Origin of the sequence: Methylobacterium aquaticum, from assembly GCF_001043915.1 — a bacterium.
Taxonomy (GTDB): domain Bacteria; phylum Pseudomonadota; class Alphaproteobacteria; order Rhizobiales; family Beijerinckiaceae; genus Methylobacterium; species Methylobacterium aquaticum.
The window spans coordinates 1-53,394 of sequence record NZ_LABX01000217.1 but is presented as its reverse complement, the minus strand read 5'-3'; the positions used below and the strand labels follow the sequence as shown (position 1 = coordinate 53,394).

45 protein-coding genes, 2 tRNA genes and 1 pseudogene are annotated in these 53,394 nt (G+C 70.7%); 29 read left to right on the top strand and 19 right to left on the bottom strand.

Annotated features, from left to right (window positions below; translation table 11 throughout):
* The 5 genes from VP06_RS38270 to soxZ form a co-directional block, all read left to right on the top strand.
* Window positions 1-106, top strand: a 106-nt coding sequence (locus VP06_RS38270) for a c-type cytochrome (RefSeq protein ID WP_425350951.1), incomplete at its 5' end; no start/stop codon positions are given.
* On the top strand, window positions 82-1,359 hold the full coding sequence (locus VP06_RS25700) for an NAD(P)/FAD-dependent oxidoreductase (protein ID WP_048466641.1): 1,278 nt from the start codon (window positions 82-84) through the stop codon (window positions 1,357-1,359). The genes VP06_RS38270 and VP06_RS25700, both read left to right, overlap by 25 nt.
* A gap of 14 nt (window positions 1,360-1,373) precedes the next feature.
* Complete coding sequence (gene soxX / locus VP06_RS25695) at window positions 1,374-1,787, top strand: sulfur oxidation c-type cytochrome SoxX (protein ID WP_048466640.1); 414 nt, start codon at window positions 1,374-1,376, stop codon at window positions 1,785-1,787.
* A complete protein-coding gene (locus VP06_RS25690) occupies window positions 1,784-2,254 on the top strand; it encodes a SoxY-related AACIE arm protein (protein WP_048466639.1) in 471 nt (156 codons plus the stop codon). Before soxX ends, VP06_RS25690 begins: the two co-directional genes overlap by 4 nt.
* A gap of 2 nt (window positions 2,255-2,256) precedes the next feature.
* A complete protein-coding gene (soxZ, locus tag VP06_RS25685; RefSeq protein ID WP_048466638.1) occupies window positions 2,257-2,577 on the top strand; it encodes a thiosulfate oxidation carrier complex protein SoxZ in 321 nt (106 codons plus the stop codon).
* A gap of 112 nt (window positions 2,578-2,689) precedes the next feature.
* Here the strand turns inward: soxZ and VP06_RS25680 are convergent, their stop codons facing one another.
* The 3 genes from VP06_RS25680 to VP06_RS25670 form a co-directional block, all read right to left on the bottom strand.
* Window positions 2,690-4,387 carry an AMP-binding protein gene (locus tag VP06_RS25680; RefSeq protein ID WP_048466637.1) on the bottom strand — a complete coding sequence of 566 codons (1,698 nt, stop codon included), beginning with the start codon at window positions 4,385-4,387 and terminating at the stop codon, window positions 2,690-2,692.
* Window positions 4,388-4,463: 76 nt separating this feature from the next.
* A complete protein-coding gene (locus VP06_RS25675; protein WP_245291310.1) occupies window positions 4,464-5,195 on the bottom strand; it encodes a hypothetical protein in 732 nt (243 codons plus the stop codon).
* A complete protein-coding gene (locus tag VP06_RS25670) occupies window positions 5,192-6,703 on the bottom strand; it encodes a leucyl aminopeptidase (RefSeq protein WP_048466636.1) in 1,512 nt (503 codons plus the stop codon). The genes VP06_RS25675 and VP06_RS25670 overlap by 4 nt, the downstream gene beginning before the upstream one ends.
* 448 nt (window positions 6,704-7,151) lie before the next feature.
* Between VP06_RS25670 and lptF the strand changes: the two genes are divergently transcribed.
* From lptF to rsmA, 5 genes are all read left to right on the top strand, one after another.
* On the top strand, window positions 7,152-8,318 hold the full coding sequence (gene lptF, locus VP06_RS25665) for an LPS export ABC transporter permease LptF (RefSeq protein WP_048466635.1): 1,167 nt from the start codon (window positions 7,152-7,154) through the stop codon (window positions 8,316-8,318).
* 6 nt (window positions 8,319-8,324) lie between these two features.
* Entirely contained in the window at window positions 8,325-9,413 is a 1,089-nt protein-coding gene (gene lptG / locus VP06_RS25660; protein WP_048466634.1) for an LPS export ABC transporter permease LptG, read from the top strand.
* Complete coding sequence (locus VP06_RS25655; RefSeq protein WP_048466633.1) at window positions 9,413-12,079, top strand: LPS-assembly protein LptD; 2,667 nt, start codon at window positions 9,413-9,415, stop codon at window positions 12,077-12,079. Before lptG ends, VP06_RS25655 begins: the two co-directional genes overlap by 1 nt.
* Window positions 12,080-12,162: 83 nt before the next feature.
* Entirely contained in the window at window positions 12,163-13,197 is a 1,035-nt protein-coding gene (pdxA, locus tag VP06_RS25650; RefSeq protein ID WP_048466651.1) for a 4-hydroxythreonine-4-phosphate dehydrogenase PdxA, read from the top strand.
* The gene (gene rsmA / locus VP06_RS25645; RefSeq protein WP_048466632.1) at window positions 13,194-14,030 is read left to right on the top strand and encodes a 16S rRNA (adenine(1518)-N(6)/adenine(1519)-N(6))-dimethyltransferase RsmA; all 837 of its coding nucleotides are present in this window, start codon (window positions 13,194-13,196) and stop codon (window positions 14,028-14,030) included. Before pdxA ends, rsmA begins: the two co-directional genes overlap by 4 nt.
* 99 nt (window positions 14,031-14,129) lie before the next feature.
* Here rsmA and VP06_RS25640 read toward each other — a convergent pair whose 3' ends face one another.
* The 3 genes from VP06_RS25640 to lipB form a co-directional block, all read right to left on the bottom strand.
* Window positions 14,130-15,101: a TIM44-like domain-containing protein gene (locus tag VP06_RS25640; RefSeq protein WP_048466631.1), complete on the bottom strand. Its 972-nt coding sequence runs from the start codon at window positions 15,099-15,101 to the stop codon at window positions 14,130-14,132.
* Window positions 15,102-15,289: 188 nt separating this feature from the next.
* Window positions 15,290-16,381 carry an ATP-binding protein gene (locus tag VP06_RS25635; protein WP_048466630.1) on the bottom strand — a complete coding sequence of 364 codons (1,092 nt, stop codon included), beginning with the start codon at window positions 16,379-16,381 and terminating at the stop codon, window positions 15,290-15,292.
* Between the two features lie 116 nt (window positions 16,382-16,497).
* A complete protein-coding gene (lipB, locus tag VP06_RS25630; protein WP_082167617.1) occupies window positions 16,498-17,274 on the bottom strand; it encodes a lipoyl(octanoyl) transferase LipB in 777 nt (258 codons plus the stop codon).
* A 60-nt stretch (window positions 17,275-17,334) separates the two neighbouring features.
* Here lipB and VP06_RS25625 point away from each other — a divergent pair, with 60 nt between their 5' ends.
* From VP06_RS25625 to VP06_RS25615, 3 genes are all read left to right on the top strand, one after another.
* Entirely contained in the window at window positions 17,335-17,640 is a 306-nt protein-coding gene (locus VP06_RS25625) for a FliM/FliN family flagellar motor switch protein (RefSeq protein ID WP_048466649.1), read from the top strand.
* A 124-nt stretch (window positions 17,641-17,764) separates the two neighbouring features.
* A tRNA-Leu gene (locus tag VP06_RS25620) sits at window positions 17,765-17,849 on the top strand.
* 187 nt (window positions 17,850-18,036) lie between these two features.
* Window positions 18,037-18,121, top strand: a tRNA-Leu gene (locus VP06_RS25615).
* Window positions 18,122-18,637: 516 nt separating this feature from the next.
* Here the strand turns inward: VP06_RS25615 and VP06_RS25610 are convergent.
* Together VP06_RS25610 and VP06_RS25605 are read right to left on the bottom strand one after the other, a co-directional pair.
* A complete protein-coding gene (locus tag VP06_RS25610; RefSeq protein ID WP_048466629.1) occupies window positions 18,638-19,417 on the bottom strand; it encodes an ABC transporter permease in 780 nt (259 codons plus the stop codon).
* Between the two features lie 94 nt (window positions 19,418-19,511).
* Window positions 19,512-20,087 (bottom strand): peroxidase-related enzyme, encoded by a 576-nt coding sequence (locus VP06_RS25605; RefSeq protein ID WP_048466648.1) that lies wholly within the window; start codon window positions 20,085-20,087, stop codon window positions 19,512-19,514.
* Window positions 20,088-20,311: 224 nt separating this feature from the next.
* Here VP06_RS25605 and VP06_RS25600 point away from each other — a divergent pair, with 224 nt between their 5' ends.
* The 4 genes from VP06_RS25600 (at window position 20,312) to VP06_RS37345 (ending at window position 27,005) form a co-directional block, all read left to right on the top strand.
* Window positions 20,312-25,156, top strand: a complete 4,845-nt coding sequence (locus VP06_RS25600; protein ID WP_048466628.1) for an NAD-glutamate dehydrogenase — start codon at window positions 20,312-20,314, stop codon at window positions 25,154-25,156.
* Window positions 25,153-25,800 carry a 5,6-dimethylbenzimidazole synthase gene (gene bluB / locus VP06_RS25595; protein ID WP_048466627.1) on the top strand — a complete coding sequence of 216 codons (648 nt, stop codon included), beginning with the start codon at window positions 25,153-25,155 and terminating at the stop codon, window positions 25,798-25,800. Before VP06_RS25600 ends, bluB begins: the two co-directional genes overlap by 4 nt.
* 99 nt (window positions 25,801-25,899) lie before the next feature.
* Window positions 25,900-26,307 (top strand): tautomerase family protein, encoded by a 408-nt coding sequence (locus VP06_RS25590; RefSeq protein WP_048466626.1) that lies wholly within the window; start codon window positions 25,900-25,902, stop codon window positions 26,305-26,307.
* Window positions 26,308-26,420: 113 nt separating this feature from the next.
* Window positions 26,421-27,005 (top strand): TetR/AcrR family transcriptional regulator, encoded by a 585-nt coding sequence (locus VP06_RS37345; protein ID WP_048466625.1) that lies wholly within the window; start codon window positions 26,421-26,423, stop codon window positions 27,003-27,005.
* Here VP06_RS37345 and VP06_RS25580 read toward each other — a convergent pair.
* From VP06_RS25580 to VP06_RS25570, 3 genes are all read right to left on the bottom strand, one after another.
* Window positions 26,996-27,280: a hypothetical protein gene (locus tag VP06_RS25580; protein ID WP_048466624.1), complete on the bottom strand. Its 285-nt coding sequence runs from the start codon at window positions 27,278-27,280 to the stop codon at window positions 26,996-26,998. The genes VP06_RS37345 and VP06_RS25580 overlap by 10 nt on opposite strands.
* A gap of 51 nt (window positions 27,281-27,331) precedes the next feature.
* Window positions 27,332-28,597, bottom strand: coding sequence for an ATP-binding response regulator (locus VP06_RS25575; protein ID WP_082167620.1), 1,266 nt, complete (start codon window positions 28,595-28,597; stop codon window positions 27,332-27,334).
* A gap of 98 nt (window positions 28,598-28,695) precedes the next feature.
* Window positions 28,696-29,817 carry an FIST N-terminal domain-containing protein gene (locus VP06_RS25570; RefSeq protein ID WP_048466647.1) on the bottom strand — a complete coding sequence of 374 codons (1,122 nt, stop codon included), beginning with the start codon at window positions 29,815-29,817 and terminating at the stop codon, window positions 28,696-28,698.
* A 679-nt stretch (window positions 29,818-30,496) separates the two neighbouring features.
* On the opposite strand from VP06_RS25570, the gene VP06_RS25565 reads away from it, so the two are divergent.
* From VP06_RS25565 to VP06_RS25535, 7 genes are all read left to right on the top strand, one after another.
* Window positions 30,497-31,162, top strand: a complete 666-nt coding sequence (locus VP06_RS25565; protein ID WP_156295768.1) for a response regulator — start codon at window positions 30,497-30,499, stop codon at window positions 31,160-31,162.
* Between the two features lie 308 nt (window positions 31,163-31,470).
* Complete coding sequence (locus tag VP06_RS25560; RefSeq protein WP_048466621.1) at window positions 31,471-33,534, top strand: carbon starvation CstA family protein; 2,064 nt, start codon at window positions 31,471-31,473, stop codon at window positions 33,532-33,534.
* Between the two features lie 4 nt (window positions 33,535-33,538).
* The gene (locus VP06_RS25555; protein ID WP_048466620.1) at window positions 33,539-33,760 is read left to right on the top strand and encodes a YbdD/YjiX family protein; all 222 of its coding nucleotides are present in this window, start codon (window positions 33,539-33,541) and stop codon (window positions 33,758-33,760) included.
* Window positions 33,761-34,067: 307 nt separating this feature from the next.
* A complete protein-coding gene (locus VP06_RS25550) occupies window positions 34,068-35,033 on the top strand; it encodes a DMT family transporter (protein ID WP_197093288.1) in 966 nt (321 codons plus the stop codon).
* A gap of 190 nt (window positions 35,034-35,223) precedes the next feature.
* The gene (locus VP06_RS25545) at window positions 35,224-35,655 is read left to right on the top strand and encodes a hypothetical protein (protein WP_048466618.1); all 432 of its coding nucleotides are present in this window, start codon (window positions 35,224-35,226) and stop codon (window positions 35,653-35,655) included.
* An 89-nt stretch (window positions 35,656-35,744) separates the two neighbouring features.
* Window positions 35,745-38,069, top strand: coding sequence for a Tex family protein (locus VP06_RS25540; protein ID WP_048466617.1), 2,325 nt, complete (start codon window positions 35,745-35,747; stop codon window positions 38,067-38,069).
* Window positions 38,070-38,413: 344 nt separating this feature from the next.
* Complete coding sequence (locus VP06_RS25535; protein ID WP_342586852.1) at window positions 38,414-40,579, top strand: CHASE domain-containing protein; 2,166 nt, start codon at window positions 38,414-38,416, stop codon at window positions 40,577-40,579.
* Window positions 40,580-40,703: 124 nt separating this feature from the next.
* On the opposite strand, the gene VP06_RS25530 is transcribed toward VP06_RS25535, so the two are convergent.
* From VP06_RS25530 to VP06_RS25520, 3 genes are all read right to left on the bottom strand, one after another.
* Complete coding sequence (locus tag VP06_RS25530; protein WP_048466616.1) at window positions 40,704-41,156, bottom strand: DNA polymerase III subunit chi; 453 nt, start codon at window positions 41,154-41,156, stop codon at window positions 40,704-40,706.
* Between the two features lie 77 nt (window positions 41,157-41,233).
* The gene (locus tag VP06_RS25525; RefSeq protein ID WP_048466615.1) at window positions 41,234-43,051 is read right to left on the bottom strand and encodes a methylmalonyl-CoA mutase family protein; all 1,818 of its coding nucleotides are present in this window, start codon (window positions 43,049-43,051) and stop codon (window positions 41,234-41,236) included.
* Between the two features lie 99 nt (window positions 43,052-43,150).
* Window positions 43,151-43,954 (bottom strand): undecaprenyl-diphosphate phosphatase, encoded by an 804-nt coding sequence (locus VP06_RS25520; protein ID WP_048466614.1) that lies wholly within the window; start codon window positions 43,952-43,954, stop codon window positions 43,151-43,153.
* A 406-nt stretch (window positions 43,955-44,360) separates the two neighbouring features.
* Between VP06_RS25520 and VP06_RS25515 the strand changes: the two genes are divergently transcribed.
* The 3 genes from VP06_RS25515 to VP06_RS25505 all read left to right on the top strand — a co-directional run bounded on the left by VP06_RS25515 (window position 44,361) and on the right by VP06_RS25505 (window position 47,175).
* Window positions 44,361-45,053: a glutathione S-transferase family protein gene (locus tag VP06_RS25515; protein ID WP_048466613.1), complete on the top strand. Its 693-nt coding sequence runs from the start codon at window positions 44,361-44,363 to the stop codon at window positions 45,051-45,053.
* A 77-nt stretch (window positions 45,054-45,130) separates the two neighbouring features.
* Window positions 45,131-46,306 carry a tRNA epoxyqueuosine(34) reductase QueG gene (gene queG / locus VP06_RS25510; RefSeq protein WP_082167618.1) on the top strand — a complete coding sequence of 392 codons (1,176 nt, stop codon included), beginning with the start codon at window positions 45,131-45,133 and terminating at the stop codon, window positions 46,304-46,306.
* 32 nt (window positions 46,307-46,338) lie between these two features.
* Entirely contained in the window at window positions 46,339-47,175 is an 837-nt protein-coding gene (locus VP06_RS25505; RefSeq protein ID WP_048466612.1) for an SDR family oxidoreductase, read from the top strand.
* Window positions 47,176-47,314: 139 nt separating this feature from the next.
* Here the strand turns inward: VP06_RS25505 and VP06_RS25500 are convergent, their stop codons facing one another.
* From VP06_RS25500 to ccoN, 5 genes are all read right to left on the bottom strand, one after another.
* Window positions 47,315-47,761 (bottom strand): hypothetical protein, encoded by a 447-nt coding sequence (locus VP06_RS25500; protein WP_156295766.1) that lies wholly within the window; start codon window positions 47,759-47,761, stop codon window positions 47,315-47,317.
* Window positions 47,762-48,421: 660 nt separating this feature from the next.
* Window positions 48,422-49,300, bottom strand: coding sequence for a cytochrome-c oxidase, cbb3-type subunit III (gene ccoP / locus VP06_RS25495; RefSeq protein WP_048466644.1), 879 nt, complete (start codon window positions 49,298-49,300; stop codon window positions 48,422-48,424).
* A gap of 5 nt (window positions 49,301-49,305) precedes the next feature.
* A complete protein-coding gene (locus VP06_RS25490; RefSeq protein WP_425350950.1) occupies window positions 49,306-49,461 on the bottom strand; it encodes a cbb3-type cytochrome c oxidase subunit 3 in 156 nt (51 codons plus the stop codon).
* The gene (gene ccoO / locus VP06_RS25485; protein WP_048466610.1) at window positions 49,461-50,201 is read right to left on the bottom strand and encodes a cytochrome-c oxidase, cbb3-type subunit II; all 741 of its coding nucleotides are present in this window, start codon (window positions 50,199-50,201) and stop codon (window positions 49,461-49,463) included. The genes VP06_RS25490 and ccoO overlap by 1 nt, the downstream gene beginning before the upstream one ends.
* A 107-nt stretch (window positions 50,202-50,308) precedes the next feature.
* Window positions 50,309-51,967 (bottom strand): cytochrome-c oxidase, cbb3-type subunit I, encoded by a 1,659-nt coding sequence (ccoN, locus tag VP06_RS25480; protein ID WP_048466609.1) that lies wholly within the window; start codon window positions 51,965-51,967, stop codon window positions 50,309-50,311.
* A 233-nt stretch (window positions 51,968-52,200) separates the two neighbouring features.
* On the opposite strand from ccoN, the gene VP06_RS25475 reads away from it, so the two are divergent.
* Both VP06_RS25475 and VP06_RS25470 read left to right on the top strand, forming a co-directional pair.
* Entirely contained in the window at window positions 52,201-52,818 is a 618-nt protein-coding gene (locus VP06_RS25475; protein ID WP_048466608.1) for a glutathione S-transferase family protein, read from the top strand.
* A gap of 59 nt (window positions 52,819-52,877) precedes the next feature.
* A pseudogene (locus VP06_RS25470) lies at window positions 52,878-53,394 on the top strand (pyridoxamine 5'-phosphate oxidase family protein); the annotation flags it as partial.

The following is a 53,394-nucleotide window of genomic DNA, read 5'->3' as shown; positions in this document are numbered from 1 at the left end:
CCGGTCGGGTGCCCGCCCGGCCACGGTGATGACCCGAATCGCCAAGGGGTTCTCGGACGAGGAGAGCCGGGCGATCGCCGCATGGATCGCGGGAGGAGGCCGGTGACGACGATCGGCCGCCGGGCCGTGCTGGCGGGACTCGCGGCCGCCGCCCTCCCCCGCCCCGCCCTGGCGCAAGGCGCGCGCGGGCGCGTCGTCGTGGTTGGCGGCGGCTTCGGCGGGGCCAGTGCCGCGCGGGTCCTGCACCGGGCGGGCCTCGCCGTCACCCTGATCGAGCCGGCGGAGACCTATTACGCCTGCCCGTTCAGCAACGAGGTGATCGCGGGCCTGCGCCCGCTCTCGGCGCAAGCGTTCGGCTACGAGGGCTTGCGGGCGAGCGGCGTCACCGTGGCGAAGACCAGCGCCGAGGCGATCGACGGGGCCGCCCGGCAGGTGCGCCTCGCCGATGGCGCGCGCCTCGACTACGACCGGCTGATCCTGTCGCCCGGGATCGCGCTCCGGTTCGATGCCCTGCAAGGCTACGACGCCGCGGCGGCCGACAGGATGCCCCATGCCTGGAAGGCCGGGGCGCAGACCGCGCTTCTGGCCCGCCAGCTGGCGGCGATGCCCGAGGGCGGCACGGTGGTGCTGTCGGTGCCGGGCAATCCCTATCGCTGCCCACCCGGGCCCTACGAGCGGGCGAGCCTGATCGCGTATCATCTCAAGACCCGTAAGCCCCGCGCCAAGCTGATCGTGCTCGACGCCAAGGATACGTTCTCGAAGCAGAAGCTGTTCGAATCCGCCTGGAAAGCCCTCTATCCCGGCACCCTGGACTACGTGCCGCTCGCCGCAGGCGGCCAGGTCGCCTCGGTCGACGCGCGTGCGATGACCGTCGCCACCGACTTCGAGACCTACAAGGCCGATGTCGCCTGCATCATCCCGCCCCAGCGGGCGGCGCCGATCGCCGTGCAGGCCGGCGTCGCCGATCGCTCGGGCTGGTGCCCGATCGACCCGGTCACCTTCGAATCGCGGCTGGTGCCGGGCATCCACGTCGTCGGCGACGCCGCCATCGCCGGTGCGATGCCGAAATCCGCCTTCGCGGCCAATGCCCAGGCGAAGGTCTGCGCCGAGGCGGTGACCGACCTTCTGGCCGGGCGGGCGCCGGGCACGCCGAAGCTCGTCAATACCTGCTACAGCCTGGTCGCGCCGGGCTACGGCATCTCGGTTGCCGGGGTCTACCACCCGGACAAGGGCGTGCTCGCCGATGTCGAGGGGGCCGGCGGCACCAGCCCGCTCGACGCGCCCGACTCCGTGCGCCGGCAGGAAGCGACTTACGCCGAGGACTGGTATCGCACCGTCACCGCCGCGGTGTTCGGGTGAGGCGGGGCGCCGCCATGCTCCTTGCCCTGACCCAGACCGCGCTCGCGCCGACGACAATCGTCGGCGACGCGATCCCGCTGCCGCTCGACGGCCAGACCGGCGATGCGGCCCGCGGCCGGGCCATCGCCACCGACACCCGCAAGGGCCTGTGCCCGCTCTGCCATACCGGCCTCGGCGGCACCGCTCCGGCGGGCGATCTCGGCCCCGACCTCTCGGATGTCGGGGCGCGGCTCTCCGCGGGGCAGTTGCGGCTGCGCCTCGTCGATGGGCGCGCCTTGAATCCCGCGACCCTGATGCCCTCCTATTACCGGGTCGATGGCATCCGGGTCGCGAGCGCCTGGCGCGGCCGGCCGGTGCTGGAGGCGGGCGAGATCGAGGACGTGATCGCCTATCTGGTCACCCTCACGGGAGGGCGTACACATCCATGACGGCTCCACTGCATCGCCGCACCCTCCTCGCCGGGAGCGCCGGCCTTCTGGCCGTGGCGCTGGTGCGCCCGGGCGCCGCCGCGATCATCCGGCCGACCCGCGAGGCGACCGTCGAGGCGATCCGCCGCTTCACCGGAGGCGCCCCGATTCAGGCCGGCCGGATCCACCTCGACATGCCGCCACTGGTCGAGAACGGCAACACCGTGCCCCTCGCCATCACCGTCGAGAGCCCGATGAGCGAGACGGATGTCGTCCGCCGCATCGCGGTGTTCAACGACAAGAACCCGCAGCCCCACGTGGTGACGCTGCATCTCGGGCCGCGGGCCGGCCGCGCCGCGGTGAATACCCGGATTCGCCTGGCCGATTCCCAGACCATCACGGCCATCGCGGAGATGCGGGACGGCACCTTCTGGTCCGCGACCGCCGATGCGATCGTGACGCTCGCGGCCTGCGTGGAAGGATCGTGACGATGGCCCGCGCCCTCATCAACCTGCCGAAGACCGCCAAGGCCGGCGCGGTGATCGAGATCAAGACCCTGATCTCGCACCCGATGGAAACCGGCTACCGTCCCGGGCCCGACGGCCGCCTGATCCCGCGCAACATCATCACGGACTTCGTCTGCACCTACGAGGGCGAGGAGGTCTTTCGCGCCGAGCTGTCATCGGCGAGCGCGGCCAATCCGTACCTCACCTTCACCACCGTCGCGACGAAGACCGGGACCCTGCGCTTCACCTGGACCGGGGATCACGGGTTCTCGCAGACCGAGGAGGTGGCGATCACGGTAGGGTGAGCCACACCTCCGACCCTCCCCATCCCGGGTCGGGCAAGGCCGAGTTGGATCAGAGAGGTGCGGAACTCGGACAGGCCCGGGCTCCGTCGCAGGAGGGTTCGGGAGCGGCGCGCTACCCCACCGCCTCCACCTCGTCGCGCAAGGCCCGCCGCAGGACCTTGCCGACATTGGTCTTCGGCAGGCTGTCGCGGAACACGAAGCGGCGGGGCACCTTGTAGGCGGTGAGGCTTTCCCGGGCATAGGCCCGCAGGGCCTCCGCCGACAGGTCGGGATCGCGCCGGACCACGTGGGCGACGACGCTCTCGCCGGTCTCCGCCGCGGGCTCGCCCACCACTGCCACTTCGAGCACGCCCGGATGGGCGGCGAGCACGTCCTCGACCTCGTTGGGATAGACGTTGAAGCCGGAAACCAGGATCATGTCCTTCATCCGGTCGACGATGCGGACCTGCCCGTCGGGCTCGACCACGGCGATGTCGCCGGTGCGGAAGAAGCCGTCCGGGGTCATCGCCCGGGCGGTCTCGTCGGGCCGGCCCCAGTAGCCGGCCATCACCTGGGGCCCGCGGACGCACAGCTCGCCGGGCTGTCCCATCGGCAGGGTTGTGCCGGCGGCATCGCGGATGCAAGCCTCCGTCGAGGAGACCGGGTAGCCGATGGTGCCCGACCAGTCGTGCAGGTCCGGCGGGTTGATCGAGACCACGGGCGAGGTCTCCGACAGGCCGTAGCCCTCGATCACCGTCTTGCCGGTGACCGCCTTCCAGCGCTTGGCCACCGGCCCCTGCATCGCCATGCCGCCGGCAATGGCATATTCGAGCCGCGACCAGTCGACCTTGCCGATCTCGGGATGGTTGAGCAGGGCGTTGAACAGGGTGTTGACGCCCGACAGGTTGGTAAAGCGGCTCTTGCGCAGCAGCGTCACGAAGCCGCCGATGTCGCGCGGGTTCGGCACCAGCAGGCAGCAGGCACCGAGCCGCAACATGAAGAAGAAGCAGCAGGTCAGCGCGAAGATGTGGTAGAGCGGCAGGGCCGTGACCATCACCCGGCCCGGCCCCTCGTCGTCGCGCATGCGGAACCAGACCCGGCTCTGCTCGACATTGGCGGCGACGTTGCGGTGCGTGAGCATCGCCCCCTTCGACACGCCGGTGGTGCCGCCGGTATATTGCAGGAAGGCGAGGTCGTCCGGGCCGACCGCGACGGGCCGGAACGGCGCCTTTCGCCCGGCCGCGAGCGCCGCCTTGAAGCCGATGCGGCGCGCGGCCGGCAGGCTGAAGGCCGGCACCGCCTTCTTGAGGTGGCGTGCCGCGAGCGTGATCAGCGCCCCCTTCAGCCCCAGCCCGTCGCCGGCACCCGCCACCACCACCCGTTCGAGGCCCGGCAGCTCCGGCAACGCCTCGGCGACCGTGTGGCCGAAATTCTCCAGGACGAAGAGCACCCGGGCGCCGGCATCACGGAGCTGATGGGTGAGTTCGCGCGGGGTGTAGAGCGGGTTGACGTTGACCACCGTGGCGCCGGCGAGCAGCGCGCCGATGAGGGCGATGGGGAAGGCCGGTACGTTCGGCATCATGATGGCGACGCGGTCGCCCTTGCCGATGCCGTGTGCCTGGAGCCAGGCCGCCACCGCCCCGCCGTCGCGCCGCAGGGCCGCGTAGGTCAGGGAGGCGCCGAAGCAGGTGACGGCCGGACGGTCGGCGAAACGCTGCGTGGCGGTCTCGATCAGTTCGACCAGGGTACCGAGGCTCGCCGTCTCGATTTCCGCCGGGACGCCGGCCGGATAGGCGGCGAGCCAGGGCCGCGGTGGGGTGCTCGGTTCCATCGCGCTCGGCCCTTTACCCATGAACGGCAAGCCTCCCGGTGCCGGATGCCTCGACGGGCTCCGGCTTGCCTCCCGGTTACCGCCTCCCCGGGGCCGTTTCAACTGAGCTGTGCGGATCGACGAGGCTGAGGATCGTGTGCGGCAGGAACGCCGCGAGCACGAGTCCCAGAGCCAGCACCGCCTGCGCACCGGAGAGCGGCAGGCGTGGGAAACCCGACAGGCCGAGATCCCGCGCCGCGGCGACGAGGCCGAGGGCCCAGGCGAGCGCGACGAACCGCAGGAGCGCCCGGACGAGGGCCCTGCGCCACTCGCCCCGACGCGGCAGGCCACGGCCGACCAGGGCGGCGAGACCGAGGGCCCCGCCGAGCACCGACGCCGCCGCGACCGCGCCGAGCCCCTGCGCCAGGGCCATCGGCTGGCCGGACAGGAAGGCGATGCCGCCGACCGAGAATCCGGCCCGCAGCACCAGCCCGCCATAGGTCGGATGCAGCGTCAGGGCGATGACGAGGACGAGCCCGAGCACCGCCCCGAGCCCGCCGCGCCAGGTCGGTGCGGGAAGCAGCAGCAGGGCCGCCCGGGCGACGCCGTAGGCGATGGCTGCGACGAACAGCGGGTAACGGTCGGCGAAGAAGCCGTAGACCCACGGATCGAGTCCGGCCGAGGCCAGGCTGGCCTGGGTCGCGCCGGATGCGGCGGCGAGCGCCACCGCCGCAAGGGCCGCCCCGAGGGGGATCAGGGCGGCGAGGCGCCCCGTCCGGGAGGCGGTCACGGGAACGGCGCCCGGCAGGGCGCCAGCCGCGGCGCTCACGCCTCGTAATGGTCGCGCACGAGGCGGTCGAGCAGGCGCACGCCCCAGCCCGAGCCCCAGGAGCGGTTGGTCTCAGTGGCCGGCGAGCCCATCCCGACCCCGGCGATGTCAAGGTGGATCCACGGCACGTCATTGACGTAGCGCTTGAGGAACTGCGCCGCCGTGGCCGAGCCGCCGTGCCGGCCGCCGGTGTTCTTCATGTCGGCGAATTTCGAATCGATCAGCTTGTCGAAGCCGGGGGCCAGCGGCATGCGCCAGACCTTCTCGCCGGTGGCCTCGCCGGCGGCGGACAGCCGCTGCGCCAGCTCGTCGTTGTTCGAGAACATGCCGGCGAATTCCTGGCCGAGCGCCACCAGGATCGCGCCGGTCAGGGTCGCGAGGTCGATCATGAAGCGCGGCTTGTAGGTCTGCTGAACGTGCCAGAGCACGTCGGCGAGCACCAAGCGGCCTTCGGCGTCGGTGTTGATGATCTCGATCGTCTGGCCCGACAGCGAGGTGACGATGTCGCCCGGGCGCTGGGCCTTGCCGTCGGGCATGTTCTCGACGAGGCCGATGGCGCCGAGGGCGTTCACCTTGGCGTTGCGGCTGGCGAGCGCATGCATCAGGCCGACCACGCAGGCCGCGCCCGCCATGTCGCCCTTCATGTCCTCCATGCCGCCGCTCCCCTTGATGGAGATGCCGCCGGAATCGAAGGTCACGCCCTTGCCGACGAAGGCCACCGGCGCCTCGGAGGAATCCTCGGCGCCGTTCCAGCGCATGATGACGACCCGGGCCTCCTTGGCCGAGCCCTGCGCGACGGCGAGCAGCGCCCGCATGCCGAGCTTCTTCATGTCCTTCTCGTCGAGAATCTCGATCTCGACGCCGAGCTTCTCCAGCGCGGAGGCACGGCGGGCGAATTCCTCCGGGTCGAGGACGTTCGGCGGCTCGTTGACCAGCTCGCGGGCGAGGATCACGCCCTCGGCCAGACCCTCGGCGCCGCGCAGGGCCTTCTTCAGGCCGGCATTCTCGGGCACCAGCAGGGTCAGGCGCCCTCCCCCGCCCGCCTCCTCGCCCTCGGGCGACTTCTTGCTCTTGTAGCGGTCGAACTTGTAGGCGCGCAGCCGCGCGCCGAGCGAGAACGCCGCGACCTCGTCGGTGCCGGGCGCGGTGCCGGGCCATTCGAGCACCACGGTCGCGGAGCGGCTGCCGAGCTTGCCGGCGGTGTAGCCGCCCAAGGTCGCCCAGTCGCGGGCGGAGGCATTGTCCGACCCGGTGCCGATCACCAGCAGCCGCTCGACCGTCAGACCCGCCGGGGCGGTGAGCACCATCGCGCTCGACGCCTTGCCCTTGAACCGCTCGACGCCCGCCGCGCGTGCCACCAGATCGGCCACGCCGGGACCCGCGATCTCGGCGGCCCGCGGCGACAGGGCGAGGTCCTCGCCGACGAACAGCACGAGGTCGCCGCCGGGCTTGAGGACCGCCCCGGACGCGGCGAGGGTTTCGATCTCGATGCTGATGCCGTCCGCCATGGCGTTGCTTTCGTCCCGTTCCTTGGATCGCGCGCCTCTGAGGGGCGCCGCGTCGGTCCTGTGTAGCGGTGGGACGCCTTCGAGCGCAACGCGACCGGGTGTGCGACAACCCGCTTCGTGCGGAGCGGCACCTGCGACCCAATCAGCGCGCCAACGGCGGGCGCGCATCTGTGGCCGCTTCAGCGCGCCACCAGCGGGCGCGCACCTGTGGCCACTTCAGCGCGCCACCAGCGGGCGCGCATCTGTGGCCACTTCAGCGCGCCACCAGCGGGCGCGCATCTGTGGCCGCTTCAGCGCGCCACCAGCGGGCGCGCATCTGTGGCCACTTCAGCGCGCCCGCCCGGAAAAGGCCGCACTTGCCGTGCTTCACGGCACCCGGTGCTTGTGCGGCCGGCGGGGGACGCCTAACCAGCATCGACGCGGAAGGGGGCCCGACCGCAGCCGGCCGATGAGACAGATCGAGCGATACATCTTCCGCATCGCCCTCGGGGCCTTCCTGTCGTGCCTGATCGGCCTCACCGGCGTGATCTGGGTGACGCAGGCCCTGCGCGAACTCGACCTGATCACCGCCAAGGGCCAGACCCTGGTGATCTTCTTCCTGATCACCGGCCTGTCGCTGCCGACCCTGATCACCGTGATCGCCCCGGTCGCCCTGTTCATCGCGGTGGTCTATGCGCTGAACAAGCTCAACGGCGATTCCGAGCTGATCGTGATGAGCGCGGCGGGCATGTCGCCGCGCCACCTGATGCGGCCCTTCCTGACGCTCGCCCTCATCGTCAGCGCGGCGATCGGCTTCCTGACCATCCAGGTCATGCCGTCGAGCTTCCAGGAATTGCGCGACGTGCTGACCCGGGTGCGCGGCGACTTCATCGCCAACGTGGTCAAGGAAGGGCAGTTCACCAGCCTGGACAGCGGCATCACCTTCCATTTCCGTGAGCGGGCGCCGAACGGGGCCTTGCTCGGCATCTTCATGCAGGACCGGCGCGAGGCCGGGCGCAACGTGGTCTACCTCGCCGAGCGCGGCCAGGCGGTCGATCTCGACGGCCAGACCTACCTGGTGCTCGAGAAGGGCAGCATCCACCGCCAGCAGCCGAACAGCCGCGATTCGTCGATCATCACCTTCCAGCGCTACGCCGTCGACCTCGCGGCGTTCACGCCGCCCGATTCCGACACGATCTACAAGCCGCGGGAGCGCTCGACCGCGCAGCTGCTGTTCCCGAACCCGGACGAGACCTACTACAAGCTGACCAAGGGCCGCTTCCGGGCCGAGCTGCACGACCGGCTGTCGTCCTGGCTCTACCCCCTGGCGCTCGGGCTGATCGCCTTCGCGGCGCTCGGCGATCCCCGCACCACCCGCCAGGGCCGCGGGCTCGCCGTCGCGGGCGCCATCGCGGCGGTTGTGGGGTTGCGGATCGCCGGCTTCGCCGCCTCGAGCGCGGCGGTGCGCAGCCAGGGCGCCGTGATCGCGGTCTATGCCGTGCCGCTCGTCGCCATCGCCCTCTCGCTCCTCGTCGCCTATCAGGGCAGCCGGGTGCGGGCCTTCAATGCGGGCGTCGCCGCGCGCCTGCGACGGTTCTCGGAGGCGGTCCCGGTCCTGCGGGCCCGGGCGGGCTGAGCCGCGATGCTGATCGGATTCACCCTCGGCCGCTACCTGGCGGCCCGGTTCCTGCGCATGATCCTGGGGGTCTTCCTCACGGTCTTCGCCCTCGTCTACACCCTCGACTTCGTCGAGCTGATGCGGCGTGCCGGCGACGCCGAGGGCGCCTCGGCCGCCGTGATGGCGCGGCTCGCCCTGTTCCGCACCCCGGCGGTGGCCGAGCAGGTGCTGCCCTTCGCGATCCTGTTCGGCGCCATGGCGGCCCTCCTCCAGCTCAGCCGCAAGCTCGAACTGGTGGTGGCCCGCGCCGCCGGCATCTCGGCCTGGCAGTTCCTCCAGCCGGGCGCGTTCGTGGCCCTCGGCATCGGCGCCTTCACGGTCGGGGTCTACAACCCGGTCTCGGCCGACCTGAAGCAGCGCTCGACCGAGATCGAGGCCAAGATCTTCGCCCGCTCGTCGAAGGCGGCCTCCGGCAAGGACCTGTGGATCCGCCAGCGCAGCCTCGACGGCCAGGCGATCATCCGGGCCGAGACCGCGATCGAGGGCACCACGACGCTCGCCGGCGTCGCGGTCTTCACCTTCGACGAGGCGGGCGCCTTCACCCAGCAGATGCAGGCGGCCCGGGCCACCCTGCATGACGGCTATTGGGAGTTGCAGGACGTGCGCGTGCAGGGTCTCGACCAGGAGCCGCAGAGCTACGACACCTATCTGATCGCCTCGACCCTCGATCCGTCGCAGGTGCGCCAGCGCTTCACCCCGCCGGAATCCGTGCCTTTCTGGCAACTGAGGCAGACGATCGCCCGGACCGAGCGGGCGGGACTCGACGCCACGCGCTACCGGTTGCAGTACGATGTGCTGATGGCGCGCCCGGTGCTGTTCCTGGCGATGGTGCTGGTGGCCGCGTCGGTTTCGTTAAGGTTCTTCCGCTTTGGTGGCATCGGCAAGATGGTGCTCGGCGGCGTCGCGGCGGGCTTCGTGCTCTACGTGGCACGCCAGGTGATGGAGGGCCTCGGCGCCTCTGGATTGGTCGCGGCTCCTGTGGCGGCGTGGTTCCCGGCCGTGGTAGGGAGTCTTCTCGGAACGCTCGCGCTTCTGCACCTGGAGGATGGCTGATGCCGAACCTTCGGCGACGTGGCGCGGGGCTAGCGGGTGCGGGGATGGGTCGAGTCGTGCGTAGGACCGCGGGCGCCGCGGTCACGGGATCCCTGACGGTGCTGCTCGCCGCCGCCGTGACGGTGGGCACGGGCGAGGCTGCGCGCGCGCAAGGCACGCTCAACGACCGCCTCGCGGCCGGCTCGTCCAAGACCGCCGCCAAGGGGGGCGGCAGCGAGCGCCTGCTGGTCGAGGCGAAGGAACTCGTCTACGACAACGACCGCAACACGGTCTCGGCGGTCGGCAATGCCGAGCTGCATTACGGCCCGCGCACCCTGCTGGCCGACCGGGTGCGCTACGATCGCAACAGCGGCCGGGTGTTCGCCGAGGGGAATGTCCGCCTCACCGACGAGACCGGTGCGGTCGTGACCGGCGACCGGATGGAGCTGACCGACGACTTCAAGTCTGGCTTCATCGATTCGCTGCGCATCCAGCAGACCATCGAGCAGCGCGGGCGTCCAGCCCGGGTGCGCTTCTCCGCCCCGCGGGCGGAGCGCGTCGAGGGCCAGACCACGACCTTCGAATACGGCACCTACACCGCCTGCGAGCCGTGCAAGGATCATCCCGAGCGGCCGCCCCTGTGGCAGGTGAAGTCGGCCCGGATCATCCACAACAACGAGGAGCGCCGGATCTACTACGAGGATTCGACCCTCGAAGTGGCCGGCATCCCGATCGTCTACCTGCCTTATTTCTACTCGCCCGATCCGACGGTCCGGCGCGATACCGGCTTCCTGGCGCCGCACTTCGTGTCCTCGAACGTGCTCGGCTACGGCATCGGCACGCCGTTCTTCTGGAACATCGCGCCCGATTACGACCTGACCATTGAGCCGACCTTCCTGTCGAAGCAGGGGGTGCTCGGCCAGGCCGAATGGCGCCAGCGCCTCGCCAACGGGTTCTACAACCTGCGGGTCAGCGGCATCTTCCAGTCGACCCCGAGCGCGTTCCTGCCCGGACCACTCGGCTCGGGCGACCGGGACTTCCGCGGCTCGATCGAATCGGCCGGCCAGTTCTACCTCAGCCAGAACTGGCGCGCCGGCTGGGACATCGTCGGCGTCACCGACAAGTGGTTCCTCGACAATTACCGCATCCGCAACCAGACGATCAGCACGGACTATTTCCGTGAAGCGGTGTCCACCGCCTACCTGATCGGCCAGGGCGACCGGTCGTGGTTCGAGGCCCGGGGCTACTACTTCAAGGGCCTGTCGACCTTCGACTGGCAGAAGCAGCAGCCGGTGGTCGCCCCGGTGATCGACTACGACAAGCGCCGGGACGGTCCCGACCCGATCGGCGGCGAGGTGCGGTTCCAGGCGAACGTCACCCACCTGACCCGGGACGCGACCCAGTTCACCCAGATCCCGCGCACCGGCACCTACCTGCTGAGCCCGAGCGTCAACGGCATCACCTTCCCGCTCTACAGCACCTGCTCGGTGTTCGAGCGCGGGCAATGCCTGGTGAGCGGGCTCGCCGGCGACACCACCCGGGCCACCGCCCAGGTGTCGTGGCGGCGCACCTTCACGGACGAGTTCGGCCAGCGCTGGCAGCCCTTCGCCTATCTGCGCGGCGACGCCTTCTTCGTGAACCCGAACACGACCGGCTACCAGAACAACGAAGTCACCAACCTGTTCTCGCCCGAGTCGAACTTCTCCGGCCGGGTGATGCCGGCGGTCGGCCTGGAATACCGCTATCCGTTCGTCGCCGATCTGGGACCGCTCGGGGTCCACACGGTCTCGCCGATCGCCCAGGTGATCGTGCGGCCGAGCGAGACCCATATCGGCCGCCTGCCGAACGAGGACGCCCAGAGCCTCGTCTTCGACGACACCTCGCTGTTCGAGTGGGACAAGTTCTCCGGCTATGACCGGGTCGAGGGCGGCGTGCGCGCCAATCTCGGCGCCGAGTACTCCATCACCGGCCGCAACGGCTTCTACATGAACGCCATGGCGGGCGAGTCGATCGCGCTCGCCGGCGTCAACTCGTTCCGCCGTGGCGACATCGCCAATGTCGGCCGCGATTCCGGCCTCGAGACCACCGGGTCGGACTTCGTCACCCGCTTCCAGGTCTCGCCGAACCAGAATATCAGCTTCATCACCCGGGCCCGGTTCGACAACAGCAACTTCGCGCTCCGGCGGCTGGAGAGCGGCATCACCGCGAAGTTCGCGCCGTTCCTGCCGCTCGAAACCTCGCTGATCTATGCCCGCTACGAGGCTCAGCCCGAACTCGGCTATGATCGCCGCCGCGAGGGCCTGCAAGCCTCGGCACTCTACAACATCACGCCGAACTGGTTCGTCACCGGCTCGGTGCTGTTCGACCTCTCGCATTACCTCCAGGTGCGCGAGTTCTACGCCGCGGCGGCCCAGGCGTATTTCCTCAACCCGGTCGGCACGGCGCCGACCTACGATCGGGCCGACAAGTTCTACGTCTCGTCGTCGGGCCTGGGCTTCGGCTACCGCGACGAATGCACCACGGTGTCGTTCAGCTACCTCTCGTCGCCGATCGAGACAGCCTCGGGCCTGCGCGAGCGCAACCGGACCTTCCTGCTGCGGATCGAGCTGCGCACCCTCGGCGAGGCGAATTTCCGCCAGAACCTCAGCACGACGACGACGGCGGACGGCATCGCCACGGCCCGGTGACGGGCAGTCCCGGACCGCTTGCCCGGCACGAATCGGGATGCCATGGCGCGGGGATGCGCCACCACGAGACGGGGATCCCCGCGATGACCACTGCCCTCGCGCTGACACAGGGCGATCCGGCCGGGATCGGCCCGGAGATCACCCTGCGGGCCTGGCTCGCCCGGGAGGAGCACGGCCTGGCGCCGTTCTTCGTCCTCGGCGACCCGGATTTCCTGGGCCGGATCGCCGGCCGGCTCGGCCTCGCGGTGCCGCTCGCGGCGGTCACGCCGGAGGAGGCCGCCGGGGCGTTCGGGCGCGCCCTGCCGGTGGTGCGGCTGCCGGGCGGGATGGCCGTCGCGGCGGAGCCGGGCATCCCCGATCCGGCGAGCGCCGCCGGCACGCTCGCCTCGATCGACGAGTCGGTGCGGCTGGTGCGAGCCGGACGGGCCCCCGCCCTGGTCACCAACCCGATCGCCAAGCACGTGCTCTACGAAGCGGGCTTCCGGCATCCCGGCCATACCGAATACCTGGCGGCGCTGGCCGCCGAGCCGGGGGCGGCGCCGCCGATGCCCGTGATGCTGCTGTGGTCCGACGATCTCGCCGTGGTGCCGGTGACGATCCATGTGGCGCTCCGCCGGGTGCCGGAGCTGCTGACCACCGATCTCGTGGTCGAGACCGCCCGCATCGTCGATCGCGACATGCGCGCCCGATTCGGCCTGTCCGCCCCGCGCCTGGTGCTCGCCGGGCTCAACCCGCATGCGGGCGAATCCGGCACGATGGGGACCGAGGACCGCGACGTGCTCGCCCCCGCCATCGCGCGCCTGCGGGAAGAGGGCATCGCCATCACCGGCCCGCACCCGGCCGACACGCTGTTCCACGCCCGGGCCCGGGCCACCTACGACGTCGCGCTCGCCCCGACCCACGACCAGGCCCTGATCCCGATCAAGACCCTGGCCTTCGACGAGGGCGTCAACGTCACCCTGGGACTGCCGTTCCTGCGCACCTCGCCCGACCACGGCACCGCCTTCGACATCGCCGGCAAGGGGATGGCCAAGCCCGACAGCCTGATCGCGGCCCTCAAGCTCGCCGGCCGGCTGACCCGGCCCCGGGAGGGGACGGCGGCAGGAGCCGTCGTATGAGCGCGCCCGACGGCCTGCCGCCGCTGCGGGAGGTGGTGCAGGCGCACGACCTGATGCCCCGCCGGTCGCTCGGCCAGAATTTTTTGTTCGACCTGAACCTCACCGGCCGGATCGCCCGGTCGTCGGGACCGTTGGAGGGCATGACGGTGGTCGAGGTCGGCCCCGGCCCCGGCGGCCTGACCCGGGCGCTGCTGATGCACGGCGCGGCCCGGGTGATCGCGGTCGAGCGCGACCCCCGCGCCCTGCCGGCGCTCGCCGAGATCGCCGCGCATTACCCCGGCCGCCTGGAGGTGGTGGAGGCCGACGCACTCGACTTCGACCCGCGGCCGCTGGTCGGCGAGGGCCCCGCCCGGATCGTCGCCAATCTCCCCTACAATGTCGGCACGCCGCTCCTCACCGGCTGGCTCACCACGGAGGCATGGCCGCCCTGGTGGGACTCCCTGACCCTGATGTTCCAGCGCGAGGTGGCCGAACGCATCGTCGCCGACGAGGGCGACCGGGCGAATTACGGACGGCTCGGCGTGCTGTGCGGCTGGCGCACGCAGGCCACCATCCTGTTCGACGTGCCGCCCACCGCCTTCGTGCCGCCGCCAAAGGTAACGTCGAGCGTGGTGCGGCTGGTGCCTCGACCTGAGCCCCTGGCCTGCCGGGTCCGGGCCCTCGAAGCCGTGACCGGCGCCGCCTTCGGCCAGCGCCGCAAGATGCTGCGCCAGAGCCTGAAGGCCGCGACCCCCGATCCCGCCCGCCTGCTCGCCGCCGCCGGCATCCCGGACACGGCCCGGGCCGAGGAGGTGCCGGTGCAGGGATTCGTGGCCATGGCGCAGGTGCTCTGACGCCCGCCCCCCTGATGTGACGAAGCCCCCGATCCGGGCCGGATCGGGGGCTTCGCGCATGAGAGGCGGGGAGCCGAAACGCCCCGCCCGATACGATCGTTACCGGGTCTGCTGGATGGCCGACACCACCCACTGGCCGCCGCGCTCGCGCAGGAAGGTCCAGATCTCCGTCGCCTCGGGCGGGTTGGTCTCGACCACCCGGCCGCTGGCGCGCTCGATCACCGCATCGCGCAGGGTGTAGCGCATCGCCACGGTGGCATAATCGACCGGCCCCTCGCGCCAAGCCTCGGCGAGGTCGCCCTGCTGGAGCTTCACGTCGGCGATTTTGTTGACCACGCCGCGGGCGGCGTTGGCCCGCAGCTCCTCGCTGAAATAGCCGAGCATCTCCGGCGTGGTGAGGCGACGCAGGGTAGCGGCATCCTCGGCCCCGTAGGCAAGCTGGACCTGGCCCAGCGTGCGCTCGAAGGCATCGAAATCCTGCGGGCCGATGCCGACCTCGTCACGCTGGGGCGGGCGGGCCTGCCGGGCGGCACCGCCGCCGAGCCCCGCACCCAGGCCGCCGAGACCACCACCAAGCCCGCCACCCAGCGGACCGCCGGGACCGGCGGCCGGGCCGCTGCGGTGATAGGCGCCCGCCATGGCCGGCTCCTCCCGGCGACGACGCAGGAAGCGCACCACGAGCAGGACCACGCCGACCAGCAGGCCGACCTGGAGCAGCAGGCCGAGGAACGAGGCGATGCCGCCGAGGCCGCCGAAGAAGCCTCCGCCGATCAGCGCGCCGAGCAGGCCCGCGCCGAGCAGACCGGCAAAAAAGCCGCCGCCGAACCGACGCTGGGGCGCGGCAGGCGCGCCCATCTGCGGGCCGGGCTGCGTCATCGAGCGCTGCATCGGCGCGACGGCGCCGGGGGCGGTCGCAGTCGGAGGCGGCGCCGAATGGGTGTTGCTGCCGCGCGAGCCCATTGAGCCGCCGCTGCCGGGACGCGCCTCACCGGCGGTCGACGCCACGGCCATCAGGGCCGCCAGGCCGAAGGCCAAAGCCGTCCGGCGGCCGCGGGAGAAGGTGGTCATCATCGGTTCGTATCGCCTCGTGCCATCGCCAGTTGGGAGCGTCCCGCTCCGTGGCCCATATATGGGGATGCGGATCGCGCAGTAGAAGGGAGGCATCGTGCTGAATGCCATCCCGATCCTCACTACACCTGATGAAGAGTCACCGATCCGCGCCAGATCTGCCAAGCGATAAATTTTTGGAATGACCGGGATTATCGCGTGGCGGCACTTCGTTGCGGCCGCGGCCGGGGTGCCTCAGCGGCCGGGAAGGTGAGGCGCACGACCGTCCCCGCGCCAGGATGGCTGCGCAGGGCGACGGCGCCGTTCTGGCGCTTGACCAGGGCGTTGAGGATGGCGAGCCCGGTGCCGCGGCCGGGCTCGCGGGTGGTGAAGAACGGCTCCAGCGCCCGGGCCAGCACCTCCGGCGGCATGCCGGCGCCGGTATCGGTGACCGTCAGCGCGACGTGACGCCCCGCCGCCCCGTCCGCGGCCACGCCCTCGCCGCCGTGGTTGCGGGTCTGAACCGTCACGCACCCGCCCGCCGGCATCGCCTCGGCGGCGTTGCGCAGGAGGATCTGGAGGATCAGTTCGGTCTGGACCGGATCGATGCAGGCGATCCACAGATCGTCGGCGAGGTCGAGATCGAAGGCGATCCCCTGCCCCAGCAGGCCCAGGGCCCGGTCCCGGTAATCGCGCAGGAGGCCGTTGAGATCGACCGGCCGCGGCTCCGGCCGGTGCCGGCGCGAGAAGGCCAGGAGGTGGCGGGTGAGCGACGAGGCGCGCTCGGCCGCATCGGTCGAGCGGGTGAGCGCCCGCTGAACGAAGGCGTCCGGATGCTCGCCGAGGCGCCGGCGCAGGCCATCGACGTAGCCGACCAGGATCTGCAACAGGTTGTTGAACTCGTGCGCGACGCCGTTGGTGAGCTGGCCGAGCGCCTCGCGCCTCTGCGCCAGGGCGAGCGCCGCTTCGAGGTCGCGGCGGCGGGAGGTCTCGACGATCTGGACCAGGCCGCACGGTTCGGCTCCCAGCACCGGCGAGAGGTGGAGCAAAGCCCAGAGCGTCGCGCCGTCGTGCCGGCGCAGCAGCACCTCGGCGCTGGCCGGCCCGCCGGAAGCGAGGAGCGCGCGCAGGGACGCCTCGGCCTCCGGCTCGGAACCGAGGCGCGCGAGACCGATCGGCGCCTCCCCGAACAGGGCGAGGGCGGCCGGGTTGGCGAAGCGCACGTCTCCCGCGGGGCCGGGCGCGACCAGCAGGGACGGCAGGGGCGCGGCCGCGAGAATCTCCGACAGGGTGTCCGGGAGCATGGCGCGCAGGGTCCCGGCCTCCCCTGGCCTCTCAGCGGCCGGCACTGGCGCAGGGACATCCGGCACGGGCGGACCTCCGTGATGCGCGGGCGGGCGCCGCGGTCTTGCGTCTCACTCTAGAGCAAGTCCGGGCCGTGTGGAAACCACGCCGCCCGGTTCCGTGCGGACTCGCTCCGCCCATCGTCCTCAACCAGCACGGTCGGCCCGAAGATCGCCTCGAAGCGCCCCCGCAGCACCGCATCGACCTCCGGCATCGTCACCGGCCGCCCGAGATCGACCAGGCTGGTGACGCCGTGCTCGCGCACGCCGCAGGGGACGATGCCGGAGAAATGCGACAGGTCCGGCTCGACGTTCAGGCTGATGCCGTGGAAGGTCGCCCAGCGCCGCACGCGGATGCCGATCGCCGCGATCTTGTCCTCGACGCCGGGTCCCTTCTCGGGCCGGCGCACCCAGACGCCGACCCGGTCCTCCCGACGCTCGCCCCGCACCGTGAAGGCGTCGAGGGTCGCGATCAGCCAGGCTTCCAGGGCGGCCACGTAGGCGCGCAGGTCCGGCCGCCGCCGGTTGAGGTCGAGCATCACGTAGGCCACGCGCTGGCCGGGTCCGTGATAGGTATATTGCCCTCCGCGTCCCGTGCGGTGGACCGGGAAGCGCTCCGGCGCCACCAGGTCGGCCTCCTTGGCGGAGGTGCCGGCGGTGTAGAGCGGCGGGTGCTCGACCAGCCAGACGCGCTCCAGCGCCCGGCCGCCGGCGATCGCGGCCGCCCGCTCCTCCATCGCGCCTTCCGCCTCGCGGTAGTCGAGGAGCGCGTCGCGCACCACCCACTCGACGGGGGGGCTGCCGGGTGCGGGCAGGAGGCTGCCCGGAGCGGTTGCGAGCCGGTCGTTTACCAAGGCTTCACCATAAGATCGGAATGTTGCCGCATCATCTCGTCGTCAGGGTGGGTGCGTCCGTTGGCGGTACTCGACATTCTCAAGGTGGACCTCGCGGTCGTTCTCGGGCGGACCCGAATGCCGATCCACATGCTGCTGCGCATGGGACGCGGCGCGGTGATCGAACTCGACTCCTCCGATTCCGATATGGTCGAGATCCTGGCCAACAACCACCCGATCGCCCGTGGGCAGATCGTGGTCACCGGCAACCGCATCTCCGTGGAGGTCACGGAGCTGATCCGCAAGGCCGAGGTGGTGCGCGAGCCCGGCATCCGCATCGGCGACGGCAGCGCCGGTCTGCTCGGCGCCCTGGCGGACGTCCTCTAGGCGAGAATGTTCGCCGGATCCGCATCGGGGCGCTTGCGTCCCCCGGAGGGGACTGGTATTCGCAGCCTCGCTTCGGGCGGGTCTCACCCCCGCCCCGCCGGTTCCGGCGACGATCAAGCACTCCGCGGCCGTGGCGGAATTGGTAGACGCGCTAGCTTGAGGTGCTAGTTGGGCAACCAGTGGAGGTTCGAGTCCTCTCGGCCGCACCATCCCTTCACCAGGGTCTCCGACCATGGAAGATCGGGATGGGTCCCCTGTTCCGTGTCAGCATCTCGTTCCTCATCGAGATCGCGAACCGAACAGGGTCGTCGGCACATCGGGCTATGAGTCAGTCTTGATGGTGGTAATGTAGATCGTTTCATATGAGCCGGACTGTTTTGATGTCTGGCGACGTCCGCGGCCGTGGCGGAATTGGTAGACGCGCTAGCTTGAGGTGCTAGTTGGGCAACCAGTGGAGGTTCGAGTCCTCTCGGCCGCACCATCCTGCCTCGTTGCGGGAGGTCGCGATCCTTCAATCAGATTCATAGCGTGTCGGAACAGCGATTCCTGGTGGAGAGGAATAGCGTCTGAACCCGTCCCGATCTGCTCGCGGTTCTTCGCAATCGCCGTGGATTGCGGCCCGGCGGGCGGTGTGCCTCCCCGCGTCAAGGATGCCGGCCTGGCCTCGCGACGCGAGAATCGGCGTTTTCCACGATCGATCGTCTCGTCGAAGACTTGCCCTAAGCAGATTTCGCCAGAGTGGTCACCGGTTCGGCGGCAAAAATCTGCGATCCAAATAAGGAGCTAAGCGGACGAAGCGTTGGCCTGTCAGCGCTTCGTCCGCTTAGCTTTTTGTGTATGGCGCACTCGTCCCGGAGAACGGGCGCCCGCGCCCTGTGCATCCTCGCCCGACCAGCGCGACAGGCCGCCCCGGCTTCGGCGGGGGAGCGCGTCCGACGGCGCGCGTGCCGTCGGCCCGTCCCTCCGGCGCCGAGGCACGACCATGCCGCGTCCGCCCTCAGTTGAGGAAGCGCGGCACCACGAACCGGATGCCCAACAGACCGATCAACGCCATTGCGCCGCTGACGATCAGCACGAACATGACGTCCGCATCCATCCCGTAACCCGGATAGAACGCCGACCGGCACACCTTGACGATGTGCATCAGTGGGTTCCATTGCACATAGTCATAGACGACCGCCGGCATCGCCTCGACCACGATAACCGTACCACTGGTAAAATAGAGAATAAGGATAGGGGCGATGACAATCATCAGCCATTGCGGCAGAACTTGCGAGATGAAGACGTTGAGAAATCCCGCTCCCATCGCGAAACATAGCGCGAGAAGCATGCCTTCGCAGAACGGATAGGCATCATGGGGCACAATATTAGCACCGCAGCACGCCGCGATAAAGAAAACCAGAAATATGCTGAGGCTGCTAGTGCAAACCTCAACGATAGCCCGCGACATGACGACATCGAAAAACTTAACTTGAGGAAAGTAGATCAACTGCTTGTTCTGCAGCGGACCTTCCATCATCTTTCGAGACATGTAATTGAAAATAATGTAGGGAGACAGGCCAGAGACGGCAAACAGCACGATGCTGTCACCGATCGGCGTCGGCTTGCGCATGATGGCGTAGATGGCGGTGATGACGAGGACGTGCGCGCAGGGCCACAAGACCGCGATGCTGTAGCCCCACATCGTGCCGCCGAAGCGGGTCCGGATGTCACGCAGAATGAGGGCGCCGAGCACGTCCAACTGGACTTCGAGCGCCGATTTCGCCTGATACGCCATCCATCGCTCCCGCCGGCCCGCGACGGCGCCCCGGCCCGCTTCCTGTCTTTGCGCGAGCGCCCTTAAGCCGACAATGCGGCAACCGGGTGACCGGTCAGGCGCCCTCAGGATCGGTCAGGCCCCGCGCCTCGCCATGGTAGGAGCGGTTCGGCCGCATATCGACGGCCGAGGCCATGCGGTTCGACATGTTGAAGAAGCTCGCCACCGCCGCGATGTCCCACAGGTCGCGCTCGGAGAAGCCGACATCGCGCAGGGCCTCCCGGTCCTCCTCCTCGATCGTCCAGGGCGCCTCGGTCAGCGCCACCGCGAAGTCGAGCATGGAGCGGTGGCGAGGGGAGAGTTCGGCGGCGCGGTAGTTCATCGCCATCATCTCGCCGAGCACCGGATCGCCCGAGAGGCTGCGCACGGCGGCGCCGTGCGCGGTGAGACAATAGTAGCAGCGGTTTACGCTCGACACCGCCACGGCGATCATCTCGCGCTCCAGCTTCGACAGGCCGGAGGGGGCCAGCATCAGGTCGTTGTAGAAGGCCGCGAAGGCTTGGAGCTTGGCGTCGTCGTGGGCGTAGGCCAAGAGGACGTTCGGCACGAAGCCGATCTTCTCCCGGCACTTGTCGAAATAGGCTTGCATCTCCGGCGACAGGTCGGGCGAGGGCGCCAAGTCGAGGGCCATCACCCGGCCCTCGGTCTCCTGTGGCGCCGGCCGCTCGCCGGTCTCGGGCTTCGTCCCCGCCGTCTTCCTGCCGCCGCTCATGCCTGTGACCTCCCCGTCATCGTGCCTCTGCTATAGGCAGTTTGCTGCCCGCAAGCGAGGCCGGGCTTGCCGGGGCCGATTCACTGTGCCACCGCTCCGGTCGTCTCCCTCGGCAGAGGCTGAGCAGAAGAGGAAGGCCAGACGTGGAACCCTCGACCGCGACCGCGACCCCCGAAGCGAAAGCCAGCCGCACCGACCTGATCGCCGCCGCGGCGGCTTTGGCCGAGGACCGGGGGGGACCCGGCGGCTTCGTCCGCGACCTCTTCGGCCGCGTGGCGCCGGAGGACCTGACCGCCTATCCGCCCGAAGCCCTGGCCGAGCTGGCACTGGCCGCGAGGGCGCATCTCGCCGCGGCGCGGCCCGGCCGCACGACCAGCGCGGTGCGCCTCTCCGACATCGAGGTGGAGCAGGGCGGGCGCCGGCGCGATCTCACGGTGCTGGAGGCGGTGAACGCCAACCGGCCGTTCCTGCTCGATTCGACCCTGGCCGACCTCGTCGCCCGCGGCTACCAGCCCCGCCTCGTCGCCCACCCGATCCTCGGCGTCGAGCGCGACGCGGACGGCGCCCTGGTGCGGGTCGTCGGCGAGACGACGGCGCAGGAAGCCGGCGGCGACGCCGGAGGGCTGGCCCGCGAGAGCGTCATCCACGTCCATCTCGACCGCATCGACGACGAAGCGGCCCGGGCCACGCTGGTCGCCAGCCTGGCCCGGGTCTATGCCGACGTCGCCGTGACGGCGGCCGATCACGGGGCGATGGTCGAGCGGCTGGCCGCGGCGGCGGCGGCCTATACCGCTGCCCCCGCCCCCCTGGCGCCGGAGGAACGGGCGGAGGCCCGCGCCTTCCTCGACTGGCTGTGCGACGGGCATTTCGTGCTGCTGGGCCTGCGCGAATACGGCGACCGGGACGGGGCCGACCATGCCGGCATCCCCGGCACCGGCCTCGGCCTCCTGCGCGATCCCGCCGTCGAGGTGTTGCGCCGCGGCGACGCCATGGTGGCGGTGACGCCCGAGATCCGCGCCTTCCTGGAGGGGCCGGAAGCGCTCCTTATCACCAAGGCGAGCCTGCGTGCGCGGGTGCGCCGGCAGGCGCATCTCGACATGGTGGCGATCAAGCTGTTCGCCGAGGACGGGCGCCCGTCCGGGGAGCTGCGCCTCGTCGGCCTGTTCACCGGCAGCGCCTATGCGAGCCGGGCCGAGGAGGTGCCGTATCTCCGCCGCAAGATCGCCAGGGTGCTCGCCAAGGCCGGCCTCGACCCGACGAGCCATGCCGGGCGCTCCCTCGTCCACGTGCTCGAGACCTATCCGCGCGACGACCTGTTCCAGATCGAGCCCGGCCTGCTCCTGCGCTTTGCCCTCGCCATCGTCTCGCTCGCCGACCGGCCGCGGGTGCGGGTGCTGGCCCGGCCCGACAAGTTCGGCCGCTTCGTCTCGCTGATCGCCTACCTGCCGAAGGACCGCACCGATGCGCGGCTCCAGGCCCGGATCGGCGCCTACCTGGCCGAGGCTTTGGGCGGCCGCCTCTCGACCATCGCGCCGGATTATCCCGAGGGGCCGCTCGCCCGCCTCCACGTCATCGTGGCGACGCCGGGCGCGCCCGAGGAGATCGATGCGGCGGCGCTCGAAGCCGGCATCGCCGGTCTCGCCCGCACCTGGGCGGATTCCTTGCGCGAGGCGCTGGCGGAGGCCCGGGGCGGCGATGCCCGCGGCCTCGCGGCGGTCTATGCCGACGCCTTCCCGGCCGGCTACCGCGAGATGTACACGGGCGCCCAAGCCCTGCCCGACATCGCCATCCTGGAGCGGATCTCGGAAGGCCAGCCCCGGGCGGTCGACCTCTTCCGCCGTCCCGGCGACCCCGACACGCGGATCGGCCTGAAGGTCTTCTCCCGCGGCACCGCCCTGCCGCTCTCCGAGCGGGTGCCGGTGCTGGAGAATCTCGGCTTCCGGGTCATCGACGAGCGCACCTACCGCCTCAAGCCCGAGGGCGCCGGCGCCCGGGTCTGGCTGCACGACATGGTGCTGGAGCGCGCCGGCGGCGGCCCGGTCGACGTGGCGGCGGTGGAAGGCCCGGTCGAGGCGGCGCTCCTGGCGCTCGCCCGCGACCTCGCCGAATCCGACGCCTATCACCGCCTGGTGCTGGAAGCCGGGCTCGGCTGGCGCGACGTCGCCCTGGTGCGGGCGCTCGGCCGCTACCTGCGCCAATTGCGCATCCGCTACGGCCAGGATTACCTCGCGGCGACGCTCGCGCGCCATCCCGCCCTCGCCCGGCGCCTCGTCGCCCTGTTCTATGCCCGCTTCGACCCCCGCCTCGACGGCGACCGGACCGCGCGCCAGGAGACTGTGCGGTCCGAGATCGAGGCGGATCTGGCCGGGGTCACCAGCCTCGACGAGGACCGGATCCTGCGCCGCTTCGTCAACCTGGTGGAGGCGGCGCAGCGCACCAACTTCTTCCAGGTCGGCCGCAACGGCCTGCCGCCGGAGACCATCGCGTTCAAGTTCCGCTGCGCGAAGGTCGACGGGATGCCGCTGCCGCGCCCGCTCTTCGAGATCTTCGTCTATTCACCCCGCGTCGAGGGCGTGCATCTGCGCTTCGGCTACATCGCCCGGGGCGGCCTGCGCTGGTCGGACCGGCCGGAGGACTTCCGGACCGAGGTGCTCGGCCTCGTCAAGGCACAGCAGGTCAAGAACGCCGTGATCGTACCGGTGGGCGCCAAGGGCGGGTTCTTCCCCAAGCGCCTGCCGCCGCCGTCCGACCGGCAGGCGTGGATGCAGGAGGGCACCGAGAGCTACCGGATCTTCATCCGCACGCTCCTCTCCCTCACCGACAACATCGTCGACGGCACGATCGTGCCGCCGCCCGCGACCGTCCGGCACGACGACGACGACGCCTATCTGGTGGTCGCCGCCGACAAGGGCACCGCCACCTTCTCGGACGTCGCCAACGCCCTGTCGCTTGAGGCGCGTCACTGGCTCGGCGACGCCTTCGCGTCGGGCGGCAGCCAGGGCTACGACCACAAGCAGATGGGCATCACCGCCCGCGGCGCCTGGGAGGCGGTGAAGCGCCATTTCCGCGAGGTCGACATCGACATCCAGGCCGAGCCGATCACGGTGGCGGGCGTCGGCGACATGTCGGGCGACGTGTTCGGCAACGGCATGCTGCTCTCGCGCTGCCTGAAGCTCGTCGCCGCCTTCGACCACCGCGACATTTTCCTCGATCCCGATCCCGATCCGGCCGCGTCTCACGCCGAGCGCAAGCGCCTGTTCGATCTGCCCCGCTCGTCCTGGGCCGATTACGACCGGCAAAAAATCTCGCCCGGCGGCGGGGTGTTCTCGCGGCAGGCCAAGACCGTGCCGCTCTCAGCCCAGATCCGCGCCCGCCTCGGCCTCGACCGCGACGAGGCGACGCCCGCGGAGGTGATGCAGGCGATCCTGCGGGCGCCGGTCGACCTTCTGTGGTTCGGCGGCATCGGCACCTATGTGCGGGCCACGACCGAGAGCGACGACGAGGCCGGCGATCGGGCGAACGATGCGATCCGCATCACCGGGCCTGAGCTGCGTGCCCGGGTCGTCGGCGAGGGCGCCAATCTGGGTCTCACCCAGCGCGGCCGGATCGAGGCGGCGCGCCGCGGCGTGCGCCTCAACACCGACGCCATCGATAACTCGGCCGGCGTCAACACCTCGGACGTCGAGGTCAACATCAAGATCGCGCTGGCGACCCCTGAGCGCGACGGGCGCCTGAGCCCGGAGAGCCGCAACGCGCTCCTTTCCGGCATGACCGAGGCGGTGGCCGATCTGGTGCTCCGCAACAACCAGCTCCAGACCCTGGCCCTGTCGCTGGCCCAGCGCTCGGCCGCGACCGAGACCGGCTTCGCCTCCCGGCTGATGCAGGGCCTGGAGGCCGACGGACGCCTCGACCGCAGCGTCGAGTTCTTGCCCTCGGATTCGGCTCTGGCCGAACGGGCGCAGGGCGGCGAGGGCCTCACCCGGCCGGAACTGGCGGTGTTGCTCGCCTACGCCAAGCTCTCGCTCAAGGACGCGCTCCTCGCTTCCGCGGTGCCGGACGACCCCTACCTCGCCCGGGAGCTGGAGCGCTCCTTCCCGCCCGTGCTGGTGGCGCGCTACCCCGATGCGGTGCAGGGCCACCGCCTGCGCCGGGAGATCATCGCCACGAGTCTCGCCAACGCGATCGTCAACCGTGGCGGGCCGACCCTGGTCAGCCGGCTGTCCGACGAGACCGGGGCCGAGGCTCCCGCCATCGCCGCCGCCTATGCGGTGACCCGCGACGCCTTCGGGTTGATCGACCTCAACAAGGCGGTGGACGGGCTCGACGGCGCGATTGCCGGCGACCAGCAGCTCGCCCTCTACGCCGAGTTGCAGGACCTCCTGCGCCAGCGCATGGTCTGGTTCATCCGCAACGGCGAGGCCGCCCCCGGCGGGATCGAGGCGGCGGTGCAGCGCTACCGCGACGGTATCGCGGCGGTCTCCGCCGCCCTGCCGGGCGCCCTCCCCCCGGCCGCCGCCGAGGCGTTGACCCGGCGCATCCGGGCTCTCGTCGATCACGGCGTGCCGGAGGCCCTGGCCTTCCGCCTCGCCGCGCTGAGCGAACTCGGGGCCGCGCCGGACATCGTCCAGGTGGCCGAGGCGACCGGGCGCCCGCCGGCGGCGATCGCCGCGACCCACTTCGCGCTCGCCGACCTCTTCCGCCTCAACGCCCTCGCGGCGGCCGCCCGGGCGGTGCCGGTGGCCGACACCTTCGACCGGATCGCGCTGGAGCGCGCGGTTTCCGGCATCGCCAGCGCCCACCGGGCTCTCACCGCCGAGGCCGCCGCCTTCGATGCCGAAGGAGCCGCCGCGGTCGAGGCGTGGAGCCAGGCCCGCGGCGCCTCGCTCGCCCGCATCCGCACCGCGGTCGCGGCGATCGCCGCCTCGGGCCTCACGGTCTCGAAGGTCTCGGTGGCGGCGAGCCTGCTCGGGGATCTGGCGCGGCCATGATCCTGCCGGCGACCGGGACCCCGGCTTTCGACGCGGCGTTCCGGGCCCGTTTCGCGGAGCTGATCGCCTGGCGCCGCGACGTGCGGCGCTTCCGGACCGATCCGGTCCCGGAGGAGGCGCTCCGGGACTGCCTGTCGCTCGCGGGCCTCAGCCCGTCGGTCGGCAACAGCCAGCCCTGGCGCTTCGTGCGGGTCTCGTCCCCCGAGCGGCGCGCCGCTGTCGCGGCAAGCTTCGCCCGCTGCAACGACGCGGCGGCGGCGGCCTACGACGATGCGCGGGCGAGCGCCTACCGGAGCCTCAAGCTCGCGGGCCTGCACGAGGCGCCGGTGCATCTCGCGGTGTTCTGCGATGAGGCGACGGGGGCGGGCCACGGCCTCGGCCGCGTCACCATGCCGGAGATGCTGCGCTACTCCGTCGTCACCGCCATCCACACCGTCTGGCTCGCGGCGCGCAGCCATGGCTTCGGGGTCGGCTGGGTCTCGATCCTGTGTCCCGAGGAGGTTACGGCAAGCCTCGACGTGCCACCAGCCTGGCGCCTGATCGCCTATCTCTGCATCGGCTATCCGGCGGAGGAACACGCCGATCCGGAACTGGTGCGCCACCACTGGCAGGAGCGGCAAGAGACGGTCTTGGTGGAACGGTGAGCGTGGCGCGGGGCAGGTCTGCATGCGCCGCACTATCATACATACTAGTAGGTACAGTAAAACGATCGCGGCTGCTCGGGCAGCCGCGGAGATCCTCCCATGCCCCTCGTCACCATCACCCTGAAGCGCGAACGCTCCGCCGCCGAGCGGCGCGCCATTGCCGACGCCATCCATGCCGCCCTTGTCGGCAGCATCGGCGTGCCGGCCGACGACCGGTTCCAGATCGTCTCACACGGTTTCGACGACGTCATCTACGATCCCGGCTATCTCGGTGTCGTCCGCAGCGACGATCTGGTGATCGTGCAGATCCACCTCTCGACCGGGCGCAGCGTCGCGCAGAAGAAGGCGTTGTTCGCGGCCATGGCCGCGAATCTCACCGGCGCCGGATTGCGGCCGGAGGACGTGTTCGTGACCCTGGTCGAGACCGCGCGCGAGAACTGGTCCTTCGGCAACGGCATCGCCCACTACGCCGATGCCGCCCCGCCCCATCTGGCGGCCACGGCCTGAGGCTCTGGCCGGAGGGATGGCTTCGCGGCATACCGCCTCCGGCACAAGGCTGTCCGACGACGAGACTGTCGCGGATCTCCAGGCAGCCTTGGAGAGAGGCGAGAGGCACGGCGTTGGCGCGGCAGGGATCATCGAAGCGGGAAGCGATCGTCGCGGCGGCGAAGGCGCTGCTCTGGGAGCGCGGCTACGAGGCGACGAGCCCGCGGGACGTGCTGGCGCGCAGCGGCGCCGGCCAGGGCAGCCTCTACCATCACTTCCCCGGCAAGCGGGAGGTGGCGGCCGCGGCGCTCGCCGAGATGGCCGAGGAGGAGATCGCGGTGATCGACGCGCTGTTCGCGCCCGGGACCCCGCCCCTCGACCGCGTCCGCGCCTATCTCACCCGCGAGCGGCAGGCCCTGCGCGGCTGCCGTCTCGCGCGGCTGGCCAACGAAGCCGCCATGGAGGAGCCATCCCTGCGCGAGCCGGTCGCGGCCTATGTCGGCCGGATCCAGGATTGCCTGCGGGCGAGCCTGGAGGAGGCGGAGGCCGCCGGGCGCCTACTCCCGGGTGTCGCGCCCGCCGGCCTGGCGGCGGTGCTGATCGCGGTGGTCGAGGGCGGCTACGTGCTCGCCCGCGTGCACTGGGACGAGGCCGCGATGCGCGAGGCGATCGACGGCGCCGTGCAGGTGCTCGGCGCGGTGACCCGCCCTCAGGCGTGAGCCTGGGCCGCCGCCAGGATGCCGACGCCGTACCCCCATCGCCTGGACGATGCCGACCGGCAGCACCGTCCATGCTCGACGATCATCAGCCACAAGGCCCGTGCATCGCCGCGGACGGCGAGGCGGGAGCCACCCTCCGGATCGGCTGCCCCAACGGCCATCAAAAGGTCCGGCCAGCGCGTGACGTCGTCGAACCGCGGATCGGCATCCCGGTCGGCGCAGGTGAAGTCTCCCGGCACGACCGTGCCCGTCCGGGCGAGGCGAACGATCGACATTCGGCGGCGGCCGACCCCGGACAGGCTTGGGAGAGAGGTGGGCGCTGCGGATCAGCCCCGGCTGAGCAGATGGGCGAGCAGCGCCCGCAATTGGGCGGGCTTCAGCGGCTTGTGGACCAGCTCGCAGCGCGTCGCCCGCACCCGCGCCTCGACCTCGGACGAGTGGTCGGCGGTGGTGATGACCGCCGGGATGTCGTGGCCGTGGACGGAGCGCAGCCATTCCACGGTGTCGAGGCCGCAGGCGCCGCCGTCGAGGTGGAAATCGGCGACGACGACGTCGGGGCACCAGGTCGTGCCGAGCAGCCGCACCAGGCTCAGATGGTCGCGCGCCGCGAAGGCGTTGGCGTCCCAGCCATGGAAGAGCCGCGCCAGCGCCTCCAACGCCGCCTTGTCGTTCTCGATCAGCGCGATGCGCGCCCCCGTCAGGCTGGTCGGCGGCACCAGCGAGGGCGCCGGGCGGGGCGGCACGGGGGCGCATGGTTCGAGATGCAGGCTGAAGCGCGAGCCGTGGCCGACCCGGGATTCGAGGCTCAGGGCGTGGCCGAGGGCCTGGGCCGAGCGGCGCACGATCGACAGGCCGAGGCCGAGCGCGATCTCGCCGTCGACGCTCTCGCGCCCGCCGCGGTGGAATTCCTCGAAGATCAGCTCCTGCTCGTCCGGCGGGATGCCGGAACCGGAATCGACCACGTCGATCCGGATCCCGCCCCCCCGCTTCCTGGCCGCCACCAGCACGCCGCCGGCGGCGGTGTAGCGGATCGCGTTCGAGACCAGGTTCTGGAGGATGCGCTGGAGCAGCACCAGGTCGCTCGCCACCCAGACCCGGCCGCCACGCACCGAGAGGCGCAGGCCCTTGCGGGCGGCAAGCGGCCCGAAGCTCGCCTCGATGCTCTCCAGCACGTCGGCCACCCGCACCGGGCGCACCACCGGATGGATCAGCCCGGCATCGAGCTTCGAGATGTCGAGCAGGGTCTTGATCAGGTCCTCGATGGTCTGCAACCCGCGCTCGACCTGGCCGACGATGACCCGCTGCTCCGGCCCCATCCGCATGTCGGCGAGAGCCGAGATCGACAGCCGCGCGGCGTTGAGGGGCTGGAGCAGGTCGTGGCTCGCGGCGGCGAGGAAGCGGGTCTTCGACCGGTTGGCGCGCTCGGCCTCCTCCTTGGCCGCGGTGAGGTCCTGGTTCGAGCGCTCCAGGCTGCGCATCAGCGCCGTCAGCTCCTCGGTGCGGGAGCGGACCTGGCCCTCGAGGGTGATGGCGGTCTGGAACAGGGAATAGGCGCTGCCGCGCTGGTCCATCGTGCGCTCGACCTGGGACATCAGGGCGGCGTTGATGCGCTCCAGTTTGGCGATGCGGCGATGGAGCGACGCGACGTCCTCGGTCGCGGCGTCCCGCTCCGTCCCCGGTCCGGCCCCGCTCACGACGCCGCGGGCCGGCCGATGGCGATGCCCGTGAAGGTCTGGTTCAGGTGCATCGAGCGGTATTGCTCGCCATAGGTCTCGAAGCCGACGACGTTGTAGTGCCGGTAGATCTCGGCGATGCTGTGGCGGGCCTGGTGGATCTCGGCGTCGAGGCGGCGCAGCACGCATTCGAAGCCGATCACCAGATCGACGCCGCCGAGCCGCGCATCGAGCCGGGCCAGCTCCTCCCGGGTCGCCTCGACCAGGTCCTTCTGGCGCGCCAGCGTCAGCACCACGCCGCTCTCGATGGCGCAGTGGAAGCTGAGCGACTGGTCCGGGTTGAGGTGGCGGATCGAGCGGCAGAAATAATCGCCCCCGACCCGCACGACCAGCGGATGCGCGGCGAAGCTCGTGGGCGTCAGCGCGTCGGGATCGAGCCCGAGCGCGTTGGCATACTCGACCGCCGCCGGCTCGGCATTGAGTTCGCGCACGGTGCGCTGCTCGTGGTCGGTCTCGGTGACCACGAACTTGATGCCGGTCGGCTCGAAATTGTCGTTCTTGAAGATCTCGACCGGGAAGTCGGACTCGATCAGGAGCAGGATGGCGGCCCGTCGATGCACCTGCCCGTCATGGATCAGGGCGGTTTCCGAGAAGGTCAGCTCGTCCCCGGCCGAGCCGCCGACGAGGGGCACCCCGTCGAGCCCGTAGCCGATCGCGGCGATCACGGTCTCCTCGGCATTGGCCAGGCCGTCGATGAGCGAGATCGCGAAACGCTGCCCGCCGCGGGAGATCCGCTCGTGGGCGCTGCGCAAGTTGCGGATCGACGCCGCGGCCCGCTCGGCGTCGAGATGGTCGACCGCCTCCAGCACCGTCGAGGCGATGCGGAACCCCTCGTGCGGGAAGGCGATCGCCACCAGGCCGCGATCGAGTCCGGCCATCGGGCTGATCTCGCCCGACGAGGTGCAGCCGGCGACCCGCACGCCCGGAAACGCGCGCCCGAGCGCGGCGTTCAGCGCCTCGACCCCGTAGACCGGCGAGAAGAAGATCACGAGATGGGCGATGCGGGCGACGTCCAGGGAGGCGGCGAGCGCCGCCACGGCGGCCTCGGCCCCAACCGCCTCGGTCCAGGCGGTCTGGATCCCGCAGCGATGCGAGCGGGTCCGTGTACCATGCGCAGATGTACCATGCGCAGACGCGCCATGCGCCGAAACTCGCGCCAAGATGTCCCTCCCGTCGTGTCGCTTCCGTGGCGGCATCTGCCGCATTATGCGGCGCGGGAGGGCGCCTGGCAACGGCACGATGCTCAAGCCCGCGACCGGGCGCCTCGTGACGCGGCAGGGGGCACGGTGCGGGCACGGTGCGCAGGCGCGGCCGGTGCGGCGGCCGCGCCTGCGCTGGGGAGCGGACGGGCGATCGCCCCCGCGATCAGCGGCCGCGCCGCCCCACGCGACGCCGCCGCCAGATGCCACGCTCCGCCCCCACCCACTCCGCGGTGAGGAGGTCCTTTCCGCCGAGGTCGCATGACGATAGGGCCCGCTCGCCGCCCCCCACCATTGGACCAATGTGCAGGGCGCGGGCAGGTCGCGGCGGCTCCATACCAAAGCACGGTGGCTGCTGCGGGGGCTGCGTGATAACTCTTTACTTCGACTTAACGGGTGCGGCGGCGTTGCTGTGCTCGACCTGCGAGTGTGCGCGCCACACGGCCCTGCGCCTGCGAGAGGATGATCCGCTGCAATGGTGGGATTGACCAGTCCGGCCCCTGGGGTGTCTCTTCCACGGCCGGACGGAGCACCGACGCCCGTCGCGGAGGGGTCGGACATGCACCTGATCATCGTCGACGATCATCCGCTGTTCCGCGATGCCTTGAGCAGCGCGGTCCGCCTCGCCTTCCCGGCCGCCGAGGTCGAGGAGGCGGACGGCATCGAGAGCGCCTGCGCGGCCCTCTCCCGCGGCCGCTCGATCGACCTGACTCTGCTCGATCTCACCATGCAGGGCGTCAACGGGTTCGACGGGCTGATCGCCATCCGCACCCGCTTCCCGCGCATCCCGGTCCTGGTGGTGTCCGGGCTCGACGATCCGCGCATCGTGCGCGAGGCGCTGGCCCACGGCGCCGCCGGCTTCGTGCCGAAGGCCGCCGGCAAGCCGGTGCTGATCCGCGCCATCACCGACGTGCTCAACGGCGCGGTCTTCGTGCCCGAGGGCCTCTCGGGCCCCGCCGAGGCCCCCGGCCGCAAGCCCGGCAAGGCACCGATCGCCGAACGCATCGCCGAACTGACCCCGCAGCAGGTCAGGGTGCTGCTGATGATCCGCCAGGGCAAGCTCAACAAGCAAATCGCCCACGAACTTGGCGTCGGCGACTCCACCGTGAAGGCGCATGTCTCGGAGATCCTGCGCAAGCTCGGGGTGATCAGCCGGACCCAGATCGTGATCGAGACCGCGAATCTCGACTACGACAACATCATGTCGGGGCTGCCGTCGAACTGACCGACATCCGCACTGACCATCAGCGAGCGTCACCGGGGCGAACGACGTGGACGGCGATCCGATGCCGTCCGGCGATCCTCAATCGAGGAATCCGGCGCCCTGCGCCGGACCGTCAATGAGCGGGAGCAGGGCCCGCGCGTCCGGCCCATGATGGGCAAGATCGTCGCTCATGCGACGAAAGTCGCAATCTTGGCCGGAAGCCCCGGCCCGCCGCCGCATTGGCAGCCCTTAACGTTTCCTTTGCCCGAAAGTCGAAGAAGCCGCCGAAGCCTGTCCCCGCCCGGTGGCGCAGCCGGGAGGAAACCCTGATGATTGCCGTCCGGAAGCACGGACCCTGGGCCCTCGTGGGCGCCCTCGGGGCCGCCGCGCTCGCGGTCGTCGCGACGCTGCGCGGCGAGAGCATCAACGCTCTGTGGATCGTGGTCGCGGCGGTGTCGGTCTACCTGATCGCCTACCGCTACTACTCGCTCTACATCGCCGACCGGATCATGCGGCTCGACCCGAGCCGCCAGACCCCGGCCGTGCGCCACAATGACGGGCTCGATTACGTCCCGACCGACAAATACGTGCTGTTCGGCCACCATTTCGCGGCGATCGCCGGCGCCGGCCCGCTGGTCGGCCCGGTGCTGGCCGCCCAGATGGGCTATCTGCCGGGCCTGCTCTGGATCCTCGCCGGCGTGGTGCTGGCCGGCGCCGTGCAGGACTTCATAGTGCTGTTCGTCTCGATGCGCCGCGACGGCCGCTCCCTCGGCGAGCTGATCCGCGCCGAGCTGGGCACGATTCCCGGCATCGTCGCCCTGTTCGGCGCCTTCCTGATCATGGTCATCATCCTGGCGGTGCTGGCGCTGATCGTCGTCAAGGCGCTGGCCGAGAGCCCCTGGGGCACCTTCACGGTGATGGCGACGATCCCGATCGCGCTGCTGATGGGCGTCTATTCGCGCTGGATCCGCCCGGGCCGCATCGGCGAGGTCTCGATCCTCGGCTTCGTGCTCTTGATGGCCGCGATCCTCTACGGCCAGACCGTCGCCGAGGATCCGGCGCTCGCCGCGATGTTCACCTTCACCGGCACGCAGCTGTGCTGGATGCTGATCGGTTACGGCTTCGTCGCCTCGATCCTGCCGGTCTGGCTGCTGCTCGCCCCGCGCGACTACCTCTCGACCTTCCTCAAGATCGGCACCATCGTCGGCCTCGCGCTCGGCATCCTGGTGCTGGCGCCGCATCTCCAGATGCCCGCGGTGACGAAATTCGTCGACGGCACCGGGCCGGTCTGGTCGGGCTCGCTGTTCCCGTTCCTGTTCATCACCATCGCCTGCGGCGCGGTCTCGGGCTTCCACAGCCTGATCTCGTCGGGCACGACCCCGAAGCTGATCGACAACGAGGTCAATGCCCGCTTCATCGGCTATGGCGGCATGCTGATGGAGTCCTTCGTCGCCGTGATGGCGCTCGTCGCCGCCAGCGTCATCGATCCGGGCGTGTACTTCACCATGAACGCGCCGGCGGCAATCGTCGGCACCACCCCGGAGAGCGCATCCGCGGCGGTCACCGCGATGGGCTTCCCGATCTCCGCCGACACCATCAAGCAGACGGCGGCGGATGTCGGCGAGCACACGGTGATCTCGCGGGCCGGCGGCGCGCCGACGCTCGCGGTCGGCATGGCCCACATCATCTCGAACGTCATCGGCGGCAAGGCGATGATGGCGTTCTGGTACCACTTCGCCATCCTGTTCGAGGCCCTGTTCATCCTCACGGCGGTCGACGCAGGCACCAGGGCCGGGCGCTTCATGCTCCAGGACCTGATCGGCGTCGCGGTGCCGGCCTTCAAGGACACCTCGTCCTGGGGCCCGAGCATCGTGGCGACGGGCCTCTGCGTCGCGGCCTGGGGCTTCTTCCTCTACCAGGGTGTGACCGACCCGCTCGGCGGCGTGAACACCCTGTGGCCGCTCTTCGGCATCTCGAACCAGATGCTGGCGGCGATCGCGCTGACGCTCTGCACCGTGGTCATCTTCAAGATGAAGCGGGAGCGCTACGCCCTCGTCACCATCGTGCCGACGCTCTGGCTCGTCGCCTGCACCATGACCGCCGGCCTCCAGAAGGTTTTTTCCGCCGATCCGCGGGTGGGCTTCCTGGCCCATGCCGACCGCTACGCGACCGCGCTCGCCGAGGGCAAGGTGCTGGCCCCGGCCAAGAGCCTCGACCAGATGCGCCAGATCATCCTCAACGACCGCATCGACGCGGTGCTGGCCCTGGTCTTCGTCGGCGTCGTGGTGGCGATCATCGCCTTCGGCGTCCAGGCTTGCCTCAAAGCCTACCGGGCCGATCGCTGGACCGCCGTCGAGGCGGATCCGCGGGCGGTGCCGGTGGCGGCGGAGTGAGCCGATGGGTTCGGCGGATTCCTTGCGGGAGCGCTGGGCGACCCTGACGCGCTGCGTCTGCGACGGCGCGCGGCTGATGGTCGGCCAGGGCAATTACGACACCTACGTCGCCCATATCCGCAAGACCCATCCCGAGCAGCAGCCGATGACCCCGACGGAGTTCTTCCGCGAGCGGCAGAACGCCCGGTTCGGCGTCGGCGGGCGCGGCGGCTTCCGCTGCTGCTGACCCCCCCCTCGCCCGCGCAGGAGCCCTGAACCCTGCGCGGGCGAGACAACACGCAAGGGCAGACCGGGTTCCGGGAAAGACGAAATCCGTTCAGGAGACCTTCAGGAAACCCCCTTAGGTCTTGCGGCAGGATGATGGCGGCGATGTCGCAAGTCGCCGCCGCCCCGACACGATCCGGTAAAGCGCGCCTTAACTAGGGCTGAGCCGGCAGCATGGCGGTGACGCGCAATCGGCACGGCTTGGCCGGACGGGGCAGTGCTACAGGAGAGGCCCCTCCCCAGTACCCGCCGTGACAGCCGTGGCCTCCCTGACGCTTCCCCTCGCCGCCGCCCCGTCCGCCCGCCCGGCCCTGCCGGCCCTGCTCGGCGACCAGCCGCTGCGCGGCATCGTGCTGGTGGTGGTCTCCACCGTGTTCCTGTCCAGCTCCGACGCCACCGCCAAATACCTCACCGGGCAGCTGTCCGGGATCGAGGTGGCGTGGCTGCGCTATGTCGGGTTCCTGGCGGTGATGCTGGTCGCCGCTCTGGTGCGGGCGCATCTCAAGCGCGGCGCCTCGCCGTTCCGCAGCGCCCGGCCGGGCCTCCAGGTGGTGCGGGGCATCGCCCTCGTCGCCTCGTCGCTGCTGTTCCTCGCCGGCCTGCGGATCCTGCCGGTGGCCGAGACCACGGCGATCGCCTTCGTGTCGCCGATCTTCGTCACCGCCCTGTCGATCCCGGTGCTCGGCGAGAAGGTCGGCGCGCGGCGCTGGGCCGCCGCCCTCGTCGGCCTCCTCGGCGTCCTCATCATCGTGCGGCCCGGCACCGGCGCGTTCCAGACCGCCGCCCTGCTCCCCATCGCCTCGGCGTTGTTCTGGGCCGGCGCCCTGGTGGTGACCCGCAAGATCAACGGCTACGACGCGCCCCAGACCACCATGACCTGGTCGGCCGTCGTCGGCTTCCTGGTGCTGTCGGCCATCGTCCCCTTCGTCTGGGAGACCCCGAACCTCAACCAGGTGGCGATCGGCGCCGCCATCGGCTTCATCTCGACCGCCGGGCACTGGATCGTCACCATCGCCTACCGCCACGCCCCGGCCTCGACCCTGGTGCCGTTCTCCTACAGCCAGATCATCTGGGCCGGCCTCCTCGGCTTCCTGTTCTTCGGCACGGTCCCGGATGCCTATATGGGTCTCGGCGTGCTGGTGATCTGCGGCAGCGGCCTCTACACCGCCCACCGCGAGCGGATGCGCCGCGTCCCGGCCCCCACCGGGGTGCTACCGGCGGGGGGAGTGCGCTGATGGCGGACTTGTCCGGCGGTTCGCACGGAGCCGCCGCCTGTCAGACGAAGTCTCCGTGCCTTGCGCAGGCACCGGGACGTCGCCGTCCGCAGGGCAGCGAAGACGATCCGCAACAACCGCCGGTGTCCTTGACCGGGACCGATCGCGATGGGACAGTGACGGCATTGCCCGTCCGGCCTCGGAGCGCGACGTGTCCCGGTTTCTCGTCGTCATGGTCTCGGGCCTCGGCAGCATCATCCTGTCGTCGGTCCTGAACGCGGTGCTTTCCGGCTCGCTCCCGCCCGGCGCGGTGCCTCTCGCGGCCGGGCTGACCGCCTGGTCGGTGGTGGTGGCCGCGGTGACGCTCCCGATCGTCGAGCGCAGCGTCTCCGTCGAGCGGCGCTTCGGCTGCGTCGTCGGCGCCCAGATCGGCCTCGTCTTCGCGCTCATGCAGGCCACCCGGCTGTGGCGCCTGCCGGGCGGCATGAACGAGGCGGCCCTCGGCCTGATCCTGGTCTTCCCCGTCGCGGCCCTCGGGGCGGTGACCTTCGGCGCGCTCTTCACCCGCGAGGAGCGGCAGAGCTGGTTCGGGCGCCGGCCCATGCCGGCGGCGTCGGACGCCGTGCCGCCGCGCGTGTCCTGATCGCCGCCCGCACCGGGCCGGCCCTTCCAACCCGCCCCCAACCCTTCTAAGGACACGCCTCCCCGTCGCCCCGGAATCGCGGAGTCGTCATGTCCAGCATCACCCAGCGCATCGCCACCGAACTCGGCGCGCAGGAATGGCAGGTCAAGGCGGCGGTGGACCTGCTCGACGGCGGCTCGACGGTGCCGTTCATCGCCCGCTACCGCAAGGAAGTGACCGGCACCCTCGACGACGCGCAATTGCGCACCCTGGAGGAGCGCCTGCGCTACCTGCGCGAATTGGAGGCACGCCGCGGCGCGATTCTGGAGAGCGTGGGGGCCCAGGGCAAGCTCGACGACGCCCTGAAGGGCCAGATCCTCGCCGCCGACACCAAGGCCCGGCTCGAAGACCTCTACCTGCCGTTCAAGCCCAAGCGCCGCACCAAGGCGCAGATCGCCCGCGAAGCCGGCCTCGGGCCGCTCGCCGAGGCTCTGCTCACCCGTCCGGACCAGGTGCCGCTCCAGGCCGCCGCCCCCTTCGTCGACGAGGCCAAGGGCGTGGCGATTCCGGAGGCGGCCCTGGAGGGCGCCCGTGCCATCCTGGTCGAGCGCCTGTCCGAGAATGCCGAGCTGGTCGGGCAGTTGCGCGAGGCGTTCTGGACCCGCGGCAAGCTCGTCGCGCGGGTGCGCCAGGGCAAGGAGCAGGCCGGCGCCAAGTTCGCCGACTATTTCGACTTCTCCGAGCCCCTGACCCGCCTCCCCTCCCACCGGGTGCTGGCGCTGTTCCGCGGTGAGAAGGAGGAGGTGCTGGACCTGCGCCTCGACGAGGCGCCCGAGGGGGTGGATGCGCAGAGCCTCTATGACGGCCGCATCGCGCTCTCGGCCGGCATCCAGGATCGCGGCCGGCCCGGCGACCGCTGGCTGATGGAGGCGGTGCGCTGGGCCTGGCGCACCAAGCTCAGGCTCTCGATCGACCTCGACCTGCGCGCCCGGCTGTGGGACGCCGCCGAGGCGGAAGCCGTGCGGGTCTTTGCCGGCAACCTGCGCGACCTGCTCCTCGCGGCGCCGGCCGGCGCCCGTCCGACGCTGGGCCTCGATCCGGGCTACCGCACCGGCGTGAAGGTCGCGGTGGTGGATGCCACCGGCAAGGTGGTGGCGACCGACACGATCTACCCGCACGAGCCCCGGCGCGACTGGACCGGGTCGCAGATGACGCTTGCCAAGCTGTGCCGGGCGCACAAGGTCGAGCTGGTCGCCATCGGCAACGGCACCGCCTCGCGGGAGACCGACAAGCTCGCCGCCGAGCTGATCGCCAAGCAGCCGGACCTCACGCTCACCAAGGTCATGGTGTCGGAGGCCGGCGCCTCGGTCTACTCGGCCTCGGCCTATGCCAGCCAGGAACTCCCGGGGCTCGACGTGTCGCTGCGCGGCGCGGTCTCGATCGCCCGGCGCCTTCAGGATCCGCTGGCCGAGCTGGTGAAGATCGAGCCGAAGGCGATCGGCGTCGGCCAGTACCAGCACGATCTGGCGGACGGCAAGCTGTCGCGCTCCCTCGACGCGGTGGTGGAGGATTGCGTGAACGGCGTCGGGGTCGACGTCAACACCGCCTCCGGCCCGCTGCTCGCGCGGGTGTCGGGCCTGAGCGAGCGGGTGGCGCAGAACATCGTCACCCACCGCGACACCAACGGGCCGTTCCGCAGCCGCTCGGGGCTGAAGAAGGTCGCAGGGCTCGGGCCGAAGGCGTTCGAATTGTCGGCGGGCTTTTTGCGGATCCAGAATGGCGACGACCCGCTCGACGCCTCGGGCGTCCACCCGGAAGCCTATCCGGTGGTGCGCCGCATCCTCCAGGCGACGAAGAGCGACATCAAGGCGGTGATCGGCAACGGCACGGTGCTCAAGGGCCTGAATCCGAAATCCTTCACCGACGAGACCTTCGGTCTGCCGACCGTCACCGACATCATCGCCGAGCTGGAAAAGCCCGGCCGCGACCCGCGCCCGACCTTCAAGACCGCCACCTTCCAGGAGGGCGTCGAGAGCATCGGCGACCTCAAGCCCGGCATGGTGCTGGAGGGCGTGGTGACCAACGTCGCGGCGTTCGGGGCCTTCGTCGATATCGGCGTGCACCAGGACGGGCTCGTCCACATCTCGGCCCTGTCCAAGACCTTCGTGAAGGACCCGCGGGCGGTGGTGAAGCCCGGCGACGTGGTGCGGGCGAAGGTGCTGGAGGTGGACGTGCCGCGCAAGCGCATCTCGCTCACCTTACGCCTCGACGACGAGATCGGCGCCCGGCCGCCGCGCGAGCCAGGGGGGTCGCACCGCGACGCCCCCCGCCGCGACGCCCCGCGCCCGCAAGCCCGCCGCGAGGAGCCGGCCGGGGGCGGCGCGCTGGCGGATGCGTTGCGCAAGGCGGGGCTGGATCGCGGGACGCGGCGGTGACGGCCGCACCCGGCAATTCTCCGGTCGGATCATGGGCGGCGGCGTCCGACGCGCCTCCGGGCTCGGCGGCCGGCTGGCCAGTCACGATCTTGCAACCGCTCGCTAAACGGCTCCGGTGACGGCATCATGGTCTGGTCCGCCACCCGCCCGTCCCTCGCGACGGGCCACACCATCCGACCGGCTTCCCCTTGCACCCAGCTTTCCCACCGCAGGGCCAGGTCGAGACGGCCGCCTCCCCGATGTCTCCGGTGCCGCGAGCCTGGCGGTGGATCCCGCATGCGATCCTGGCCGTGGGCCTGCTCGCGACAGGACTGACCACCGCCCTGATCTGGCGGGCGGCGGAGATGCGCGACCGCCTGACCTTCCTCCACGCCACCGACATCGAGCTGCGCACGGTCGAGGACCAGTTCCGCACCTACACCGCCCTCCTCCGCGGCGGCGCCGGCCTGTTCGCGGCCAATGACGAGACCGTCACGCTGGCGCAGTTCCGGGCCTATGTGCAGCGGATCGAGTTCCAGACCCTGTATCCCGGTTTCCTCGGCATCGGCTTCACGCCGGCCATCCCGGCCTCCGAACGGGAGCGTTTCGCCGCGAAGGCGGAGGCTCTGGGGGTGCCGGGCTTCCGCGTGCGCCCGCCCAGCGACAACCCGATGCTCAGCCCGGTCCTGTTCGCCGAGCCGCCGAACCTGCGCAACCAGGCCGCCATCGGCTACGACGTGATGTCCGATCCCGTCCGGCGCGACATGGTCGAGCGCGCGCGCGACACCGGCCTGCCGGCCGCCTCGGCGCGGATCCAGCTCGTCCAGGAGATCGACGCGAACAAGCAGGCCGGCTTCCTCGTCGCCATGCCGGTCTATGCCGGCGGGGGCGTGCCCGCCGAACTCGACGAGCGGCGGCGGCGGTACCTGGGCTTCGTCTTCGGGGCCTTCCGGGCGGACGACCTGTTCAACAGCATCGTGGCCGCCGAGGCCGAGGAGGACGCCGCCTTCGCCATCTATGACGGCGCGCCCGGCCCGGAGACGCTGCTGCACCGGTCCGTGCGGAAGCCCGATGCGGTCACCGGCCCGCTGACCCGCGAGGCGACGATCGAACTGGGTGGCCGCGTCTGGACCGTGCAGTTCGAGCAGCGCGTCTCGCCGCGGCGCGCCTCGGCCCTGCCGGAGATCGGGCTCGTCTGCGGCGGCGGCCTCCTCGCCACCGCTCTCTTGGGCTTCGCGGCGTTCCGGCAGCGCCGCACGCAGGACGAGATCCGCCGGCTGAACGCCTCGCTCGAAGCCAGGGTCGAGGACCGGACGCGCGACCTCAAGGAGGCTGCCGAGAGCCTGCGTCAGGCCGGCGAGGAGCGCGCCCGCATGGAGGAGGTCCTCCGCCAGTCGCAGAAGATGGAGGCCGTCGGCCAGCTCACCGGCGGGCTCGCCCACGACTTCAACAACCTGCTGGCCGGCATCTCGGGCTCGCTGGAGCTGATCGAGACCCGCATCGGCCAGGGCCGGTCCAAGGACGTCGCGAAGTACATCGCCGCCGCGCAAGGCGCCTCGAAACGGGCGGCGGCGCTGACCCACCGCCTTCTCGCCTTCTCCCGCCGCCAGACGCTGGCGCCCAAGGCCATCGACGCGAACAGGCTGGTGGACGGGATGCTCGACCTGATCCAGCGCACGGTGGGGCCGGGCATCGACGTGCGGCATCGGGGAGCGGCGAACCTCTGGGCCGCCCTGGTCGATCCCTCGCAGCTCGAGAACTCGCTGCTGAATCTCTGCATCAACGCGCGGGATGCGATGCCGGAGGGCGGCCGGATCGTCATCGAGACGGAGAACCGCTGGATCGACCACCGGCAGGCCGAGGCGCTGGAATTGGCGGAGGGGCAGTACCTGTCGCTGTGCGTGTCCGACACCGGCACCGGCATGCCCCCGGAGGTCGTCGCCCGGGCGTTCGATCCGTTCTTCACCACCAAGCCGATGGGCGAGGGCACAGGCCTCGGCCTGTCGATGATCTACGGCTTTGCCAAGCAATCGGGCGGGCAGGTGCGGATCGCCTCCGAGGTCGGCGCCGGCACGACGGTCTGCCTGTTCCTGCCGCGGCATCGGGGCGAGGCGGATGTGGACGGGCCGGCCCCCGGCAGGCGTCCGTTGGCCCAGGCCGAGGCGGGCGAGACCGTGCTGATCGTGGATGACGAGCCGACGGTGCGGATGCTCGTGACCGACGTGCTGAACGACCTCGGCTATACCGCGGTCGAGGCCGCGGACGGGGCGGGCGGCCTGCGGGTGCTCCAGTCGGATGCGCGCGTGGACCTGCTGGTGACGGATGTCGGCCTGCCCGGCGGCATGAACGGGCGCCAGATGGCGGATGCCGCCCGGGTCGACCGGCCGGACCTGAAGGTCCTCTTCATCACCGGCTTCGCGGAGACCACTCTGCTCAGCAACGGCCAGCTCGAACCCGGCATGGCCGTCCTGACGAAGCCCTTCGCGGTCGATGCCCTGGCCGCGCGCATCCGCGAGATGATCAGTTCTTAGACGGACATCGCCACATCAACCGACAGCCTGTTCGGCTTGGACCAACGGTCGTTGAACACGACCGTTGGCTCCGCTCTCGTGTTGTCGCCAAGCCGTTGACTGGACACCGAATTCGGAGATCGGATCACGCCTTCTTCTGCCACCGCCCGCGCTCGTCCTGCTGCCAGTAGGCGACGCTGTGGCCGGCCTCCTTGGCGCCGCGCCACTGCTCGCGGGCGTGGAGCAGGGCATCCTGGTCGGTGCCGTCGAACAGGATGCAGATGCGCTGGTAGGTGCCTGCGTCGTCGGGCAGGGCCGCGCCCTCGACCAGGAAACGGATCGAGGCGCCGTTCGGGTTGGCGTCGCGCAGGGTCAGCACCACCGGCTGTGTGCCGCAATCGGGATCGCGGTCGGTGCCGTGCGGCAGGAAGCTCTCCTCCGAGAAGATCCAGAGGTGGTCGTCGAGGGCCTGGAGGCGCTCCTCGCTCGTCGCCTGCACGGCGACACGCCATTGCCGCTCCAGGGATTTCTCCAGGAGGCTGGGCAGCACCTGCTCCAGAGGCTGGCGCTGCATGTGGTAGAACAGGATCTCGGTCACGGTGCTCACGAGATAGGGCGCCCCGGGCCGGACGGTACGGCCCGGGGCGCGTTGCGTGGCCTCATCAGGGGGTGGCCTCAGGGGGTGGCCGCCGCCTGGGCCTGGCCCAGCAGGGTCACGAGGTCGCAGCCGGCATAGAGGTCGTGGGCGACGCCCGCCGCCCGCAAGGCGGCTTCGAGGTCGCCCGGCCTGCCGGCGAGATAGATCGTGGTGGCACCCGCGGCGCGAAGCGCCTCGGCCGCCGGGACCGCTTGGTCGGCATAGACCGCATCCGAGGAGCACAGGCAGGCGAGCGGCGTGCCGGATTCCCGGAACGCCTCGGCCATCGCGGCATGGTCTGCAAACCCCTCGTTCGTCACGGCCTCGATGCCGCCGGCCTCGAAGGCGTTGCGGGCGAAGGTGGCGCGGGTGTTGAAGGCGCTCAAGGCCCCGAGATTGGCCAGGAAGACCCGCGGGCGCCGGCCGGTCCGCTCGACGATGGCGTCGGAGGCGTCGCGCAGGGCCTCGTAGGGCTCGGCGAGGCGCCGGGACGGCAGGGCGCCCTCCGGCACGGCCGGCGCCGCCGGGGCCGGGCTCAGCACCGCCACGGGAGCCTCGTGCAGGTCGGGGAATTCGCTGGTCCCGGTGATCGGCTGGCGGCGGGTGGCGAGGTCGGCGTCCCGCGTCTTGCGCAAGCCGGCGAGGCGTTCCGCCAGCGCGCCCGAGCGCAGGCTGCCGGCGATCCCCCCGTCGCGCTCGATCGTCTGGAACAGCGTCCAGGCCTGGGCGCAGAGCGCGTCGGTCAGCGCCTCAAAGCCGCCGGCACCAGCGGCCGGATCGGCAACGCGCCAGAGGTTGGCCTCGTCGAGGAGGACGTGCTGGGTGTTGCGGGCGCAGCGGCGCGCGAAGGCGTCGGGCAGGCCGAGGGCGGCGGTGAAGGGCAGCACCGTGATCGCGTCGGCCCCGCCGAGGCCCGCCGAGAAGGCCGCGGTGGTGGCCCGCAGCATGTTGACCCAGGGATCGCGCCGGGTGGTGCTGCGCCAGGCAGTCTCGGCGTGCAGGCGGATCGGCGCGGGCGTCAGGCCACAGGACTCCTCGACCCGGGCCCAGAGCCGGCGCAGGGCGCGGACCTTCGCCACGGTCAGGAACTCGTCGGATTCGGCGACCAGCAGGAAGGCCAGGGCGGTGCGGGCGCGCTCCAGATCGTGCCCGCCGGCCTCCAGGGCCCGCAGGGTGGCGAGCGCCCCGGAGAGCACGGCGGCGAGTTCCAGCGCCTCGCTGGCGCCGGCCTCGTGGAACGGCCGGGCATCGGCCAGGAAGGCGCGGCCGGCAAAGCCCTGCGCCTCGACCTGACGCAGCAGGTCGGCGAGGTCCGGCCAGGACGGCGCCGCCCCGGTGGCGGCCTGCACGGCGACCGGATCGAGGCCGAGATCGATGTCGAGGGTGGAGAGGTCGTCACCCCGGGCCTTGGCCAGGGCGAGGAGCGCCGTCGCGGCCTCCGGCCCTGCCGCGCCGGCATCGAGCCGCAGGCCGATCAGCGGCAGCATCACCCCGGCCAACGCCGTTTCGAGGGCGTGAGGGTCGGGCAGGCCGAAGCCACGGGCGGCGGGAGCGCCGGCCAGGACCAGGGTCAGGGCGTCGGCGCCGCCTTCGAGGTCGGTCAGCGCCAGGGCGTTGGCCTCGGCGGGCTCGGGATGGTCGACCCGCTGGCTCACCCGCCAGCGCCCCGGCGCGGCGCGGCCGGGCTGGGGCGCAGCCTCGGCCGGCGGATAGAGCGGCCGGACCGCGATGCCGTCGGGCGTGCGGCGCACCAGCCGCTTCTCGAAATCGGCCCCCTTGAGCACTCCGTCGACCAGGGCACGCCACTGCACCTCCGTGGCGGCCGGAAACGCGGTGGCGAGCGTCGTATCGTCCATGGCGGGTCCTCAGGCGCGGGTCTCTCCCCGACCCACGACATAGCCGCGCGACCCGCCCATGGTCGAGTGCCGGAACGGGGGATGGCGGGCCCCCTTTCGTCAGCCGAACACGATCAGTCCGGCAAAGCCCGCGGCCCCGACGACGATGCGCCACCAGGCGAACAGCGCGAAACCGTGGCGGGAGACGTAGTCGAGGAGCTTGCGCACCACGAACAGGGCCGACAGGAACGCCACCACGAAGCCGATGGCGATCAACCCGACATCGTCCTTCGACAGGTTCTTGTAGTTGTCGAGCAGGTCCTTGGCGAAGGCGCCCGCCATGGTCGGCATGGCGAGGTAGAACGAGAACTCGGTGGCGGCGCGCTTGCCCGAGCCCATCAGCATCGCCCCCACGATGGTGGCGCCGGAGCGCGACACGCCGGGGATCATCGCCAGGCACTGGAAGAAGCCGATCTTCAGCGCCATCGGCAGCGAGTATTCGTGCACGTCGTCGTATTTCTGCTCGAGGTCGGTCTCGTCGATGACGAGGAGGACGAGGCCGCCGGCGACCAGGGTCGAGCAGATGATCCAGGGATTGAACAGGTAGAACTTGATATACTTCGAGAACAGGCCGCCGATGATCGCCGCGGGCAGGAACGCGATCAGGATCGCCAGGATGAAGCGGCGGGCCCCCGGGTCGCGGGGGGCGCGCAGCAGCAGGTCGAGGAGCTGGCGGAAATACACCCCGACGATCGCCAGGATGGCACCGAGCTGGATCAGCACCTCGAAGGTGTTGTTGGGCGATTCGAAACCGATGAAGTGGCCGACGAGGAGCTGGTGCCCGGTCGAGGAGACCGGGATGAACTCGGTCGCCCCCTCGACGAGGGCGAGCACCACGGCCTTGCCGATGCTGGCGACGTCCATCACCGCGCTCCCCGGTATGAGACCGTCCTGCGCGTGCCTCGTGTCGCCGTCGTCATGTCGCCTGCTCTCGTGGTGGCGCCGCGGGCGGTCGGGGACCGCGTCCGGCGGGGAGTGGAAACCGGGTCCCGGCTCGTGCCGGGCCCGCATCGTGCCCGCCGGTACGGCTCCACCTCTGTGGCAAGTCTGTGGTGGAGGGCGCGCCGGAGGTTTAAGCCTCTCGGCGGATGCTCGCACCGGCAGGGTTGAGGCTCGGTTACCAGCCCCGATCAGCCGTGTTAAGGATGCCGAAAGATATCCATGAACCGGTGACCGGGCGTTAATCACACCGGCGCAACCCTGACACGCACGACCCACCGCGAGCCGACCTTCCAGGCCAGCCGACAGACGAAGCGCGAAACGGCCCCGCATGGCGACGCTCCATCACTCCTCGTTCTGCCCGCATTCCCGCTTCGTGCGCCTGATCATGGCCGAGATGGGCATGGAGCCCCAACTCGTCGAGGAACGCCCCTGGGAGCGCCGGGAAGAGTTCCTGATGATGAACCCCGCCGGCACCACCCCGGTGCTGGTGGAGGAAGGCGGGCTCGCGGTCCCGGGCGGCGCCGTGATCGCCGAATACCTCGACGAGACCCGGGGATTGGGCCTGAGCGGGATCCGGCTCCTGCCGGAATCCCCCGCCGCCCGGGTCGAGGTGCGGCGCCTGCTCGACTGGTTCCTTCAGAAGTTCGACCAGGAGGTGACCGGCTACCTCGTCACCGAGAAGATCCACAAGCGCTTCATGACCTCGCAGCATGGCGGCGGCCCGCCGGACATGAACGCGATCCGGGCGGCGCGCAGCAACGTGCGCTACCACCTGAAATACATCGGCTACCTGATCTCGCGGCGGAACTGGCTGGCGGGCAGCCACCTGACCTATGCGGACCTCGCCGCGGCGGCGCACATCTCCTGCGTCGATTATCTCGGCGACGTGCCGTGGGACGAGGACGAGATGGCGCGGAACTGGTACGCGCGGGTGAAGTCGCGCCCCTCCTTCCGCAGCCTGCTCGCCGACCGGGTCGCCGGAATGGCCCCGGCCGACCATTACGCGGATCTGGACTTCTGAACCCCCAAGCCCCGCTGGCGAACCTCCAAGCCCCGCTGGCGAACCTTCAAGCCCCGCTGGTGAACGTTCAAGACCTGCTGGTGAACTCTCAAGCCCAGCCGGACCCTCCGGCCCTTCGCCGCTTTCTCGAGACCCGCGCCCGGGCGCTCGGCTTCGATGCCCTGGCGGTGACGCGCCCCGACGCGGTGCCGGCCCTGCCCGAGCGCCTCGCCGCCTGGCTCGCCGCCGGCCATCACGGCGGCATGGCCTGGATGGCGGAGCGCACGGCCGAGCGGGCCGGTCCGGCGCGGCTGTGGCCGGCGGTGCGCAGCATCGTGATGCTCGGGATCAATGCCGGGCCGGATGGCGACCCGCTGGCGGCGCTCCAGGATTCCTCGCGCGGCGCGATCGCCGTCTATGCCCGGCGGCGCGACTATCACGACGTGATCAAGGGCAAGCTGAAGGAACTCGGCGGGGCGTTTGCCGCCAAGGCGGGGGCCGAGATCAAGGTCTTCGTCGATACGGCACCGGTGATGGAGAAGCCGCTCGCGGCGGCGGCCGGGCTCGGCTGGCAGGGCAAGCACAGCGTGCTGGTGTCGCGGGATGCCGGCAACTGGCTGCTGCTCGGCGCCCTCTACACCACGGCCGCGCTGCCGGTGGACGAGCCCGAGGGCGACCATTGCGGCCGGTGCCGGCGCTGCCTCGATGCCTGCCCGACGGGCGCCTTCCCGGCCCCCTACCGGCTCGATGCAAGGCGCTGCCTTGCCTACCTGACGATCGAGCATGCCGGGCCGATTCCGGAGGAATTCCGGGTGCCGATGGGCAACCGGGTGTTCGGCTGCGACGATTGCCTGGCGGTGTGCCCGTGGAACAAGTTCGCGGTCGCCACCCGGGAGGCGCGGCTGGCGGCGCGCGCGGATCTGGCGGCCCCGCCTCTCGCGGAGTTGGCCCGGCTCGACGACGCGGCCTTCCGCCGGCGCTTCGCCGGCACGCCGATCAAGCGGACCGGGCGCGACCGCTTCCTGCGCAACGTGCTGATCGCCGTCGGCAATGCGGGCGATCAGAGCCTCGCCGGCGAGGCGGAGCGCCTGCTGGAGGATCCGTCCCCGCTGGTGCGCGGGATGGCGGTGTGGGCGCTCGCGCGGCTGGGGCGCCTGCCCCCTGCCCCGCCGGACGAGCCCGATCCCGACGTGCGCGTCGAGTGGTCGCGCGCGAAAAATCCGGGAGTCCAGAGGGCGAGCCCTCTGGCGGGTGCAGGGCGGCGCCCTGCATAAGACCGCACATCCTTCAGGCAGGGCTCGGCCTTATGAACCTGTTCGTCTTCGGGCTCGGCTACACGGCCGGCCGTTTCGTGGCGCGCGAGCGTGCCCGCTTCCACGGCGTCACGGCGACCCGGCAGACTCCCGGCACCCTCGACGGCGTGAGCGTGCGCGTCTTCTCGCCCGGGGAGACCGACCCGCGGATCGCCGAGGACCTCGCCCGGGCCGACGCGATCCTGGTCTCGATCCCGCCGGATTCCGGCGCCGACCCGGCGCTGGCGGCCTTCGACGACGTGATCGCCGCCGGCCCGGCGCGGTGGATCGGCTATCTCTCGACCATCGGGGTCTATGGCGACCAGGGCGGCGCCTGGATCGACGAGGCGACCCCGCCGGGCCCCACCCATCCGCGCACCCGCGACCGGGTGGCGGCGGAGGACGCCTGGCTGGCGCTCGGGGCGCGGACGGGCAAGGCGGTGCAGGTCTTCCGGCTGTCCGGCATCTATGGGCCTGGGCGCAACGCCTTCGAGAAGCTGCGCCAGGGCAAGGCGCAGCGCATCGTGAAGCCCGGCCAGGTCTTCAACCGGATCCATGTCGACGACATCGCCCGCACGCTCGCCGCCTCCCTCGACCGGCCGCGGCCGGGCGCGATCTACAACGTCACCGACGACGAGCCGGCCCCGCCGCAGGACGTGACCGCCTTCGCGGCCGAGCTTGCCGGCCTGCCCCTGCCGCCGGCGGTCGATTTCGACACGGCGACGTTAAGCCCGATGGCGCGCAGCTTCTACGGCGAGAACAAGCGGGTGCGGAACCGGCTGATCCGCGAGGAGCTGGGGGTTCGGCTCGCCTATCCGACGTACCGGGAGGGGTTGCGGGCGCTGGTGTAAAAAACCACCAAACGCTGTTGTCAATACGATCCTGTTTTTGGATGCGGGTCTCTCCTCTCCCCGCAAGACGTCGGTCGTGCCCGACGTCATCAGTCGCTTGCAGATCCCGGGCAGGGTTCAGGGACTCGCCGCCATCGCCCTACGGCTCGCCGGCCGGCGCCGCCGGGGCCTCGCTGTCGGCGCGCGGCTCGGCATTGGCGACGGCCTTGGTGGTGAGCAGCGGCTCGAGGCGGCGGGCCAGTTCCGGTCCGAGATGGCGGGTATAGGGGCCGGTGAAATAGCGGCCACCGGCGCCGCGGCCTTCGAGATGGTCGCGGGCCTTGGTCATCGCGTCGACCTCGGGCCGGCACAGGAAGCCGATCACGCCCGCCGCCTCGTACCAGCGCCCGGCCCGGGCATGGGCGAGGGCCGCCGGGTTGTTGCCGATGGTCTCGGCGAAGCAATCGGTCGCCGCCTGCTCCAAGGGCGCGAGCACCGCGCGCCGGTGCTCGGCGCGGGCATTCGGGGCGGCGGCGGCCGGGTGGACCGCGGCGGCCAGTTCCATCGCCCCCAGGGCGGCCATCACACCGTATAGCAGAACTCTCATATCCGGGCCTCGGCCGAATCAACCGTCTCACTCCCGGCAAGCGTCGTGCCGATCATGGGCGGATCTTGGGCAGAGCCTGGCCGAGAACTCGAATTTCCGGGCGTGTGTGCTTTAAGCCCGCAAGCTTAGCCGAACAGAGACGGCGTAGCGGTGCGCGAGCCGTGCCGGACTGCAGAGCGGTCCCGGACGGACATCATCCATCTTAGATTGTTATTTTCCGATCGTTGCATCTTTGAGTTTTATCCATGGTGGGTCAACCGAAAGTCGGCATGGAACCCGCTCGCCATCTCGCTTCATCCGCAAGGGACGGCGACGCCGATGTGCACCGCGTCCGGAAGCGTGGTTCCCCTCTCCCGCCCGGCTCCGCAGAGGGGACGTTTTCTGGCGGAGTGGCCGTCGCTCCCGCACCCGCGCAGCATCCTGTGTCGCGTCCTGTAGTCCGTTGCCCCGTCTCGATTTTCCAACATCCATTCAAGATTTTGCGAAAATTCGAGACCGTAAAAACCCGCATTTAGCGATCGCTGGCATTGTCTCGCTGTTCTCTGCATCTCTTTCACCGTCGCGCCATGCATCACTCTGGCGCATGACGCTTGACCTCCCCGTTCCAGAGCCAGGAACGGGGAGATGCCGAGGAGCGGTGTGCTCGCGGAGGATTCACCGTTACTTCCCGCCCCCGAGCCCATGGACGTAGACCGCCAGCGAGTTGATGGTCGCTGCGTCCAGGCGCCCCTCCCAGGTCGGCATCACGCCCTTGCGGCCGCCCTGGATCGTCGCGACCACCTCCTGCGGCGCCGAGCCATAGAGCCAGACCGCGTCGGCGAGGCTGGAAGCGCCCATCTCCGGGTTGCCCTTGGCTTGCTCGCCGTGGCAGGCGGCGCAGTTCTGGGCGAAGAGCGCGGCGCCCTTCTCCAGGCTCAAGGACGGCGCGAAAGCCTTGCCGGACAGGGACAGGACGTAGTTCGCCACCGTTTCGACCTCATCGCGCTTGAGGATGCCGTCGCGCCCGAAGGCCGGCATCTCGCCCGCGCGGGTGTCGGCGTGGCCCGAGCGGATGCCGACGCGGATCGTCTGCGCGATGGCGTCGAGGCTGCCACCCCAGAGCCAGTCGTCGTCCTGGAGGTTGGGATAGCCGGTCCGGCCGGTCGCCGCAGTGCCGTGGCAGGCGGCGCAATTGTCGCCGAAGGCCGCCTTGCCGGTGGCGAGCGCCAGCGGCAGCAGCGTCGGATCGGCTTCGATCGCGGTCAGGTCGGCGGTCGCGAGCTTTTCCTGGCCGAGCGCCGCGCGGGCCGCCTTCGTGGCCGCCACATCCGCCAGCACCGAGGCGCGGGACGAGTAGCCGAGCAGGCCGCGGGTATGGTCCGAGACCAGCGGCCAGGCCGGAAAGGCGATCCAGTAGCCGAAGGCCCAGACGATCGTGGCATAGAGCGAGTACAGCCACCAGCGCGGCAGCGGGTTATTGTATTCGGCGATGCCGTCCCACTCATGCCCGGTGGTCTCGGGGCCGGTGGCGGCGGGAGCGGAAGACTTGAGATCGGTCACGAGGCTCACTCCTCGTCGAGGGGCAGGCGGGCGGCGGCGTCGAACCGGCCCTGGTTGCGCGGCCAGAGCGCGTAGAGGGTGGTTCCGGCGAACAAAGCGACGAAGTAGAGAAGGCCGCTCGTCTGGGCGAAGCGGGAGGCGAGATCGTAGGTCACAGGCATCACCTCAGGTTCTTCTTGTCGTCGTAGAGCTTGAAGTCGACCATCGTGCCGAGCACCTGGAGATAGGCCACCAGAGCATCGAGTTCGCTGGCGCGGCCCTTCTCGCCGGGGGCGTGCAGGACGGCGCCGGGATAGCGTTGCGGGAACGTCGCATCCGTGCCGTCGGGGTCGAGCTGGGCAGCGAGATCCCCTTGCGCCCGCAGGATCATGTCCGGGCTGTAGGGCACGCCGAGCTTGGCATTCGCCGTCAGGTCGTCGCCGATCGCCTCCGCGTCGAGGGGCCGGTCGAGGAAGGCGTAGGCCGGCATGATCGAGCCGGGAACGACGGCGCGCGGGTCCTTCAGGTGCTCGCGGTGCCAGGCATCGGAATACTTTCCGCCGACCCGGGCGAGGTCGGGGCCGGTGCGCTTCGAGCCCCATTGGAACGGGTGGTCGTACATCGACTCGGCGGCGAGCGAGAAATGGCCGTAGCGCTCGACCTCGTCGCGCATCGGGCGCACCATCTGGCTGTGGCAGAGGTAGCAGCCCTCGCGCACGTAGATGTTGCGGCCGGCCAGTTCCAGCGGCGTGTAGGGCCGCACGCCCGCCGCCGCCTCGATGGTGCTCTTCAGGTAGAACAGCGGGACGATCTCGATCAGCCCGCCGATGGCGACGACGATCAGGATGCCGATCAGCAGCAGGATCGAGTTCTTTTCGAAGAATTCATGCCTCTTCCAGAGGCCGGGCTGGGCAATGGCCATGGCCGGGATCTTTCAACGTGAGACGGAGAGAGGGGCCCGCCCGCAGGCGGGCCCGGGAAGCACTCGACGTGAGGATCACTCGACTTGAGGATCACTCCGGCTTGGGATCACTCGGCCGGGACCAGGGCGGCGCCGGTCGCGGGGCTCCGCTCGCCCGCCTCGCGGCCCAGGATCGTCATGGCGAGGTTGTAGGCCATGATCAGCGCGCCGATCAGGAACAGCACGCCGCCCAAAGCCCGCACCAGGTAGTAGGGCTGCATCGCCTCGACGGTCTCGACGAAGGAATATTCGAGGAAACCGAAGCTGTTATAGGCGCGCCACATCAGGCCCTGCATGATCCCGGCGACCCACATCGACGTGATGTAGAGGACGATGCCGAGCGTCGAGACCCAGAAGTGCCACTCGACGAGGCGCAGGGAATAGACCTCGCGGCGGTTCCACAGCCACGGCACCAGACAGTACAGCGCGCCGAAGGACACGTAGGCGACCCAGCCGAGCGCCCCGGAATGGACGTGGCCGATGGTCCAGTCGGTGTAGTGGCTCAGCGCGTTGACGGCCTTGATCGACATCATCGGCCCCTCGAAGGTCGCCATGCCGTAGAAGGCGAGCGAGACGACCATCAGGCGCAGGATCGGATCGGTGCGAAGCTTGTCCCAGGCGCCCGACAGCGTCATCAGGCCGTTGATCATTCCGCCCCAGGACGGCATCCACAGCATGATTGAGAAGGTCATGCCGAGCGTCTGCGCCCAGTCCGGCAAAGCCGTGTAGTGCAGGTGGTGCGGGCCGGCCCAGATATACATGAAGATCAGGGCCCAGAAATGTATGATGGAGAGCCGGTAGGAATAGATCGGCCGCTCGGCCCGCTTCGGGATGAAGTAGTACATGATGGCGAGGAAGCCGGCGGTGAGGAAGAAGCCGACGGCGTTGTGGCCGTACCACCACTGCACCAGCGCGTCCTGCACGCCGGAGAAGATCGGGTACGACTTCGAGCCGAACACCGTCACCGGGATGCTGAGGTTGTTCACGACGTGCAGCATCGCGATGGTGACGATGAAGGCGAGGTAGAACCAGTTCGCCACGAAGATGTGCGGCTCGCGCCGTTTCGCGATGGTGGCGAGGAAGACCAGGAGGTAGACGACCCAGACCACCGTCAGCCAGAGGTCGGCGTACCATTCCGGCTCGGCATATTCCTTCGACTGGGTCACGCCCATCAGGTAGCCGGTGCCGGCGATCACGATGAACAGGTTGTAGCCGAGCACCACGAACCACGGTGCGAGATCACCCGCGAGCCGCGCCCGGCAGGTCCGCTGCACCACGTAGAGCGAGGTCGCGATCAGGACGTTGCCGCCAAAGGCGAAGATCACCGCCGAGGTGTGCAGCGGGCGCAGCCGCCCGAAGGTGGTGTATTCGAGCCCGAGATTGAGCGAGGGCGCCCAGAGCTGGAAGGCGATGATGCAGCCGACCAGGAACCCGGCGATGCCCCACCCCATCGCGGCGATCGCCGCGAACTTGATGGGACCGAGGTTGTAGTTCGGCTTGCCGCCGATCTCCTGCGGGATCGGCTCGGGGTCGCGGGCGGCGTAGCGGCGCAGGATCGCCACGATCGCCGCGATGGCCGCCAGGGCGAACAGGCCGGCATGCAGCCCGAAGGCGGGATCGGCCGCCTTGGCCGAGGCGACCAGGCACAGAAGGGCACCGAGGCCGAAGGCGGCGCACAGGCCCGCCTCCCCTTCGGTCATGTATTTGGGTGCGGGTGTGGCGGGCATGGCTGAATCGGTTCGCTCCACGCGCGGCTGCGGGACGACCCGATGTGCGCGCAGGGCGGGTGTGGAGCCTTGATCTGCGTCAAACACCCCGGGAGCTTCGGGGCCGCCGAGGATCATTCCAGAATCCGGAACGATGAACTGCCGAATGCGCGCATTCTCGATGCCGGGCGATCCTCGCATTCTCCGGGGGCGGTGCGGGCACGGTCCGGCCGCGGAAACGAGGATCCGCACTCATGAAGCTCTATCACCATCCGCTCTCGGGCCATGCCCACCGGGCCCGGCTGGTTCTCTCGCTGCTCGGCGTGCCGCACGAGGCGATCGAGGTCGACCTGGCGGCGGGCGCGCACAAGCGGCCCGAGTTCCTCGCCCTCAACCCCTTCGGTCAGGTGCCGGTGCTCGACGACGACGGCACGGTCATTACCGATTCCAACGCCATCCTGGTCTACATCGCGAAAAAATTCCGCCGGACCGACTGGCTGCCGGAGGAGGCGACGGCCGCGGCCGCCGTGCAGCGCTGGCTGTCCGTCGCCGCCGGCGAGCTGACCTACGGCCCCGCCGCCGCCCGGCTCGTCACGGTGTTCGGCGCCGATTTCCGTCCCGAGGAGGTGATCGGCCGGGCGCATCTGCTCCTGCGGCGCCTGGAGGCGCACCTGACCGGCCGCGACTGGCTGGTCGGCGGGCATCCGACCATCGCGGATATCGCGCTCTACAGCTACCTGGCGCGTGCGCCGGAGGGCAATGTCGACCTGTCGGGCTATCGGACCGTCGTCACGTATCTCCGCCGGATCGAGGCTCTTCCGGGCTTCGTCCCCTTCGCCGAGACGCCGGCCGGCCTCACCGCCGCCGCCTGACCTGAGCGCTGCGGGCGCGCCGGGAGGCGCGCCCGACGGAAACCGGAGGGGAGAGCCCCATGAGCGATGGTTCGACGATGACGGCACCCGTGGCCTCGCCCTGGCACCCGGGCGAGACCGCCATCCAGGAGCAGGTCGGCGTCGCCGCGCGCATGGCGGAGGTGGGCCGGCGCGTCGTGCGGGACGTCATGCCCGCGCAGCACCGCGCCTTCTTCGCGCAGCTTCCTGTCCTCGTCGCCGGCAGCGTCGACGGGCAGGGCGACGCCTGGGCGACGCTGATCGCCGGTGCGCCGGGCTTCGTCGCGGCGCCGAGCCCGAAGCTGCTCACCATCGCGGCGCGGCCCGATCCGCGCGATCCGGCGAGCGCGGGCCTGCGCGAGGGCGACGCCGTCGGGCTCCTCGGCATCGAGTTGCACACCCGCCGCCGCAACCGGGTGAACGGCGTCCTCCGCGGCTCGACGGACGGCGTGCTGCGGGTCGCGGTCGAGCAGAGCTTCGGCAATTGCCCGCAATACATCCAGCTGCGCGACGTCGTCGCCCTCGGCGACCCCCTCGGCGACCCGCAGCACGCCTTCG

What these genes read in the sequence shown, in the direction of transcription:
- VP06_RS25700 (WP_048466641.1), top strand. Translation starts at nt 82, where the DNA reads ATGGATCGCGGGAGGAGGCCGGTGACGACGATCGGCCGCCGGGCCGTG.
- soxX (WP_048466640.1), top strand. Translation starts at nt 1,374, where the DNA reads ATGCTCCTTGCCCTGACCCAGACCGCGCTCGCGCCGACGACAATCGTC.
- VP06_RS25690 (WP_048466639.1), top strand. Translation starts at nt 1,784, where the DNA reads ATGACGGCTCCACTGCATCGCCGCACCCTCCTCGCCGGGAGCGCCGGC.
- soxZ (WP_048466638.1), top strand. Translation starts at nt 2,257, where the DNA reads ATGGCCCGCGCCCTCATCAACCTGCCGAAGACCGCCAAGGCCGGCGCG.
- VP06_RS25680 (WP_048466637.1), bottom strand. Translation starts at nt 4,387, where the DNA reads ATGGAACCGAGCACCCCACCGCGGCCCTGGCTCGCCGCCTATCCGGCC.
- VP06_RS25670 (WP_048466636.1), bottom strand. Translation starts at nt 6,703, where the DNA reads ATGGCGGACGGCATCAGCATCGAGATCGAAACCCTCGCCGCGTCCGGG.
- lptF (WP_048466635.1), top strand. Translation starts at nt 7,152, where the DNA reads ATGAGACAGATCGAGCGATACATCTTCCGCATCGCCCTCGGGGCCTTC.
- lptG (WP_048466634.1), top strand. Translation starts at nt 8,325, where the DNA reads ATGCTGATCGGATTCACCCTCGGCCGCTACCTGGCGGCCCGGTTCCTG.
- VP06_RS25655 (WP_048466633.1), top strand. Translation starts at nt 9,413, where the DNA reads ATGCCGAACCTTCGGCGACGTGGCGCGGGGCTAGCGGGTGCGGGGATG.
- pdxA (WP_048466651.1), top strand. Translation starts at nt 12,163, where the DNA reads ATGACCACTGCCCTCGCGCTGACACAGGGCGATCCGGCCGGGATCGGC.
- rsmA (WP_048466632.1), top strand. Translation starts at nt 13,194, where the DNA reads ATGAGCGCGCCCGACGGCCTGCCGCCGCTGCGGGAGGTGGTGCAGGCG.
- VP06_RS25640 (WP_048466631.1), bottom strand. Translation starts at nt 15,101, where the DNA reads ATGATGACCACCTTCTCCCGCGGCCGCCGGACGGCTTTGGCCTTCGGC.
- VP06_RS25635 (WP_048466630.1), bottom strand. Translation starts at nt 16,381, where the DNA reads ATGCTCCCGGACACCCTGTCGGAGATTCTCGCGGCCGCGCCCCTGCCG.
- VP06_RS25610 (WP_048466629.1), bottom strand. Translation starts at nt 19,417, where the DNA reads ATGGCGTATCAGGCGAAATCGGCGCTCGAAGTCCAGTTGGACGTGCTC.
- VP06_RS25605 (WP_048466648.1), bottom strand. Translation starts at nt 20,087, where the DNA reads ATGGCCCTCGACTTGGCGCCCTCGCCCGACCTGTCGCCGGAGATGCAA.
- bluB (WP_048466627.1), top strand. Translation starts at nt 25,153, where the DNA reads ATGATCCTGCCGGCGACCGGGACCCCGGCTTTCGACGCGGCGTTCCGG.
- VP06_RS25590 (WP_048466626.1), top strand. Translation starts at nt 25,900, where the DNA reads ATGCCCCTCGTCACCATCACCCTGAAGCGCGAACGCTCCGCCGCCGAG.
- VP06_RS25580 (WP_048466624.1), bottom strand. Translation starts at nt 27,280, where the DNA reads ATGTCGATCGTTCGCCTCGCCCGGACGGGCACGGTCGTGCCGGGAGAC.
- VP06_RS25575 (WP_082167620.1), bottom strand. Translation starts at nt 28,597, where the DNA reads ATGTCCCAGGTCGAGCGCACGATGGACCAGCGCGGCAGCGCCTATTCC.
- VP06_RS25565 (WP_156295768.1), top strand. Translation starts at nt 30,497, where the DNA reads ATGCACCTGATCATCGTCGACGATCATCCGCTGTTCCGCGATGCCTTG.
- VP06_RS25560 (WP_048466621.1), top strand. Translation starts at nt 31,471, where the DNA reads ATGATTGCCGTCCGGAAGCACGGACCCTGGGCCCTCGTGGGCGCCCTC.
- VP06_RS25555 (WP_048466620.1), top strand. Translation starts at nt 33,539, where the DNA reads ATGGGTTCGGCGGATTCCTTGCGGGAGCGCTGGGCGACCCTGACGCGC.
- VP06_RS25540 (WP_048466617.1), top strand. Translation starts at nt 35,745, where the DNA reads ATGTCCAGCATCACCCAGCGCATCGCCACCGAACTCGGCGCGCAGGAA.
- VP06_RS25535 (WP_342586852.1), top strand. Translation starts at nt 38,414, where the DNA reads ATGCGCGACCGCCTGACCTTCCTCCACGCCACCGACATCGAGCTGCGC.
- VP06_RS25525 (WP_048466615.1), bottom strand. Translation starts at nt 43,051, where the DNA reads ATGGACGATACGACGCTCGCCACCGCGTTTCCGGCCGCCACGGAGGTG.
- VP06_RS25520 (WP_048466614.1), bottom strand. Translation starts at nt 43,954, where the DNA reads ATGGACGTCGCCAGCATCGGCAAGGCCGTGGTGCTCGCCCTCGTCGAG.
- VP06_RS25515 (WP_048466613.1), top strand. Translation starts at nt 44,361, where the DNA reads ATGGCGACGCTCCATCACTCCTCGTTCTGCCCGCATTCCCGCTTCGTG.
- VP06_RS25505 (WP_048466612.1), top strand. Translation starts at nt 46,339, where the DNA reads ATGAACCTGTTCGTCTTCGGGCTCGGCTACACGGCCGGCCGTTTCGTG.
- VP06_RS25500 (WP_156295766.1), bottom strand. Translation starts at nt 47,761, where the DNA reads ATGAGAGTTCTGCTATACGGTGTGATGGCCGCCCTGGGGGCGATGGAA.
- VP06_RS25490 (WP_425350950.1), bottom strand. Translation starts at nt 49,461, where the DNA reads ATGCCTGTGACCTACGATCTCGCCTCCCGCTTCGCCCAGACGAGCGGC.
- ccoO (WP_048466610.1), bottom strand. Translation starts at nt 50,201, where the DNA reads ATGGCCATTGCCCAGCCCGGCCTCTGGAAGAGGCATGAATTCTTCGAA.
- ccoN (WP_048466609.1), bottom strand. Translation starts at nt 51,967, where the DNA reads ATGCCCGCCACACCCGCACCCAAATACATGACCGAAGGGGAGGCGGGC.
- VP06_RS25475 (WP_048466608.1), top strand. Translation starts at nt 52,201, where the DNA reads ATGAAGCTCTATCACCATCCGCTCTCGGGCCATGCCCACCGGGCCCGG.